We start from the raw sequence: 43,524 nt of genomic DNA on the forward strand, positions 1-43,524 counted from the left end.
CCCGGCCGACCCGACGCCGCCGCCCCGGCTCAACGTCCTGCGCCTCGGCACCCCCGAGCACGCCGCCGACACCCTCACCGGCATCTTCCGCAGGATCCACGCCTCCTCCTGGGGGCCGCGCACCGAGGACATCCTCAGGGCCACCTCCCTGACCCTCGCCCGGGCCCAGGACCCCGGCCTGACCATCGGGCACATCCCGCGCCTCCTGGCCGACGACGCCTTCCGGGCGGGAGTCCTCACCGGACAGCGCCCCGATACCGCGCTCGACGACTTCTGGCACTGGTACACGCTCCAGTCGCCGCAGATGCGCGCCGCCGCCACCGACCCGCTCCTGAACAAGCTCCGCGCGATCCTGCTCCGCCCCTGGGCCGCGTCCGTCCTGGCCTCCGGGGCCTCCACCGTCGACCTGCCCCACCTGCTCGACCACGGCGGCCTGATCCTCATGCGCCTGCCCAAGGGCCGCCTGGGCGAGGACACCGCGTCGCTCGTCGGCACCCTGGTCCTGGCCGCCGCCTGGAACGCCGTCACCGCCCGCGCCACCACGCCCGAGCACCGGCGCCCGGACACCTGCCTCTACCTGGACGAGGCCGCGAACTTCCTGCGCCTGCCCGGCTCGGTCGCCGACATGCTCGCCGAGGCCCGCGGCTACCGCACCGCCATGGTCATCGCCCACCAGGAACTCGGCCAGCTCCCGCCCGCCACCCGCGCCGCCGTGGCCGCGAACTGCCGCACCAAGGTCTTCTTCACCACCTCACCGGACGACGCCGCCACGCTCGCCCAGCACACGCTCCCGCACCTGAACGCCCACGACCTCTCCCACCTGGGGCCCCACCAGGCCGCCGTGCGCACCCTGCACGGCGCCGCCGAACTGCCCGCGTCCACCATGCGCACCGAGCCCCTGCCCGAACCCGTCAACGGCCGCGCACGCCAGGTCCGCAAGGCCGCCCGCCGCTTCGCCCCGCAGCCCGAACGCACCCGACGTACCGACCCGCGCCGACAGGAGCACCACCGCTGATGGCCACCATCCGACTCACCGAGCGCGACCTGCGCATCCTGGACACCCTGCACCTCCACCGCGTCCTGACCACCCCGCAGATCGGCGAACTGTTCTTCTCCGGCACCGCCTCGCGCGCGGCCCAGCGCCGCCTGCTCGGATTCGCCGAGAACGACCTCGCCGACCGCTTCACACCCCGCCACCCCGGCTGGAACGCGCCCCACCACTGGACGCTCGGACCCGAGGGCGCCAGGGTCGTCGCCACCCGGCTCGGCCTCACCCCGAAGCAGATCGGCTACCGGCCCGACACCCACCTGCGCCTGCGCGCCTCCACCCGGCTCGGCCACGCCACCGGCCTGGCCCAGACCTACGTGCGCTTCGCCACCACCGCCCGCGCCACACCCGGAGCCACGCTCCAGCGCTGGTGGTCCGAGGCCCGCTGTAGCACCGCCTGGGGGCACCGCGTCTGCCCCGACGGCTACCTGCGCTGGCGCCAGGACGGAACCACCCTGGACGCCTTCGTCGAGTACGACACCGGCACCGAGCCGCTGGTCCGCCTCACCGAGAAGATCAGCCGCTACCGCGACCTCGCCGTGGAGACACGGCTGGCCACCCCGGTCCTGTTCGTCGTCCCCGGCCCCAGGCGCCTGACCAGCCTGTGCCGCGTCCTGGACGGCGGCCCCCGGGTACCGGTCCACGTGACCACGCACGCCCGGCTCGCCTACCCCGGCCCCACCCGCCCCGTCTGGCGCAGGGCGGGCGACCCCGACTGCGGTGTCCGCCCGCTCGTCGACCTCGCCTGACCGGTGCTCAAACCGGTCGTCGGGACCACCGCCCTCGTCATGGTGCTGGTCGCGGTGCTCGGCGCGGTCGGGACGGGGAGCGGCGAGCGCGAACGCGTCGAGGACGCGCGGGCGCAGGCGGGGGAGGTGCCCGGAATACCCGCGGTCCTCCTCGACGCCTACCGGCGCGCCGCCCGCGGCCTGGAGCAGCGGCACCCGGACTGCACGGGGATGAGCTGGGCGGTCCTGGCGGGCATCGGCCGTGAGGAGTCCGACCACGCCGCCGGCCACACCATCGCGCCCGACGGGGACACCGACCCGCCCGTCGTCGGACCGAGGCTGGACGGCACCGGAGCTGGCGGCAACCGCACCGCCCACACGGACAGTGACAAGGGACGTTGGGACGGTGACACGGAGTACGACGCCGCGGTGGGGGTAACCCAGTTACTGCCGACGTGGTGGGCCGGGCACGGAGTGGACGGCGACGGGGACGGCGAGGCCGACCCGCACAACGTCTACGACGCCACCGCCTCCACCGCCGCGGAACTGTGCACCGGCCACCCCCTGGCGACGGTGGACTTCACCCACGAGGAACAGCTCGCCGACGCGCTCTCGCGCTACAACCCCTGGGACACCTACGTTGAGAACGTCCTGGCCAACATCGCCGAGTACGAGGAGTTCGACACCGCAGCGGACGGAGGGCACGCCGTGAGCGGATCCGGCGGCGAGAAGGGCCGGACCGCCGCCGAATGGGCCCTCGAACAGGTCGGCAAGCCCTACGTGTGGGGCGGGACGGGCCCCGAGGGGTTCGACTGCTCGGGCCTGGTCATGAAGGCCTGGCAAGCCGCGGGGGTGCGGATCCCGCGCGTGACCACCGACCAGGTCGATGCCGGGGAGACGGTCGCCCTCGACTCCCTCGTCCCCGGCGACCTGCTCTTCTACGACACCGGCAGCGGCCCCGCCCCCTCCCACGTGACCATCTACGCCGGCGACGGCAAGATGGTCAACGCCGCCCGGTCGGGGACGGACATCCGCGTCGAGCCCGTCGAGGGGCCGTACTACTCCGCCCGCTTCATGTCCGCGACCCGCCCGGGGTAGGGGAGGGAGAGGGAACCGGGGAGCCGGTGACCTCTGCCGTGCCGAGGTGGTTCAGGGCGGTCGCGATCTGCGCCGATGAGTGCTCGCCCAGGTCGTAAGGTTGCGTTGGGAGACGGTCGCGGCTGTGGAGAGCCACTGGGCGACGGGTGTCCCTCACGCTGGAGCGCAGGGTGGTTTCCGTCCCGGCGAAGGTCCCTCGGTCACCGGAATGGTTGATCGGGATGGAGTCCTCCCGCTGGTCACGACGGATCACCGTCGCGGCCGTGCTGCTGCTCGCGGGCATCGCCGCAGTGGTGTCCCGCTCCCACATGTACGAACTCGCCCTGCGCCACGGCTCGGCCCGCCCCGGTGCAGGAGTTCGTGTGTCGACGTCCGGCCCGAAGGGAGCCCCTGCCCATGATGGTCCCCACCGACGCGCTGGCGGAGCTGCGGCGGATCCACGAGCACGAGCCCGCACTGCTGGACGGCCCGCTGCCCGAGTGGGGACTCACTCCGTTGTCGGGAGGCCGCAGCAACCGCGTTTACCGATGGGACAGCCCGGCCGGCCCGGTGTGCCTGAAGCTGTACCGCACCGACAAGCGCGACCGCTCCGGCAGCGAAGCCCTGGCTCTGTCCCATCTGGAACGGCACGGTGTGGACCGGGTGCCCCGGCTGTTGTGGCACGACGACCATGATGTGCTGCCTGCCGCAGCCTTGACGCTGCTGCCCGGCGCCCTGCTGGAAGCCGATGCGCACCTGGGCAGGCCCTGGCCTGCGCTGGTCGAAAAGCTGCGCGAGATGCTGAACGTGCCGGTCGGCCCGTTCGCCGAGCTGTCGCGGTCGGAGTCGGCCGACCACTACATCCACCGCATCACCCGGGTGTGGGCGCCCGCCCTGCGCGAGGCCGAACCGGGCCCGCTCACCCGCGACCTGGAGGCGATGTTGGCGGTGTGGGAGGACGCCGGTGACGCCCACACCTTGGCCGCCCCTGCGCCACGGGTGTTCTCCCATGGCGACAGCAACCTGCTCAACTGGCTGTGGAACGAGGCCACCGGAACGATCGCGGTGGTGGACTTCGAGTTCGCCGGGTACAGCGATACGGCCTACGAGGCCGCCGAACTGGTCGAGCACATCAGCATGCGCCACATCGACGACGACACCCTGCGCGCCCTGGCCGTGGACATAGGCGTCGACGGCGGTCACCGGGAGCGGTTCCTGGCCGCGCAGCGCACCTGCGCGCTGCGGTGGCTGGCGGTGCTGTGGCGGCAGCGCGGCAAGCGGGCAGAGGAGTTCGACGTCCAACGCGAGCGGGTGCGGCTCCTCCAGCAGGCGCCGTTCCTGTGAGCCGCGGGCTCGCCCCCTGAAAGGGTCGGGCCCGCGCCTGCCATCGATAGCTCCGAGCACGGCTGTGCTGGACGCCTCTTTCACGCGCTGAGTTGCCGGACCTGTGATGCCGTGTCCGCGGTGGGCAGGGCCGCCGAGGCCAGGAGGGCCAGCTTCTCCGCGTCCGAGGACCCGGCGTCCGGGTGGTACACCACGAGTTGCAGGGTCTCGGCCCCGCCGATGCTCAGCCGCTCCCTGTTGAGGTTGAGCTCCCCGACCTGCGGGTGGTCGAACCGGAGCTTCTCCCCGCGCTGTCCCCGCACCTCGTGCCGGGCCCAGAGCTGGCGGAACCGGGCGCTGGCCAGGGCCAGCTCTCCGGTGAGTTCGATGAACCGGGGGTCGTCGATCTCGTTGCCCACGGCCTGCCGCAAGTTCGCGATGTAGCATTCCGTGACGTTCTCCCACTCCGGGTGCAGAGCCTGCTCCGCCGGATCCAGGAACATGTCCCGCAGCTGGTTGCCCCCCACCACCAGGCGCGGAGAGAGCTGCCTGGCCAGGGCGTTCGAGGCCAGGATGTCGAAATACCGGTCCTCGACGAAGGCCGGTTGGGCGAGGGAGTCCAAGAGCTTGAGCGTGCCAGGAGGCACACTCTCCTTGCGCGGCCGCCGTCTGCGCCTGCGCGGTGTCTCGGCGACCAGGGTCGACAGGTGGGCGAAGTGGGCGTCGTCGAGGCGCAGCACCCGCGCGATCGACTCGAGCACCTGCGCCGAGGGGTTGCGATCGCGGCCCCGCTCCAGCCGCAGGTAGTAGTCCGCGCTGATCCCGGCGAGCATGGCGACCTCCTCGCGCCGCAGCCCGGGAACACGCCGCACGCCGAACTCGGGGATACCCGCCTGCTCGGGTGACACCAGTTCGCGTCGAGCACGCAGGAAAGCGCCCAGGGGGTTCGATGTCTCACTCATACGACCAGCCTAAGGAGTGCCGGGGCGGACAGAGGGGGCCCTGTCACACCCCAGGCTCCGGAGGGCCCTGTCGTCGACGCGCGACCGTGCATAGCGTTCCCCACGACCCGATCGCGACATCTATTTCGAGGGGACGGGCATGACCGTCACATTGATCACCGGCGCCAACAAGGGCATCGGTTTCGAGACAGCCCAACAGCTGGTGGCGTTGGGCCACACCGTCTACATCGGCGCGCGCGACGTCGGACGGGGCGAGAGGGCGGCGGCGGAGGCCGGCGCGCGCTTCGTGCAGCTCGACGTGACCGACGACGCGTCGGTGGCCGATGCGCTGGGCGCCATCGACTCGGCCGAGGGCCGGCTCGACGTCCTGGTGAACAACGCGGGAATCCAGGTGCTCGGGGCCCCCGACGGTCCCACGGCCCTGCGGGTCTTCGACACCAACGTGGTGGGCATCGTGCGCGTCACGGAAGCGGCGCTGCCCCTGCTTCGCAGATCCTCCAACCCCACGGTGGTGACCGTGTCGAGCAGTGCCGGGTCGTTCTGGGCGGTGACCAACCCCGACCGGCCGGAGTTCCACCTGCCGTCCGCTCTCGCCCTCTACTCCGCGTCCAAGACGGCGGCCACCATGCTGACGCTCCAGTACGCCAAGTCCGAGCCGGGCATCAGGTTCAACGCGCTGGAGCCCGGCACCACCGCCACGGACATGACGGCCGCCTTCGGAATCGGAAGGCCGCCCGCGGAGAGCGCGAGGGCCGTCGTGCGTCTGGCGGGTCTCGACGCCCACGGTCCGACCGGGACCTTCCAGGACGAATTCGGGGAGCTGCCCTGGTGAGCCCGTGCGGACCCCGGAGGAGAAGCAGGAGCGACCGCCGTCACGGCCGGTCCGCGGAGGGCATCGCGAGTCGTCGGGATTCCGGTGCGGTTCCCGACCGGGTCCGGAGAGGAAGACGTCATGGCCGACTTTGACATCCACGAGTTCTACCGTCGTTACGTCGGGGAGCTCAACGCCCACAAGTTCGACGGCATGGACGAGTTCATCCACGACGAAGTCGTGCTGAACGGTGTTCCGGGCACCCGGGACACCGTCATCGCGCTCCAGAAGGCGGACATCGAAGCAGTGCCGGACCTCCACTGGGAGGTCCAGGAGTTCCTCGTCGACGGCGACCGCGCGGCGGTCCGTGCGATCAACACGGGAACCCCCGTGAGGGAATGGCTCGGAGCGGCTCCCACCGGAGCCTCGTTCGAGATCGTCGAATACGCCGTCTACGAGATCCGGGACGGACGCTTCGCGCAGATGACAGCCCTGCACGACGCCTCGGATCTGGATCGGCAACTGGCCGGCTGACCACCGGGGCCGCAGCCGGCCCCTTCATCGAACCTTCCGGACGCCCGGTCCCCGCCTGCCTCCGCACGAACGCCTCCCGGGCGGCGCCGTAGCGGTTCCGGCAGGCGGGGAGCGTTCTCTCCGTGGGCTTCCGGCGCGGGGGCCTCAGGTCGCCCCGGCCGTCCTCCCGGCCTCGGAAGCCGGCCGTCCTGATCGCCGGGCCCCCGGGAGGCCGGCTCCCTCACGCCTCCCAGGCGGAGCGGCGCAGCAGGCGTGCGCCGTTGAGCGCCACCAGCACGGTGGATCCCTCGTGCCCGGCCACCGCCAGCGCCAGCGGCAGCGTGGCGACCAGGTCCCACGTGACCAGGACCGTGATCACGGTGGCGGCGACGGCGAGGTTGGCGATCACGTACCGGCGGGCCCTGCGGGACAGGCGCACCAGGTTGGCCACCGAACCGAGTTCGTCCCGCACGATGATCACGTCGGCGGTGTCCAGGGCCAGGTCCGAGCCCCGGCGGCCCATGGCCGCCCCCGTGGAGGCCGCCGCCAGGGCGGGGGCGTCGTTGACGCCGTCGCCGACCAGCAGGACCCTCTCGCCTCGGGCCTCCAGGCCGGTGACGAGGGCGACCTTGTCCTGTGGCAGCAGAGAGGCGTGTACCGTGCCGATGCCGGTGCGCTCGGCCACCGTGGCCGCGGCGGCCGGGTTGTCGCCGGTCAGCAGTACCGCGGGAGCTCCGATGAGGTCGGCTGCGGCCCGGACCGCCGCGGGGGCGTCCGGACGCAGCCGGTCCGTCAGCGTGATCGTTCCGATCAGCGACTCGTCGCGTCGCACCTGTACCAGGGTGCCGGTGGTGGAGGAGTCGGCGGCGCCCCGCTCGACGGTCACGGTGCTCCCGTCCACACGGCCGACGACCCCGAGTCCGGGCAGGGCCCGAAAGCCGGTGACCTCCTGCAGGGGCAGGCCGCGTTCGGCGGCGGCGCGCACGATCGCCCGGCCCAAGGGGTGTTCGCTGTAGTGCTCGACCGCCGCGGCCAGGGCCAGGACCGTGTCGGCGCCGTGGCCGGTCACGGGACCGATGTCCGTGACCTCGGGGGCGCCCTCGGTGAGGGTGCCGGTCTTGTCGAAGGCGATCACAGTGGTGCGGCCGATGCCCTCCATGACGGTCGCGGACTTGACCAGGACGCCGTGGCGGCCGGCGTTGGCGATGGAGGCCAGCAGCGGCGGCATGGTGGAGAGCACCACCGCGCAGGGGGAGGCGACGATCATGAACACGATCGCGCGCAGCAGCGCGTCCTCGAAGGCGTGGCCGAAGAACAGCATCGGCACGGCCAGTACCAGGAGGGTGGCGACGACCACGCCGAAGGAGTAGGTCTGTTCGACCTTCTCGATGAACAGCTGGGTCCTGGCCTTGGTCTCGGAGGCTTCCTCGACCAGGGTGACGATGCGCGCGATCACGGATGCGGAGGCGGGCCGGGTGACCTGCACGGTGAGGGTGCCGGTGCCGTTGACGGTGCCCGAGAGGACCTCGTCGCCCATCCCGCGGACCACGGGCACGGACTCGCCGGTGATGGCTTGCTGGTCGACCTCGCTGGTTCCCTCGACCACGGTCCCGTCACCGCCGATGCGTTCCCCGGGGCGGACCAGGATGCGCTCCCCGGGCTCCAGCTCGCGGCTGGCGACCGTGGTCGTGGTGCCGTCCCCGTGCAGGAGGGTGGCCTGTTCGGGGGCCAGGTTCAGCAGGGAGTCGACCGAGTCCGCGGTGCGCTGGGTGACGACGACCTCCAGTGCGCCGGAGGTCGCGAAGATGACGATGAGCAGGGCCCCGTCGAAGACCTGCCCGATCGAGGCCGCGGCGATGGCGGCGACGATCATCAGGAGGTCGACGTCCAGGGTCTTCTCGCGCAGGGCGCGCAGCCCGGCCAGGGCGGGTTCCCAGCCGCCGGTGGCGTAGCAGGCCAGGTAGAGGCTCCACCACAGCGGCGCCGGGGCGCCGCTCAGCTGGAGCCCCCAACCCAGGAGGAACAGGGCCAGCGCGGCCAGGGCCCAGCGCACCTCGGGCAGCTTCAGGCCGGTGGCGAGGACCGAAGGGGGCCGGGGCAGGACCCGGTCCTGGACGACGGCCGGAGCCCGGGGCGGTGTCATGCCTGTTCCTGGGCGGTGTCGCCGGTGTCTGCGGCGGGGCAGGGGGCGGCCGTGCCCCGGTGCGGGCGCGCATCGACTCCGGCACGGTGGTGGGCGGGGGTTTCCTCCAGGGCGTGCTCGGCCTGGAAGACCGCCTGGGCGACCAGTTCTCGGGCGTGCTCGTCCTGGAGGCGGTAGAAGACCCGGGTGCCCTCCTGGCGGGTGGCCACGATCCTGCCCCAGCGCAGTTTGGCCAGGTGCTGGGAGACGGTGGTCGGCGACTTGCCGACGGCTTCGGCGAGCTCGCCGACCGAGTGCTCGGTTTCGCGCAGGGCCAGGATGATCCTGATCCTGGTGGGGTCGGCGAGGAGTCTGAACACCTCCGCCGCGAGATCCACGTAGGGGCTGTCCGGCCCGAAGCTGCAAACCTTCTTACCTTCACTCATACGAATATAATAAGGTTCGAGTACTCCGAGGGCAAAGCGGGGGCAGTGCGGCGCCGACGCGCTCGGGCGCGGGGGCGCCTCGGCCCGCTCCCGGACGGGGTGGCCTCGAAGGCGGGGGCCGGGCCGTCCCACGGGTCGTCACCGACGCCGTGGAACGGCCCGGCCCCGGTCGACGGGGCCGCCTCTCGCGGGGATCTCCGGCCTGGACGACGTCACCGGGGTGCTTCGCAGCGATGCGGCCCGGCCTTCGCTCCGGCAGGAGACCCTGGCTCAGAACGCGTCGGGGTAGAGGCGGTGGGCGATCGTCTCCACCGCCTCGATGTTTCCGAGGGTGCCGGGGTGCAGATCGCTGGAGGGAACGGCGATGAGGAGGTCGTTCTCCACGGCGGGAAGGTCGGGGAAGGTGCTGCGAAGGTAGTCGAGCGACCGCTCCTCGTTCCCGGGCCCGCTCACTCCGAACACGATGGCGTCGGGGGCCCGGCTGATGATCTCCTCGGGGTTGATCTCGGCGGCGAAGAAGTCCGCGAACTCGGGGGAGTCGGGATCGAAGACGTTGTCCCCGCCGGCCGTGGCGATGATGTCCGCCTCGACGCCGGCGCCGATCGCCGACAGCGAGTTGCCCTCGATGAAGACCTGGGCGACGGTGGGGCGCGGCGAGCCGCTGATCGCGGATTCGACGGCGGCCAGCCGCTCCTCCGACTCCTGGGTGAGCTCCTCCGCGGCGTCGGGAACACGCAGGATCTCACCGAGGTTGGCGATGTCCGTCAACAGGTCGGTGACCTCTGCGGTGTTGCGGCGCTCCGCGCATCCCCCGGTCGCGACATAGGCCTCGGCGCCGTTCTGGTTCAGCTGGTCGATTCCGGCGAAGCCCTGTTCGGCGGTGAACTCGTACTCCGTGGGGGAGACGACGAGATCGGGTTCGACGGCGAGCAGGTCCTCACGGGCCGGCGGCGCGTCGGTGCTGATCTCAGGGACGTCGGCCGCGTGTTCGGCGATGTCGTCCGACAACGGTGAGACGGCGGTCTGGGCCTGGCCGACCAGGGAGTCCTGGACGCCGAGCCGGATGAGCAGTTCGGTCTGGGAGGGCATCATCCCGACGATGCTGGTGGGCGTGGCCCCGAAGGAGAGTTCGCGTCCGCAGTTGGTGATCACCACCGCTTCCCCCGCATCCGCGCTCTCCTCCGGGCTGACGACCCCCGTGCCGCAGGCGGTCAGCAGCAAGGGCGCCACGAGAGCGGTGCACGCGACCGCGAGGTCCGGGAGACGGCCGCGGAACACCGACGGGGTCTCGGCTGAGGGATGTGTCATGGGGCTTCGGTCTCTTCCTGGGTTCGGGAGAACTGGTGGGTCGTGGGGCGGCCGTTCGGACTCTTCGGACTGCGGGAGTCGAAGAGGAAATGGCGCCGTCCGGAAAGGGGGTGGGCGACCGAGGTCGAGTCCACACCGAAGACCGAGCGGATCAGGTCGGTGTGGAGGACTTCCTCCGGAGCGCCGAGAGAGAGCAGGCGTCCCTGGTGGAGAACGCCGACGGTGTCGCATGAGCGCGCCGCGAGGTTCAGGTCGTGCAGAGCGACCAGGACGGTGCGGTCGGTGGACCTGATCAGATCGAGGAGTTCGATCTGGTGGGCGATGTCGAGGTGGTTCGTCGGTTCGTCGAGGACCAGGACCGGGGTGTCCTGGGCGAGCGCGCGGGCGAACAGGACCCGTTGCCGCTCACCCCCGGACAGGGCGGAGAACGAGCGGTCCTCCAGATGCGCGGCTCCCACGCGTTCCAGGGCCTGTTGCGCTGTGGCGATGTCCTGGTCGGAGTCGCGACCGTATCCGCGTCCGTGCGGGATCCGCCCGAGCAGGACCATGTCGAGCACGGGCATCTCGAACTCCTCGCTGTGCTCCTGGGCCATCACCGCCACGCGACGGGCCAGGTCCGTGCGTTTGAGGGCGGTGATGTCGGTGCCGTCCAGGCTCACACGTCCGGACGAGGGAGCGGCCAGGCCGGAGGCCACCCGGAGCAGTGTGGACTTGCCGCTCCCGTTGGGACCGAGCAGTCCCAGCACGGAGCCCGAGGGCACCTGGATGCTCACGTCGCTCACGACCGGCCGTCCACCGCGGTGGGCGGCCAGGTGCTCGATGTCCACCCTCATCGGTCCACCCCCACGCTTCCCGCGCGGTCCCGCCGCAACAGCCACAGGAAGAAGGGCGCTCCGACCAGTGCGGTGAGCACGCCCAGCGGGATCTCCGACGGGGCGGCGAGGGTACGGGCCAACAGGTCGCAGGTCGCGAGGAACGCCGCACCTCCCAGGAGAGCGACCGGGAGCATCTTCCGGTGGTCGGCGCCGACGAGGATGCGTGAGATATGGGGGATGACCAGGCCGACGAAGCCGATGCCGCCGCAGACCGCGACCACGGACCCGGTCAGCAGGGCCGCGGCGACAAGGACCCCGCTGCGCATCCGGTTGACGTTGACGCCCAGTGACGCGGCCGCGTCGTCTCCGATGAGCAGGGCGTTGAGGGCGCGCGCCCGGAACGCCGCGTAGAGTCCCACGGCGATCAGGGCCGCCACCGGCAGGGCGAGGTGTGCCATCGTGGCGGCGGAGACCGAGCCCAGCAGGAAGAACATGATGCTGAAGACGTTCTGGGCGTCGGTGGCGATGGTCAGGTAGCTGGTCACGGCGCTGAACAGGGAGCCGAGGGCGACCCCCGCGAGGATGAGGCGCTGTGGTGCGATGCGCCCGTTCTTGTGGGCGAGGAGGTAGACGGCCGCCGTGGCCATCAGGGCTCCCACGAACGCCGCGGTTCCCATCCCCAGGGAACTGACACCGACGCCCAGCACGATGAACGACACCGCGCCGACGCCCGCGCCGGCGGAGACGCCCAGGATGTAGGGCTCGGCCAGGGAGTTGTGCACCACGGCCTGCATCAGCGCACCGGCCAGGGCGAGTGCGGCCCCGGCGGTCGCGGCCAGGAGCGCGCGGGGGAGCCGGAACTGCCAGATGGCGTTGTCCTGCAATGTGCTCAGTGATCCGTCGGACATCCAGGGCATGCCGGGCACGAGGTGGCCGATGACGATACGCAGGGCGTCCGTCGGGGAGACGGGGATCGTCCCGACGGTCGTCGACAGCAGGAGGACCGCCACCAGGACGAGAACGAGGGTCGGCACGAGTAGGCGAACGGCGAGGGCGCCGCGTCGTCGGCGGCCGGCTGCTCGCGTGGTTCCGGGGGGACCCTGCGGGCCGTCGGGCGCGTCACCCTCTGGCCGCGCCCTGCGCAGCAGGAGGTGAAGGGGGGTCGGCGCGCGTCCCCCCGTGGTTGTTCTTGCCATCAGCGGTGGTTGCTCTTTCAGGTGGTCTGTGGCCAGGTCGTGCGTGACCCGGTCGGGGCGGCGAAGCTGAGGACGGTCGCCCCGGGAAGGTGGGGGCTGGCGAGGTGGTTGCTGCCGTGACCGGTGCGCGGCACGCGCCACACGGTGGCGTCGCCGCCTGCGCGCCGCACCGCTCGGACGACCGCCGCGGTGTCGGCGGTGTTCACCCGGGAATCCTCAGCGGGCACGCCGCCGAGAACGCGAGGGGGAGCGCAGGCGGGAGTGGGGGCCATGGCGCGTTCCAGGGGGAGAGCCGGCGCAGGTGCTCGATGCCCCCAGGGGTGTCCGGGCCACCGAACCCACCGAGCCGTCGTCGCCCCGGAAGGCCGGCGCGGAGCTCCTCCGACCGCGCGGAAGCAGCGTGAGAACCCCGGCGTGTCCGGCCGGGACCGCGTCGCCGAGCTCACTCGCGGCCCCGCCGCCGCCGGCGGCGTACGTGCGTACCGCACGGCAGTCGGACACAAGGAGCTTCTGGGGGTTCATGGGGCAAAGCTATTGTAAGTGAAAATCATTTTCAAGTACGGTGTGTGGCGTTCGCCCCCACGGACACGCGTCGGTACGGAGCACCAGCGCGCGATCCGGCGGTAAAAGGGGTCTCGTCGTGAACGACCGGATCGTCACCGAGATCGAGGAGTCCGCGTAGCCGGCACATCAAACGCATCGGGCCGGACGTGGTCGGTTTCCACGAGCGCTTCCCCCGGCGGGTCCACCGAGGACCTGCGGCGGTCCCACCGCGCCGCCCGGTGCCAGGGTTCGCCGCCGCACACAACCGCCGGATCGTCCACGCCCCGGCGATGCTTCCCGGCGGACACGTCCTCGACAAGGAGCCCGACGCATGATGATCGTCCCCCAGCTGTGGCGGGAGGCAGCTCGATTCCCCGCGGCTCTGGCCTGGAGCGTCGGACTGCTGGTGCTCGTCTTCCTCACCCATCTCGGCCAGGCCGGGGCGATCGCCTGGTCGATGTCGGCGGTGCTGGACGGACGCCCCCGGGACGTGCTCGTGGCGGTCGCGCTCATCGTCGGTATCGCGCTGCTGAGACTGGCGCTCTCCCTGGCACAGACCTCTGCCGCGACGCTGCTGGGAGGCCGGGTCCGACAAGCGGTGCGCGGCCGCGCCATGGCGGCGGCGCTCGTACCCCGACGCCTGCACGACACGGCCGCCCGCGACGGGTCGATGCGTTCGGGCCTCGGCGACGGCGTCGACGGCACCGACGCCTACGTCTCCACGTACATCCCCGCCGTCGTGCACATCTTCCCCACCTGCGCGATCACCGTGTCCGGGCTGTTCCTGCTCTCACCGGGAGCCGGGCTGCTGGTCGCCGCCGCCGTCGTGTTCGCGCTGCTGGGTCCCCTGGCCTGGAAGCGGATGATGGCCCGGCGCGGGCTCGACCACTGGGACAGTTACGACGCGCTCAGCGCCGACCTGCTCGAATCACTCCGCGGCATGGCCACCCTGCGCACCCTGGGCGATGTGTCGGGAACCCGGGAACGGCTGGACGGCCGTTCGGAGGCACTGCGCCGCGCCACCGAACGCGTCATGCGCGGTTCCCTGGCCGAAACGGCCGTCACCGACCTCGCCGTCCAGGCAGGGGTGGTCGCCGCCGCGATCGCCGCCACCGCGCACGCGGTCACAGGACAGGCCCCGGCCGTCGAGGTCTACCTGGTCCTCCTCCTGGCCTCGGAGGCCTTCCGGCCCATCCGCGACCTCTCACGGCACTGGCACGCCGGGTTCCTCGGACTCACCGCGGTCCCCGCCCTGGACCGCATCGGGGCGTTCACCGAACCGCGCGGCACCGCTCCGGATTCCGCGACGCCCGCTCCCGGGGGGCGGGCTCCCGCCGACCGTACGGCGGACCTGCTGAGCGTGAGGGGGTTGACCTTCCGCTACCCCGACGCCCACCGGGACGTCCTCGAGGACTTCGACCTGACCGCCCGGAGGGGGGCCCTCACCGCCGTCGTCGGAGCCTCCGGGGCGGGAAAGTCCACCTTCTTCGACCTCCTCCTCGGCTTCCTCGTCCCACGTGCGGGGCACGTCGAACTCGACGGGCGGCCTCTGCGCACCTCCGATATCGCCGTGGTCTCCCAACGGCCCGTGCTCTTCGCCGGGACCATCCGCGACAACCTCGCCGTCACCGGCGACCCCGAAGAGGCGGAACTGTTCGCCGCCTGCGAGGCCGCCGGGATCCTGGACGAGATCCGGGGTCTTCCACTCGGCTTCTCCACCGAGGTCGCCGAAGCCGGCACGAACCTGTCAGGCGGTCAACGCCAGAGACTCGCCCTCGCCCGTGCGCTGCTCGCGCGCCGGCCGGTCCTTCTCGTGGACGAACCCACGAGCGCGTTGGACGCCGATCGGGCCGCCGGTGTCATCGACACGCTGCACCGCGTCGCCCGCGACCGCGTCGTCGTGATGATCAGCCACCGTCCCGAATCCCTCACCGGGGTCTCTCACGTACTGCACCTCGGCCCGGTGCACCTGGACAGGAACCCGTCATGACCACCCTCTCCGCGGCCGACACCTTCCGCGGGCTGCTTCCCGTCCTGCGACCGGAATGGCGCGGAATGCTGTGGAGCTATGCCGTCGGTACCGCGAGCGCGCTGACCCTGGCCGGCGCCACGATCCTCACCGCCTGGGTCGTCGGCCACGCCGTCGTGGAGCGAACAGCGCCAGAACCCGCGTGGTGGGCCGTGATCATCGGGCTCGTGCTGCTGCGCGTCGTCCTGACATGGCGGGAAATGGACGTCTCGCATGCTCTGGCCTACCGTGTTCTGGCCCGGCTGCGCATGGCGCTGTTCGACGCGTACGCGCGCAGCGTCCCCGGCCGGCGCCGCGAGCACTCGGGCCGCGCCGCCACCGTGGCGATGGACGACATCGAGAAGCTCGAGTTCTTCTACGCCCACACGATCGCCCAGCTCGGTGCCTCCCTCACGCTGTTCACCGCTTCCCTGACCACCGCTTCGATCCTGTTGCCGGAGGCCGGGCTCGTCGTCTTCACGGGCAGCCTCGTCCTGGCGAGCAGCGCGCTGTACTGGGCGCGAACGGCCAGACTCCTGGGGGAACAGGAGCAGCGGGAACGATCCGACCTGTCCACACGGATCGTCGACGCCCTGGGCGCACTGCGCGAGGTGCTCGCCTACGGCCTGTCCCCGCAGGTCGTCGCCGAGACGAGCGCGGCCACCGCGCGCGCCACCGCCATCGCGCGCCGCCGCGAACTGCTCGAGCAACTGGTCACCTCGCTGCGCGAGTCCATCACCACCGCAGTGGTCATCGGCGTCATCGTCGTGGGAAGCGCCGCCGCCGGCGTGCTCTCGGACACCGCACAGGCACGACTCTCCCCGGCCGAGCTGCCCGCCCTGATCGCCCTGGCCCTGGTCGGCGTCGCGGCGGTCACGGACGCCACAGCCACCTTCACACGGCTGCACCCCCTCGTCGCCGGCGCCGAGCGCGTGACATCCGGGATCAACCGGCCCCCGGTCGTCGCGGTGTCCGACAACCCGCGGCAACTGCCGCCCGGACCGCTCGGTCTGCGCTTTCGCGACGTGTGCTTCGCCTACGAGGACCGGCCGCCCGTTCTCACCTCCTGGTCCCTGGAAGTGGCCCCCGGGGCACACGTGGGGCTGAAGGGGCCCTCCGGCTCGGGCAAGAGCACCGTGATCGCTCTCGCGGCCCGTCTCTGGGATCCTTCGTCCGGCATCGTGGAACTCGTCACGACCCAAGGCGCGGGAGTGTCCGTCGCCGACGTCGACGACCGCGCTCTACGCGAGTCGGTCGCCCTGGTCGACCAGGATTCCGTGCTCTTCCACGGCACCGTCCGGGACAACCTGCTGCGCGGCGGCGCCCCGCGGCCGGACAGTGAGTTGAACACGATGATGGAACGCGTCGGCGCGGCCGACTGGATCGGTCTCGACGACGATCTCGGCGAAGCCGGCGTACGCCTCTCGGGGGGCCAGCGAGCACGCCTGTGCCTCGCCCGTGCACTCGTACGGCGGCCGCGGGTCCTCCTCGTCGACGAGGTGACGGCCAGCCTCGACCCCGCCACCGAGCGAGTGATCTCGGACATCATCGCCGACTTCCCCGGTACGGTCCTCGTCGCTTCCCACCGTGCCGAGACCCTCGCGCGTCTCGAACACGTCGTGGAAGTCGCCGGGGCCGCTCCGGCCCGGCCGGGCAGCGCACCCTCCCGCGGACCGGACCCCGATTGCACGTGAGCGGGGGGACCGGCATCCACCGTTCGGTGGATGCCGGGGGTCGGCCGGATGCGCGGGGGATCGGGGCCGGACGGGCGATCCGCTGCGGGCCCCGGGCGGACAGGCTTGTGGGCATGGCGATCGTCGAGGTCACAGAGCTCAGCAAGAGGTACGGCAAGCAGGTGGTCCTGGACCGGGTCTCCTTCTCCGTGGAGGAGGGGGAGGTCTTCGGGATCCTCGGGCCCAACGGGGCGGGCAAGACCACCGCCGTCGAGTGCGTGGAGGGCCTGCGGCGCCCCGACTCCGGGACCGTGCGGGTGCTCGGGCTCGACCCCGTGGGGCAGGGGGCGGAGCTCCGGGAGCACATCGGCGTCCAACTCCAGCACACGCAGCTGCCCGAGAACATCAAGGTGTGGGAGGCGCTGGACCTGTACGCCTCGTTCTACGACAGGCCCCGGGACTGGCGGGAGCTGCTGGAGCGGTGGGGGCTCGCGGACAAGCGCGACGCCCGGTTCGCGAAGCTGTCCGGCGGGCAGAAGCAGCGCCTGTTCATCGCCCTGGCCCTGGTCGGGGATCCCAGGGTCGCGTTCCTGGACGAGCTCACCACGGGGCTCGACCCCCAGGCGAGGAGGGCCACCTGGGAGCTGGTCAAGCGGGTGCGCGCCGAGGGCGTGACCGTGGTCCTGGTCAGCCACTTCATGGACGAGGTCGAGGAGCTGTGCGACAGGGTCGCGGTCTTCGACCGGGGCGGGGTCGTGGCCCTCGACAGCCCCGGGGGACTGATCGACGGCGTCGACGCCGAGTACCGGATGAGCTTCCGGTTCATGGACGGGGAGGCCCCCGAGCCCGGCGGCCTGCTGGGGAACCTCCCCGGGGTGGCCTCGGTGTCCCGCACCGGCGACCTGGTCGTCGTGGCCGGGCGGGGGGACTTCGCGACCGAGGTCACCGCGTCCCTGGCCCGGGAACACGTGCTCGTCCGCGACCTGCGCATCGACAAGCGCACCCTGGACGACGCCTTCATCGCCCTGACCGGCCGCTCCCTCCAGGCCTAGCCCCCACCTCCGGGCACAGCCTTCCCCTCCGGGCCCGAGCGGCCCGGTCCCCGAGAACGGAAGAACCGTCGTGAAGACGCTTGCCAAGCTCACCGCCGTCGAGACCAAGCTGCTCGTCCGCGAACCCGGAGCGGTGTTCGCCCTGGCCATCCCCCTCTTCATCCTCGTGGCCTTCGGCAGCGGGATCACGGAGGGCGACACCGTCCTGCTGCCGATGGCGGTGACGCTGGCGATCGGCATGGTCGGCCTCTACCTGCTCCCCACGACCCTGGCCTCCTACCGGGAGAGGGGCATCCTGCGCAGGCTCTCGGTGACCCCGGTCCGCCCCGGCAACCTGCTGGCCGTCCAGCTCCTGCTCCAGCTGGCCCTCACCGTGTTCGCGGTCTCCCTGCTGCTCGTCGCGGGCATCGGCTTCCTCGGGGCCCACGCGCCCGGGTCCGCGGGGTTCCTGGCGGCCTTCCTGGCCGGAACGGCCGCGATGTTCTCCGTCGGGCTGCTCATCGCCGCGCTCGCCCCCAACGGGCGGTCCGCCAACGGCTTCGGCGTGCTGCTGTTCTTCCCTCTGGCCTACCTGGGCGGACTCATGCAGCCCGTCGAGTACATGCCCGATATCCTGGCGCTCGCCGGGGGATACACCCCGATGGGCGCCCTGCGGCAGAGCCTCGACGACGCCTGGAGCGGTGGCGTCCCCGCGCCGCTGCCCCTGGTCACCATGGCCGCGTACGCCGTGGTCCTCGGCCTCGCCGCGGCCAGGTCCTTCCGCTGGGAGTGAGTATGGAGACGGTGTCCGAGCGCGACCTGGGCCTGCGGGAGGAGCGGCTGCGCAGCCTCCTGGCCTCCGTGCCCTACGCCCTCCTGGCGGCCTCCACCCTCCTGACCCTGGTCACCCACGACCTCTCCCGGACGCGGCTCCTGGAGACGCTCGGCCTCGCGGCCCTCACGGCGGTCCTCCTGTGGGCGATGACCGCGCTGAACCCCGACCCGGCCTCCCGCCCGGGGATGACGGCCGCCTCCGTCACCGTGCTGGTCGTCATGATCGCCGTGCTCAGCACCCGCAGTGTCTGGTTCGCGGGCTTCTTCGGTTTCACCGGCTACGTGTACTCCTGGCAGTTCCTGCGGGGCCGGTGGAGGTTCGCGGGGGTGACGGCCACCGCCGCCGTGACGGTCGCCGCCTACATGGGCGGACTGCCCGATCCCACGCCCTCGTCGGTCCTCCTGTACCTGTTCTTCATCGCCGCCATGGTGGTCCTCGTCGCGGCGTTCAGCCTGCTCGGCGAGGTCACCACGGAGCACAGCGACGAGCGCGGGCGCATGGTGGAGCGGCTGCGGGAGACCATCCGGGAGAACGAGGGCCTCCACGTCCAGCTGCTGGTGCAGGCACGCGAGGCCGGGGCGCACGACGAGCGCGAGCGCATGGCCAGGGAGATCCACGACACCCTGGCCCAGGGGTTCGTCGGCATCATCGCGCAGCTCCAGGCGGCCGAGCGGGCCGAGGCCGGGGGAGGGGGCGGGAGCACGCCGGAGGGCGGCGGGACCGCAGGGAGCTCCGCCGGCGGGGCGGAGGGGGACCGTGCCGAGTGGCGGCTCCGGGTCGCCGACGCGATCCGCCTGGCCCGCGAGAACCTGGCGGAGGCGCGCAGGTCCGTGCACGCCCTGGGACCGGCGCCCCTGGAGGACACCCCGTTGCCCGAGGCCCTGGCCGGCCTCACGGCCGAGTGGTCCCGGCTGAACGGTGTGCGCGCCGACTTCACCGCGACCGGACCGGTCCGCCCCCTGCACGGGGAGGTCGAGGCCGTCCTGCTCCGCACCTTCCAGGAGTCGCTGGCCAACGTGGCCAGGCACGCCCGGGCCGCCCGGGTCGGCGTGACCCTGTCGTACATGGAGGACCTGGTCGTCCTGGACGTGCGCGACGACGGTGCGGGCTTCGAGCCGCCCCCGGTCCCGGGGACCGACGGCCGGGGCCCGGACGGCGGGTTCGGCCTGACGTCGATGCGGCAGCGGGTGGGCCGCCTGGCGGGGACACTGGAGATCGAGTCCGAGCCCGGTTCCGGGACGGCGGTCTCCGCCTCCGTCCCGGCCGTTCCCAGGGAGGACCCCGGTGCATGAGGCCCCCGTCCGCGTCCTGATCGCCGACGACCACCCCGTCGTCCGGGACGGCATCCGCGGCATGTTCGCCCGCGACCCGGGGTTCGAGGTCGTGGGGGAGGCCGCCGACGGCGCCCGTGCCGTCGAGCTCGCGCGGTCCCTGGAGCCCGACGTGGTCCTCATGGACCTGCGCATGCCGGGGACGGGCGGTGTGCATGCCATCCGCGAGCTGGCCCGGCTGGGACTCCCGGCCCGGGTCCTGGTCCTGACCACCTACGCGACCGACAGCGACGTCGGTCCCGCCATCGAGGCCGGGGCCACCGGATACCTCCTCAAGGACGCCCTGCCCGAGGAGCTGATGCGCGCCGTCCGCCTGGCCGCGCGCGGCGAGACCGTGCTCTCCCCGCTGGTGGCGACCCGGCTGGTCGGCCGCGTCCGCGAGCCCGCCGCGGCACTGAGCGACCGGGAACTGGAGATCCTGCGGCTCATCGCCGACGGCTCCACCAACAGGGAGGCGGCGGCCCGTCTGTTCATCAGCGAGGCCACGGTCAAGACCCACGTCCTGCACATCTACGGCAAGCTCGGCGTCAACGACCGGGCCGCCGCCGTCGCGGCGGGTTTCCGGCGCGGCCTGCTGGACCTGGGCGAGGGGTAGACCCCGGTTTCCCGGCGGCCCCTGTGCGGTCCGGGCCGTGGGCCCGGGCGAGCAGTCGGCAGTGCCCCGGCCCGTCGGCATACTCGGACCGGGCCCTCCGCCGGGCGTGCGGGGCTGTCGGTCGGCGAACCCTCGGGGGGCGCGGGAGGGCGGGCCGTGTCCGTTCGGTGAACAGATGTGCGCGCGCCTGTGCGGCGGCGTGATCCGCGCTGATTCGGACGGGTGGCCGGGTCCGTAAGCGTTCGTCCTCAATGCACTTCCATCCCGGGTCGCAGATGCCTGCAAAAGCACCCATCTCCGCTGTGCACAAGGCGTAAAGCTCCGTTTTCTGTTTGCCATCGGGGCGTCTCCGGCAATGATCAGGGCGCACGCGGACATCACCGGCGACGCCGTGTCCTCCCCGTCCCCGAAAGCCCCGCAGTATTCGAGAGGCCGCACATGCTCCCTGCCATGCCCCGAGCCGAACGCGAGGAGTTCCTCGCCGGAGTCCACGTGGGCGTCCTCGGCGTCGACGACCCCCGCGCGGGCGGCGCCCCGCTGGTCGTGCCGGTCTGGTACTCCTACGCCCCCGGCGGCGACGTGGTCGTGCAGACCGGCCGCGACTCCCTCAAGGCGCGCCTCATCGGCGCCGCGGGCAGGTTCAGCCTGTGCGCGCAACAGGAGGAGGCCCCCTACCGCTACGTCAGCGTGGAGGGGCCGGTCGTGGACGTGGCCGACCCCGCCGACCCGGACGAGCGCCGCGCCATCGCGGTCCGCTACCTGGGCGCGCGGGAGGCCGGGGACTACCTGGCCGCGACCTCCGGCCAACTCGACGACGACGTCACCTTCCGCATGCGCCCCGAGCGCTGGCGGACGGCGGACTTCTCCTCTTTCGCCGCGTCGGTGTTCACCTGACGCCGGCACGACCTCGACTCGACGAGAGGAACCCCTCGTGACGAAGAGTCCGGCAACGCACGCCCCCACCGAGGCGGACCTACGCGGTCCGGTCACCGACCACCTCCGCGACGCGCTCCTGCACGACATCTTCGCCACCTGGGCCGCCAGACAGCCGGGGGCCCCCGCCGTCCGCCACAGGGGGCGCGCACTCACCTACGGGGAGCTGGCCCGGCGCTCCCGGGACGTGGCCGCGAGCCTGCTGGCCGCCGGGGCGCGTCCCGGCGACGCGGTCGGCGTCTGCGGGCGCCGGTCCCCCGAGGCGCTCGTCGCCTTCCTGGGGGTCCTGCGCGCGGGCTGCGCCTACGTGCCGCTGGACCAGGACCACCCGCCCGCCCGCGTCAACGCGATGGCGGAGGACGCGGGCGTGCGCGTCGCGGTGGTCCTTCCGGGGGCGGTGTGCCGGGTGCGGCGCCTCGCCGCGCGGGTCGGGATCGAGGCCGACGCCGGGCCCGCGGCGGCCGGGCCGCTCCCTCCGACGGGCGCCGCGGCCGGCGACTGCGCCTACGTCATGTTCACCTCGGGCTCCACCGGCCGGCCCAAGCCGGTCGCGGTGCCGCACCGGGGGGTCGTCCGCCTGGCGGTGTCCGACCCCCGCCTGCCCCGGCCCGGTCCGGGGGACCGGGTCCTGCACGGCTACGGCCTGTCCTCGGACGCCTCGACCATCGAGATCTGGTCGGCGCTGACGGGCGGCGCCTGCCTGGTCATCGCCGACCGGGAGGAACTGGTCTCCCCCGAGGCACTGCACCGGCGGCTGCGCGAGGACGCCGTCGACATCGCCTACCTCACCACGAGCGTCTTCCACCACGTCGCCCGGACGGACCCCGGGGCGTTCCGCGGCCTCGACTTCGTGTCGGCCGGGGGCGAGGCCATGGACCCGGACCTGGCCCGGGCCGTGCTGCGCGCCTGCCCGGACACCGAGGTCGTCAACTTCTACGGCCCCACCGAGAACACGGTGGTGTCCACGTTCCACAAGGTCCGCGGACTCGCGGACGGGGCGCGCTCGGTGCCCATCGGCCGCCCGATCGCCAACTCCACCTGCCGCGTCGTGCGCGCCGACGGGACCACCGCCCCGGTCGGGGAGGAGGGCGAGCTGCTCGTCGGCGGCGCCGGCCTCGCGCTGGGCTACCTGGGCGACGCCGACCTGACCGCCGAGCGCTTCGTGGCGGCGCCCGACGGGAGCGGGGAGCGCCTCTACCGGACCGGCGACCGTGTGCTCCTGGGCGCGGACGGCGCCCTGGAGTACCGGGGCCGGATCGACCGCCAGCTGAAGATCCGGGGGCAGAGGATCGAACCCGACGAGGTCGAGGCGCGCCTGCGCGAACACCCCGACGTCGCCGAGGCCGTCGTGGAGGCCGGCGCCGCGCGCCTGACCGCCCACGTCACCCCGGCCGATCCCGGGCGCGGCGTCGACGTCGACGACCTGCGGGGCTTCTGCGCGGCCTGGCTGCCCCCGGCGGCCGTCCCCCGTGTGTTCCACCGGTGGGCGTCCTTCCCCGTCTCCTCGGCGGGCAAGGTCGACCGGGCCCGGCTCGCCGAGCGGTCCGCCCTCGCGGAGCGGTCCGCGGCCCCCGAACCGTGCGAGCCCGCGCCCCCCGGGCGGGAGGGCGGCGACCGGTCGCCGCGGGACGGCGTCGCCGCTGCCTGGCGGGAGACGCTGGGGGTGACGCCCCGTCCGGGGGACGACTTCTTCCGCATCGGCGGGGACTCGCTGCTGGCGGCGGAGGCGGTCAACCGCACCCGCGCCCTGCTCGGCATCGGCGCGGAGCACGGCAGCACCCTCGTCCGCTCCCTGATCGAGGGGCCGACGGTGGAGGAGTTCACCGCGGCCGTCCGGCGCGCCCGCGCCGGCGCACCTGCCGCACGTGAGCCCGGGGAGGCCACGGACTTCGGGGCCGAGGGGCGCCTCGGTTTCGCGCTGCCCGCACGGCGCGGCCCGGCCCCCGACCCGCGCGACCCCGCGGACGTGCTGGTCACCGGGGCCACCGGCTTCGTCGGCGCCTACCTGGTCGACCGGTTCCTCTTGCGCACCGGCGCACGGGTGCACTGCCCCGTCCGCGCCCGCGACCCCCGGCACGCCCGCCGCAGGGTGCTCGCCAACCTCGCCCGCTACGGGCTGCCGGCACGCGACCACGAGGAACGCCTCGTCTGCTTCCCCGCCGAACTGGAGGCCGACCGGCTCGGACTGGCCGCCGGCCACGCGGCGGACCTGGCCGACCGGCTCGACCTGATCGTGCACTCCGGCGCCCAGGTCAACTTCATCTACCCCTACTCGGCCCTGAGGTCGGCCAACGTCGAGGGCACCCGCCGGATCGTGCGGCTGGCCGCGCCGCGCCGCGTACCCGTCCACTTCCTGTCCACGATCGCCGTCCTGGCCGGGTTCGGCAGCGCGGGTGTGGGCCTGGTGGGCGAGGAGACGCCCCTGGCCCACGCCGAACGCCTCACCCTGGGCTACGCCGAGAGCAAGTGGGTGGCCGAGCAGGTGCTGCGCGACGCCGCCGGGGCGGGGCTGCCGGTGACCGTCTACCGCCCCTACGAGATCACCGGGGACCGGCGCGGCGGGATCTGCAACACCGAGACCGCGATCTGCTCGATGTTCAAGATGATCGCCGAGACCGGCACGGCGCCCGACATCGACCTGCCGATGGACTTCGTGCCGGTGGACCACCTGGCCGACACCATCGCGCACGTGGCCACGGGCCCCTCCCCGGCGCGCGGGACCTACCACCTCACCAACCCGGCACCGGGCCGCCTGGCCGACGTCGTGCGGCGCATGCGCGCCGCCGGGTGCGAGATCACGACCCTGTCCTACGCGGAGTGGGTCGCCGAACTGGTGCGCCACGTCGCCGAGGACCCCACCAGCCCCACCGCGCCCTTCGTGTCGCTGTGCGTGGACCGGGGCCGGGGCACCGACCTGTCGGTCAAGGAGCTGTACCTGGAGGGGGTCTTCCCGCGCCTGGACCGGACCAACGCCGAGGCGGCCACGGCCGAGGCGGGACTGGCCTGCCCGCCGGTCGACGACGCCCTCATCGACCACTACCTGGACCACCTCTTCGGCTGCGGGTTCATACGAAGGCCCAGGCCCACCGCCGCGGCCGGGGCCGACCGCCGGCTCGCGGAAGGAGGGAGGGCGTGATGGACGACGCCGCTGGCCTGCGGGCGGTCCTGCCACCGGTCCCCGAGGCGGAGACCGGCTCCCCGGGGTCCCCCTGCGCCTACGCCGCCCTGCGCGCCGACGGCCCGGTGACCCGCGCGCGGCTCCCCGAGGGCGATCCGGTCTGGCTGGTCAGCCGGCACGACGACGTGCGCCGGGCGCTCGCCGACCCCCGGCTGGTGCGCCCCGTCATCGCGACGTGGCCGCCGAGGGAGGGGGAGCAGTGGCCCCGCCGGGTCCTGACCCTGCTGGAGCTGAACGGCGCCGACCACGCCCGGGTGCGCGGCGCGGTCGCGCCCGCCTTCACACCCCGCCGCCTCCAGGACCTCGAACCCCGTGTCCGGGCCCTGGCCGAGGACCTGACCGCCGACCTGGTACGGCAGGGGCCGCCGGGCGACCTGGTGGCGGGCTTCACCGAACCCTTCCCGCTGCGCGTGCTGTGCGCGTTCCTGGGCATCGACCACACGGGGTTCGCCGCCGTCGCCGAGCACATCGAGACCGTCCTGCAGGCCACCCGGGTCCCGCTCGGCAAGACCCTGGCCGCCCTGGACGCGCTGCGCGACCACGCCGCCGCGCTGGTCGACGCCTGTGCGCGCGGGGGCGGCGACGGCCTGCTCGCCAGGCTGGCCGCCACCCCCGCCCACGAGGGCGGCCTCGGGCACGAGGACCTGGTCAGCGTGACCATCAGCATGCTCATGGCGGGCTACAGGACCAACGTCCAGCACTTCGGGGCCGCGCTGGTGACGCTCCTGGAGCGCCCCGGACTGGTCCGGCGCCTGCGGGAGCGGCCCGGGGAGATCCCCGGGGCGGTGGAGGAGCTGCTGCGCCACGTGCCGCTCATGAACGCCATCGTCGTCCTGGTCGCCACCGAGGACCTGGACATCGGTGGGCGGCGCATCCGCGAGGGGGAGGCGGTCATGCCGGTCATCGCCTCCGCCAACCGGGACGGCGACGCCTTCGAGCGCGCCGACGAGTTCGACCCCGGGCGGGACCCCAACCGCCACCTGGTCTTCGGCCGGGGACCGCACTACTGCCCGGGCGGCCACCTGACACGCATGGAGCTGCGCATCGGACTGGAGACCCTGCTCGCCCGCCTGCCGGACCTGCGTCCGGCCGAGCCGACGGAGCGGCTCGCCTGGAACGAGGACTCGCCGCTGCGCGCACCGCTGCGGCTGCCCGTCCTCTGGTGAGGCCCGCACCCGATCCGACCGCCCACCGGAGGGAGACCACCGCCGTGACCACCACCGACCAGGCGCTGCCGCGCTATCCGTTCAGCACCCGGGGAGACCGTCTGGCCGACGAGCTCCGAGGCACCTGCCCCGTCACGCGCGTGACCACCAACGCCGGGTACGAGGCGTGGCTCGTCACCGGCTATCCCGAGGCGCGCCGGGTGCTGCGCGAGGAGCGGTTCCGCCGCTCCCGGGTGGCCGACGAGGGCAGCCCCGTCCAGGACGTCCCGGTCTTCGCCCCCGAACTGCTCGACGCCATGGCCTACCTGGGCAGGGCCGGCCTGCTGGAGGAGGCACGGCGCCTGCTGAGCGACCTGCCGGACCTGCCGGAGGAGGAGCTCCGCGCCGAGGCGCGACGGGGGCTGGAGGAGATGGTGGCGCAAGGGGCGCCGGGCGACCTCCAGCACCACTTCGCGGAGCGGGTGGCCGGGCCGGCGATGTGCCGCGTGATGGGGCTGCCCGCCGGCGACCTGCCCCGCCTCAGGCACTGGGCCGACACCGACCTCACCATGCTCCTGCCGACCGAGGAGGTCCACCGCAACTGGGAGCAGCTGCGCGACCACCTGCTCGAACGGGCACAGCGATGTGACCCCGGCGCCCCGGGCCTCGTCCCCCGGCTCGCGGCGATGAACACCGGGAGCGACGCGCTCACACCGCACCAGCTCGCCAACGTGCTCGGCGTCGTCTTCGTCGCCGGCTACGAGGACCTCGCCAGCTTCCTGGGCGGCGCCGCCTTCCACCTCGCCCGGATGCCCGGCGCCCTCGCCCAGATCCGCACCGACCCCGGAGCCGTCGAGGGGCACGTCGAGGAGCTGTTGCGCTACAGCGTCCTCATGGGCAACGCCCTGGCCCGGATCTGTACCGATGGCACGGAGCTGGGCGGACGGCGGCTGCGCACGGGGGACCTCGTGCTGGTCTCCACCGACGCCGCCAACTACGATCCCGCCACCTTCCCCGCCCCCGACGCCTACGACCCGTCCCGCCGCCCCAACCCGCACATGCGCTTCGGCCACGGTCCGCACTACTGCCCCGGGGCCAGGCTGACACGCCGGGTCGGGGCACTCGCCCTGACCGAGCTGGCCCGCCTGGAGGGGCTGAGGCTCGCCGTTCCCCCGCAGGACGTCGAGTGGCACCCCGACCGGATGGCGATCATGCCCGCCGCCGTACCCGTCCTCTGGTGAGACCGGCCCCCACCCCGTGGACCGGCCGCCGACGAGCACCGGAACCGTCCCCGGACCCCGAGGAGTGTCCGCCCGTGCAACGACCCCCGCCCGTACCGAGCAACGGCGGACCGGCCCCCGGCCCGGTCCGGCGCCCTCCGTCGACCGGGACACCCGGCCGCGCCCACCCGCAGAAGACCCCGGGGCAGGCCGAGGTCCTGTTCCCCGGCCTTCCCCGGCCCCGGACCGGGGGCGTCCCCGGTCCGCGGCCCGACACCACGACGGCGCCGGGGGTCAGCACGGACCGCCCGCGCCGGAGCCTGTGCCCGCAAGCCCACAAGTATCGGGGGATCCACTGATGGACACCACGGCCGCCACGTACGCACCGGCCCACCACGGCGTCACCGTGCGGCACAACTTCGAGACCGCGCACCGGCTGCCGCACCTGGGCGGCAAGTGCACGAACCTGCACGGCCACTCCTGGTGGGTCGAGGTGTCGGCGGTCGCCCCGGCCCTCGACTCCAGCACGGTGGTCGAGTTCGGGGCGTTCAAGGCCGAACTGCGCTCCTGGATCGACACCCACCTGGACCACGGGGCGATGCTCGGCGTCGACGACCCGCTGGCCAAGGTGCTGGCCGACCACGGCAGCAAGCTGTTCCGCTTCGGCGCCCCCCAGCCGCTCCCCGCCGAGGAGTTCGCGGCGAACCTGCCCCACCCGACGGTGGAGGCCGTGGCCGTGCTCCTGGGCCGGGTGGCGATGGACGTCCTGGTGGGGCTGGGCCACGCGCCCGGCGCCAGGATCGAGGGCGTCCGCGTGACGGAGACCCATGTGAACAGCGCCCTGTGGCGCGGCGGGAGCGCGTGAGCGGTCCGCCCCGAGCAGTCCAGAGCCCCCAGCGCGAACGAGGAGTCGGAGCCGTGACCACCAGCGCTACCGCAGCACCGTCCGACCGCCCCCTGCCCGCCTCTCCCGAACAGACAGCCGCCGAGCACGCCCGTGCCATGCTGGAGGCCCTCGGCATCCCCTGCACCGGCGAGTCCATGCACCGCACGCCCGAGCGGTACGTCCGGGCGATCGCGGAGATGACCCGCGGGCTGCGCCTGGACCCGGACCGCCACCTGGGCGTGCTGTTCCCGGCGGAGTCCACCAACCAGGGGATCATCGCGGCCGTGGACGTGCCGTTCGTGGCCCTGTGCGAGCACCACCTCCTGCCGTTCCCCGGCCGTGCCACGGTCGCCTACCTGCCGGCCCCGGGGGCGCGCATCGTCGGACTGTCCAAGCTGGCCCGTGTCCTGCAGGAGTACGCCGCCCGCCCCCAGGTGCAGGAGCGGATCGGCGAGCAGACGGTGGCCGCGCTCGACAAGAACCTGGACGTGCGGGGGGCGGCCTGCGTCATCCGGTCCCGGCACGCCTGCATGACCCTGCGCGGCGTGGAGGCGCACGGCGCCGCCATGCTCACCACGCACCTGACCGGGGAGCTGGAGACCGATCCGGCGCTGCGGGCCCAGGTGCTCTCCTACGGGCCGTCGGAGGCGGTGTAGCGACCCCCCGCTGAAGGCCCTGGTCGGAGGCGCCACTCCGACCGGGGCCTTCGGTGTGTCCGCGGTGCGCCGCGGCACGGCCGTCCCGGCGCGGGGCCGGCACGGGCGCGGTTCAGGACGGGGAACCGGTGGACGCACCGTCCTTGCGGGCGACGATCATCATGGTCTCCGGAGGGTGTCCGGGCTCCCCCCGGTCGGTGGTGGCGGAGTCGGGCCCGGGCATGTGGTGTGCCTCCACGCGCAGTCCCGCCGCGGCGAGCAGGCTCTCGACGCGCGCGGGGGAGAAGATCGTCAGGGCGTGACCGGACGTGGTGCGCCGCCACATCCCGCCTTCTTCCCGGGCGAAGTAGTCGATGCGCAGGTCGACCGCCTCCGTGCCCGACGTGGAGCGTTCCGCCCGGAAGACCGACAGGCCGCCGTCGTGCTCGAACACCCGGGGTGCGCGGACGAGGGTCTCCGCCCCGGCCAGATCCATCATGTCGAAGACGAACAGGCCGCCCGGCGCCAGTACACGTGCCGTGCTGCGGAAGGCGGCCGCCAGTTCGTCCTCGTCGGCCAGGTAGTTGAGTACCGCGCCCGTGCTCAGCACCGCGTCGAAGGGTCCCAGCGGGGGCAGGTCACGGGCGTCGCCCACGACGAACCTGACCCGCTCTGCGCCGGGCTTGGCCCTGGCCACCTCCAGCATGCGCGCGGAGGAGTCCACCCCGGTGACCTCGAACCCGTCCTCGGCGAGCGGGATCGCGCCCTTGCCGGTGCCGCACCCCAGGTCCAGGAGCCGTCGGCCGGATGTTCCATGATGCCGGAGCGCGCGCCGACAGGTGGCGAGCAGGTCCGTGAGGTTGTGGTCCCTGGCCATGCGGTCGTAGGAGTCGGCCGCGACGTCGTAGTCGTTGTAGACGATCGTGTCCATGGGGGGAGTTGTTCCCGGAAAGCGGTCGGCGGGTGCGGCCGCGGTGCGGCTCCCGCCGAGCCCGCCCGGTCTTGTCCGGACTCAGGTATTTCGTTCCGAGATCCGACGCCGGATACGGGCATCCGATTCACGGGAAAGGGGCCTCTGAAGGGCAGGGGTGGGACGGTTTGCCGGGTGCTTTTCCTTCCTCCCGGAAGCGTGTCTCTGGAAACTGGGACCACATGACGCACCCTCGTTGGAGGATGGTTGCTTTTTGCTCTTTCGGGTGTTGGTTCACGAGTTTCCCGGTGTGCCTCGGCGGGGCGGAGGGGGTCTTCCCGGAGTGGTCGGGGACTGTGAGGGCGAAGCCCCCGAAGGAGGCTCTCGCCCGGTTCCACGGGTTATGTGCGTACCCGGGAAGGAGCGTCCCGCAGAGGAAAATCCACTGGAAATACCTCCGTTGCGCGAATGCGGAGAGACGTTTCTCGGCGGGTGCGCGGCGGGTAGTAACCGATTGTCCTCCGAAACCGCAGGGAACGGCTCTTCGGTGTGGTGTTCCATCCCTCTTCATTGCGAAAGGCCGCATATGCCCTCCTCCTGTGTTCGTGTTCCCAGGGGTGGCGGCGCCCTCGCGCCGGCGGCGTCCCGCACCGCACTCGGAGAGGCTTCCCGCGCACCGGGCGGGGTACGTCGATGAGCGCCCCCGACCCGTGTCGCGGCACCGTGCTGCGCGGGGCCGCACTGGTCCTGACGATGGACCCGGACATGGGCGAGGGGCCGCTCGGCACACTGGCGCACGCCGACGTCCTCATGGAGGACGGCGTGATCACGGCGGTCGGTCCCGACGTGCGCTGCGGTCCCGGCACGGAGGCCGTCGACGCGCGGGGACGCATCGTCCTCCCCGGGTTCGTCGACGCGCACACGCACCTGTGGCAGAGCGCCATCCGCGGACGCGGCGCCGAGCTGGGGTTCTACGACTGGTACGGAACGTGCGTGGGGCCGGCCCTTCCGGCGATCGGCCCAGAGGAGATGGACCGGTTCGTGCGGCTCTCCGCGGCCGACGCCCTCCAGTCGGGTGTGACCACGGTGGTCGACTGGGTGCCCGCCGTCGACTTCGCCGTGTCCGAGGCCTACGTGCGAGCGGTGGACGAGAGCGGACTGCGCTTCGTGCACGCCCCGTACCAGGAGCTGCCCGACATCGGCCTCGTCCGCAAGGTCGTACGGGACCTGGTGGCCCCGACCGCGCGGGGCACGGCGCAGGTGGGCTCGGCCGCCTGCCCGGGGTACGCGGACACGGTGCGCGCCCACGCCGACCTGGCCCGGGAACTGGGTGTGGGCCTCAACCTCCACCTGCTCGAACACCCCGACGACCGTGCGGACGACCCCGTCGGCATGCTCGAGGTGGCCGGCGCGCTGGGACCGCGCACGCTGCTCAACCACGTCATCCACATCACCGGCGCGGAACTGGACCTGCTCGCCCGCAGCGGCGCCGCCGTCGCCCACTGCCCCCTGAGCAACATGCGCCTGGCGACGGGGGTGATGCCGCTGCCCGAGTTCCGGAGGCGGGGGATCCGGGCCGGCCTGGGTCAGGACGGGGGCACCAACGACTGCGGGGACATGTTCGCCTCGATGAAGGCGGCCGTGGGGCTGCAGAGGGCCGTCTCCCTGGACGCCGGGGTGTATCCCGGACCCCGGGAGGCGTTGGCGATGGCCACCCTGGACGGCGCCCGGGCGATCGGGGAGGCCGATCGCCTCGGATCGCTCACACCCGGCAAACGCGCGGACGTGGTCGTGCTCGAACCGCGGGCGCTGAACTTCGCCCCACGCGGTGACTGGCCGGCGCAACTGGTCCTCAACGGTCGCCCGGACAACGTCACGGACGTGTACGTGGACGGGATACCGCGCAAGAGCGGGGGGATGCTGACCGGCGTGGACGTGCCCCGCCTGGTGGCGGACGCGGAGGCCGCGGCCGACCGGGTGTGGACCTGAGCAGGCGCCCCACGGCGCGGGACGCCTGCTCGGGCCGGCCCCGCACACGGAGCGGGGCGATCCGGGTCAGAGCCGTTCGGCCTCGACGAGCCACGCCGGGTCGCCCCCGGCCGAGGACGGGGCGTCGAGGACCGAGGCGCGCATGCTCCTGACCCACCACCCGGCCGCGGACAGGGACGTGCGCAGCTCGTGTTCGGAGAGGCGGCGCAGACCGGGGGCGGACTCGGGGGCGCGGTCGGAGAGGCCGAGGAGGACGAGCCGGGTTCCGGGGTGGCTCACCCCGTGCAGTGCCTCCAGGTACAGGGAGCGTTCGGAATCGTCGAGGCAGTGGAAGTGCGCGATGTCCACGACGGTGGCGAAGTCGCCGACCGACGCATCGATCCGTGTGGCGTCCTCGACGCGGAAGTCCACGGACACCCCGGCCTCTCGCGCCCGCAGGGAGGCCTCCTCCACGGCGGTGGGGGAGACGTCGACGGCGACCACCCTGTGACCGTGGCGGGCGAGGTGGATGGCGTTGTCACCCAGCCCGCACCCGATCTCCAGCACCGGTGAGCGGATCCCTCCCTCGTCCTGGATCGCTACCAGCCCCCTCTGGGGGCCGGCGATGTCCCACGGAATGTCCTGGGGGCGTGCGGAGTCGTTCAGCCTGCTCCGGTAGAACACGTCGAAGTCGTTCTGGGTCATCGTTTCTCCGGTATTCATGAGGGTATTTCCCGGTCGAGTGGGGGCGGCATTGTTGTCGTTCTGCCGGGAATATTCGTTCGCAAGGGGGAAGGGAACACCCTTTGCAGGACGGTAGCACCATGGTTGGCCGCTGTCCCCGCTTTGCGAATGCAGGGACCCCCCGGTCGGCCCGGTCCGGATCGGCGTCCCCGGGTGGGACGACGTCGCAATGCCCGCCTGATGCGCCCCCGTGGCCCGGACGCCGGGCAACGCATCGGGGCGCGGTCGGCGAAAGCCGCAAGTCCGATGATTTCCTTTTCCGGGAACTCCGAGCGGTTATCAGGTTCTTTCGGCGTCGGCCGCGAAGGCGAAACGACTTCCCCGCTCCTGAACCCGGCCCCGCGGGCGCCGCCCCGACAGCCGGTGGCCATCGCGCGACGCGGAGAAGGCCCCCGGGGGGGTGGTACCGGGAACTCCGGGAAGCGCGCCGGGCCGCTCAGGCCCCGGTGAGGCTCACCCGCTCGAGGTAGGCGTCGCGGGAGGGGATCAGGTGGGCCCGGCACGTGCTCGCCAGGAGGTCGCGGTCCCCCTCGCGCAGCGCGTCCAGCATCCGTCCGTGCTCGTGTCGGCTGAGGCGCAGCGACTCCGTCGAGGTGACGGTGACCGAGCGGATGGCGTGGGCGACCCTGGCGTACCGGTTGATCGCCTCCATCAGGGCCTCGTTGTCGGACAGCGCGAACAGCTTGCGGTGGAACTCCATGTTCGCGGTCACCACGGCGCGCGGGTCGTTGGCCTCGACCGCGGCGTCGTGGCGCCGCTGGGCCCCGGCCAGGTCCTCCAGGCGCGCGGGATCGACGGGGAACTCGATGAGCTCGGCGGCCCGCACCTCCAGCAGGTCGCGCAGGACGTAGAGGTCCCTGACCTCCTTCGCCGTGAACGACCGGACGAAGGCCCCGGCGTTGGGCCGGCGCTCGACCACGCCCCGGGACTCCAGGACCTGGAGGGCCTGGCGCACGGCGTGCCTCTTGGCGTCGAAGCGCGCCATCAGCTCGTCCTCGACGAGGCGCTCGCGGGGGAAGCGGACCCCGATGACGATCTCCTCCTCGAGGAGGTCCGCCAGCCTCGCACCGGTCATCCGGGCGGCGGTGGTGGCCTCGGCCGTCTCGGGCATCTGCGTGCTCCCTTCCCGGCCCCGTAGGCCTTCGCGCTGGTCCGCGTTCAACGGTACTTGCGCCGGGCACGCCTCCTGTGGTTCGCTCTGCGGTGTTCATCACACATATTATCGATAATGAGGGCAATAATGCAGGACGGACCTCCCGGGCTCCGGGGCAACCTCACCAACTACGGGGACAGCGGGTTCGCGCTCTTCCTCCGGAAGGCGTTCATCAAGGGCAGCGGGTACACCGACGACGCCCTGGACCGCACCGTCGTGGGCATCGTGGACACGGGCAGCGGCTTCAACCCCTGCCACGGCAACATGCCCCAGCTCATCGAGGCCGTGAAACGGGGCGTCATGCTCGCGGGCGGCCTGCCGGTGGAGTTCCCCACCATCTCCGTGCACGAGGCGTTCTCCCAGCCCACGAGCATGTTCCTGCGCAACCTGATGTCGATGGACACCGAGGAGATGATCCGCGCCCTCCCCGTCGACGCGGTCGTCCTCATCGGCGGCTGCGACAAGACCGTGCCCGCCCAGCTCATGGGCGCGGCCTCGGCCGGGAAACCCGCCATCCAGCTCGTCACCGGGTCGATGCTGACCGGCTCGCACCGCGGCGTCCGGGTCGGCGCGTGCACCGACTGCCGCTCCTTCTGGGGCCGCTACCGGGCCGAGGAGATCGACGACGAGGAGATCGCCGAGGTCAACGGGCGGTTGGTGGGCAGCGTGGGCACGTGCTCGGTCGCGGGCACCGCCAGCACCATGGCGTGCGTGGCCGAGGCACTGGGCGTCTCCCTCCCGGGCAGCGCGACCCCGCCCGCCGTCACCGCGGACCGCACGCGCTACGCCGAGATGACCGGCACCCGCGCGGTGGAGATGGCCCGTGAGGGCCTGACCGTCGACAGGATCCTCACGCGGGGCGCGTTCGAGAACGCCCTCCGGGTGCTCCTCGCCCTGGGCGGCTCCACCAACGGACTGGTGCACCTGGCCGCCGTGGCGGGCCGGCTCGGCTACTCGCTGGACCTGGAGCGGTTCGACGCCATGAGCAGGGAGACCCCGGTCCTGGTCGACCTCAAACCCGCCGGCGACCACTACATGGAGGACCTCCACCGCGCCGGGGGCGTCCCCAGGCTCCTGCTGGAGCTGCGCGACCTGCTCAACACCGACGAGCTCACGGTCACCGGCCGCACCCTCGGAGAGGAGCTCGACCGGGCCCCGGCGCCCTTCCCGCAGGAGGTCGTCCGCACCCGCTCCGCCCCGGTCTACCCCGCAGGGGGCATCGCGGTGCTGCGCGGCAACCTCGCCCCCAACGGCGCGATCATCAAACAGGCCGCCGCCGACCCCGTCCTCATGGAGCACCGGGGGCGCGCGGTCGTCTTCGAGGACTCCGAGGACCTCGCGCGCCGCATCGACGACGAGGACCTGGACGTGACCCCCGACGACGTGCTGGTGCTGCGCGGCATCGGCCCGATCGGCGCCCCCGGCATGCCGGAGGCCGGATACATCCCCATCCCCCGCAAACTGGCCCGCCAGGGGGTGAAGGACATGGTCCGCGTCTCCGACGGCCGCATGTCAGGGACGGCGGCGGGCACGATCGTCCTCCACGTCTCGCCGGAGGCCGCCGCCGGAGGGCCCCTCGCCCTCGTCCGCGACGGCGACACGATCCGGCTCAGCGTCGAGGAGCGCCTCATCCACCTCGACGTCCCCGACGACGAACTCGCCGCACGCGCCCAGGAGGCCCCGCGCGCCGCGGCCGCCCCCCGGCCGGGACGCGGGTACCGCAAGCTGTACGTCGACCACGTCAACCAGGCCGAGCACGGGTGCGACTTCGACTTCCTGAGATCGGAGACCGACCGGGGCGCCGTCCCCGGCGCCCCCGCGGTCCCAGGGGCCGGCGGCGGAGGAGCGCATGTCTGAGACAGCCTGGATTCTGACCGCCTCGGTCCTGGCCGTGGTGCTCCTGCTCCTGCTCATCATCAGGTTCAGGTTCCAGCCCTTCGTCGCCCTGCTGGTCGCCGCGATCACCTTCGGCCTGGCGACCGGAACGGCCCCGCTCGACCTCGCCGAGCAGATCGTCGACCGCATGGGCGGCGCCCTGGGCCAGGTGGCCCTGATCATCGGGCTCGGCGCCATCTTCGGCGAGGTGCTGCAACGGGCGGGCGCGGCCGAGCGCCTGGCCACGACCCTGGTGGAGAGGGTCCCCGACCGCTACCTCTCCTGGGCCCTGGGCCTGGCCGGCTTCCTCGTCTCGATCGCCGTCTTCATCGACGTCGCGATCGTCATCCTCGTCCCCCTGCTCTACGCGATCGCGCGGCGTACGGGCCGCTCCCTGCTCTACTACGGCATCCCCCTGTGCGCCGGGCTGAGCGTCACCCACACCTTCATCCCGCCCACGCCGGGGCCGATCGCCACGGCGGGCATCCTGGGGGCGGACCTCGGCCTCGTCATCGTCTACGGCGTGGTCTGCGGCCTGCCCGCGATGGCGGTGGCGGGCCCGCTCTTCGGCCGGTTCGTCGCGAAGCGGATCTTCGTCCCGGTCCCCGCCGAGGCCGACGCCGTGAGCGTCACCGCCGGCAACGGGGCGGAGGGGGCGCGGAGCGGTTCCGGAGAGGGCCCGTCCGCCATCGGCGGGGCCGAGGACGGCGCGGCCGACCCGCTGCCGAGCTTCGGTTCCGTCCTCGGAGCCCTCCTGCTCCCCCTGGCCCTGATCCTGGGCGGAACCACCAGCAGCCTCCTGCTGCCCGAGGGCACCCCGGCCGCCACCGTTCTCGGATTCGTCGGCCACCCGGTGATCGCGCTCCTGCTCACCTGCCTGTACACCCTCTGGTTCTTCGGGGTGCGCAAGGGGCGCTCGGGCAAGGAGCTCCAGGAGATGGCGACCAAGGCCCTGGCGCCCGCGGGCGTGATCATCCTGATCACCGGCGCCGGCGGGGTGTTCGGCGGACTGCTTGTCGACTCGGGCCTCGGCGAGGTGCTGGCTGCGGGGATGCAGCAGATCAACATGCCGATCGTGCTCTTCGGCTTCCTCGCGGCCGCGGTCATCCGCGTCTCGCAGGGATCCGGGACCGTCGCCATGATCACCGGCGCGACGCTGACGGCGCCCCTGCTGGAGACGATCGGGGCGAGCCCGTCGCTCGCGGCGCTGACCTGTGTCGCCATCGCGTGCGGCGGAACGGCGTTCTCCCACGTGAACGACTCGGGCTTCTGGATGGCCAACCGCTATCTCGGGATGTCGGTCGGGGACACGCTCAGGTCGTGGACCGTGATGAAGACCCTGGTCGGACTGACGGGCCTCACCGTGGCGCTCGTCCTCACCCTGTTCGTCACCTGAGCCGCGGCCCCGGTGGAGGAGCGCCCGGAGGGCTCCTCCACCGGGACACGGGCCGCGGGCACCGGGTCCTCCCCGCCCCCTCGTGCGTGCCGGGCAGCGGACCGCGGCCGAATGAGCGGGGGAGCGCATGCGGCGTCCCGTCCGCGCCCTCTTCCCCGCAGCCGCGGCAAGAAGGCGCGGGCCCGGGGAGTGTTTTTTGGAGGCTTTCGGGTCGGCGAGCGGCCGTCCAGGCCATCTCTCGCAAGCCGATGTGCGAAGTTCAGCCTGGTTGTGCTTCACGATCGCAGAGGCGCAGCGAGAGGCAGCCCGGTGGAAGCGAGCCCGGAAGAATCCACAAAACACGACCTAGACTGAGCGGGTGTTCGGGAGAGTCCAGGGATGGTTGCGGCGGCACGAAACGCTCGTCGACGCGCTCTGTGTGGCCCCGTTCCTGGCGTGGTGCCTGATGAGGACACTCTCCTACGCCGGCCCGGACGACCCCGGCCATCTCACCGCGGCCGTCCGGATCGCCTTCACGCTCGTGCTGCTGCTGCCCCTGGCGCTGCGGCGCAGGTATCCGGCGGGGGTATTCGCGACCGTCGCCGCGGCGACCGTTCTGCAGCTGGCGTTCGGCGTCGACCTGTTCCTGGCCGAACTCGCCGTCGTCGCCGCCATGTACACGGTGGCCGCACACCGCCGCCTCGCGCCGGCGCTGGCCGCTCTGGCCGTGGTCGAGCTCTGCCTGCTGCTGATGATCGTGGGCTCACCCTATGCGGACCAGGGCTCCTGGACCGTGTTCGTGTTCTACACGTTCTTCATCATGCTCTGCTGGGTCACCGGCCTCTACACGAACGTGCGCCGCAGCCACCTCATCGGCCTGGAGGAGCGCGCGCAGTGGCTCGAGCGCGAGCGCGACGCCCGTGCCCGGGCGGCCATCGCCGAGGAGCGCGCGCGTATCGCCCGGGAGCTGCACGACGTGGTGGCCCACAACGTGAGTGTGATGGTGGTGCAGGCCGACGGTGCCGCATACGCGATCGATGACGATCCCGCGCGGGCCAGGACCGCGATGGAGACCGTTTCCGAGGTGGGCCGGACGGCCCTGTCCGAGATGCGCGGCATCCTCGGGGTGCTCCGCGAGGGGGAACACGAGGAGGGGTTCACGCCCCGGCCCGGTGTGGAGCAGTTGGACCAGTTGTTCGCCCAGGTCCGCCGTGCCGGGCTGCAGGTGGAGTACACCGTGGACGGCCCCGTCCGGCAGCTGTCGGCAGGGGCGGGGCTCGTCGTCCACCGGGTGGTGCAGGAGGCGCTGACCAACACCCTCAAGCACGCCGGACCCGGGACGGTCCGCGCCAGGGTACGCCTGCGCTTCGGGGACGACGCCCTGGAGGTCCGGATCCTCGACGACGGGCGCGGCGCGTCCGTGCCGGCGGGGGCGGGCCCCGGGGAGGGGCGCGGTCTGACCGGCATGCGGGAGCGGGTGTCCGTGTACGGGGGCTCCCTGCGAGCCGGGCCGTGCCCGGACGGGGGATACGAGGTCGTGGCGTCGCTGCCGATGCGGGCGATCACCACATGAGGGAACCGGAAGGGAACGCACCTGTGGGCACACCGCCCCGAGACCGGCGCCCGGAGGCGATCCGCGTCGTCCTCGTGGACGACCAGGAACTGGTCAGAACGGGTTTCGGCATGGTCCTGGACGCCCAACCCGACATCCGGGTCGTCGGTGAGGCCGGCGACGGGCACACCGCGCTCGAACTCCTGCGCACCCTCACCGCCGACGTCGCACTCGTCGACGTCCGCATGCCCGGCATGGACGGCATCGAGGCCACACGCCGCATCTGCGCCGACGGCGGAGGGCCGCGGGTGCTGATCCTGACCACCTTCGACATGGACGAGTACGCCTACGCGGCCCTGAGGGCCGGGGCGAGCGGTTTCCTGCTCAAGGACGCCCGGACGCAGGACCTGCTGTCGGCGATCCGCTCCATCCACTCCGGCGACGCGGTGGTCGCCCCCAGCACGACGCGGCGCCTCCTCGACCGTTTCGCGGGCCACCTGCCCACCGGTGACGGGAGGCCGCCCGCCCCCGAGTCCCTCGGCGTGCTGACCCCGCGCGAGAGGGAGGTGCTCGCCCTGGCGGCCCGTGCGCTGTCGAACACCGAGATAGCCGACCGGCTGCACGTGTCCGAGGCCACGGTCAAGACGCACGTGGGGCGGATCCTGACCAAGCTCGACCTGCGCGACCGCGTCCAGGCGGTGGTCCTCGCCTACGAGACCGGCCTGGTCGGCGTGCCCCGGTCCTGAGACGCCCGCGCCTCCCCGGAACGGGCGGGAGCGCCACCGGCACACCGCCCGTCCCCCGGGTCGGCCCCGACCTTCGACACGGGTGCGCCTGCCACCTGGGGACCAGGGCGGCGCCCCGGTCCTCCTGGAGGATGACGGAAAAGGTCATCCTCCGGCGAGATGTCCGGAGAGCGCCCCGCGGACATGCTGGACCTGTGTCTCACATGATCACGACCCATGACCTGGGCAAGACGTACGGCGACCGAACGGTGGTCGCGAACCTGGACCTGCGCGTGCCCGAGGGGTGCGTGTACGGCTTCCTCGGCCCCAACGGGTCGGGGAAGACCACCACGATGAAGATGCTCCTGTCCCTGGTGCGCCCCACCACGGGCGAGATCCGCATCATGGGCCGCCCCATGGAGCGTTCCACCCGCCGAGAACTGCTGGGCCGCATCGGTGCGCTCATCGAGACCCCGCCCTCGTACGAGCACCTCACGGGCCGGGAGAACATGCGCCTGGTGAAGCGGCTCCTGGACCTCGACGACGGCCGGACCACCCGGGCGGTCCGGACCGTGCGCCTGCAGGACCACCTCGACAAGCCGGTCCGCGACTACTCGCTCGGCATGAGGCAGCGGCTGGGCATCGCGATGGCCTTGGCCCGCGAACCCCGGCTGCTGATCCTCGACGAACCCACCAACGGCCTCGACCCCGCCGGCATCGAGGAGATCCGCCGCCTCCTCGCACAGCTGGCCGGGGACGGGACCACCGTGATGGTCTCCAGCCACCTGCTGGGCGAGATCGACCGCACGGCCACAGTGCTCGGCATCCTCGGCGAGGGCCGCATGCTCTTCCAGGGCACGCGCGACCAGCTCCTCGCGCGGTCCACCCCCGACGTGCTGATCGACACCCCCGAACCCGAGCGGGCGACCGCGCTCGCCGCCCGGTGGAGCGCGTACCGGGACGGCCCCGCCGTGCGCCTGCCCGGACTCGACCGGACGGACACGGCCCACGTGGTGGCCCATCTCGTGCACGAGCGCGTCGACGTCCACGGAGTGCGCCGCGACGCCCAGTCCCTCGAGGACGTCTTCATGGACCTCACCGGAGGGCGGGGCCTGTGATCGGCCGTGCCGTGGCGAACGAGTTCGCCAAGATGCGCCGCCTGCGCGTCGTGCCCGTGGCGGCCGCCATGACGGTCGGTGTCGTCGCACTGTCCTGCTACGCACTCGCGGCGCCGGGTTTCCTGGAGTCGGTGGACGACCCCGCAGCGCGGCCCTGGCAGTGGCTGCTCGGAAACATGGCGATGGCGGTGCTGCTGGTCTCGCCCGTCCTGCTGGCGGTGCTGGCCAGTCGACAGGTCGACATCGAGCACCGGGGAGGCGGCTGGCTGCTCTCCCAGACCTCGGGGCTGCCCCCCGGGGCCCTGTGCCGGGCCAAGTTCGCGGCCTCCGGCGCGGTCGTGGTGGCGGCCACCCTGGCCCAGAGCGGCCTGGTGGCCGCCATCGGCGGGCTGGTGGGCATCACGGTGCCCTTTCCGGCCGGGCAGTGGCTCGGGTACACCGCCTCGGCCGTCGTCGTGAACCTGGTGCTCTTCGCACTCCACCTCTGGCTGGCGGCACGGACCGGCAACCAGCTCGTGGGACTCGGGGTCGGGGTGCTGGGCGTGTTCGTGGCCGTCTCCGGCACGGGGATGTCCGCGGGGGCCGCCCACCTCCTTCCCCCGTGGGGGTACTACGCGCTGGTCATGCCGGTCGACGTCCGCGAGGCCGGCATGGTCTCCCTGGACCCGCCGCACCTGAGCGTGGCCGCACTCGGGGTCGTCGGCGGGGCCCTGTTCCTGTTCGCCACCCGCCTGTTCGACCGTCAGGAGGTCTGAGCCATGGGTTCGGTCCGAGCCGAGTTCCTCAAGTTGAGGCGCTCCATGAGCTGGGTCGTGGTGGTGCTCCTGCCGCTGACGGCCGTCGTCGCGGGAGCGGTCAACACGGTCGTCGCCGGTGAGCCGCTCGAAGACCACTGGCACACCCTGTGGTTGCGGGTGGCGGTCTTCTACGGCTTGTTCCCCCTGGCCCTCGGCGTGGCCGTCCTGGCCTCGCTGGTCTGGCGCGTCGAGCACCGCGGCGGCAACTGGAACGCGCTGATGGGCCGCCAGGTGTCCAGCCTCCACGTGGTGGTCGGCAAGACGGCGGTGCTGGCGGCGCTCGCCGCGGCCATGCAGGCGGTGCTGGTGGCGGGCGTCGTCGTGGTCGGCAAGCTGGTGTTCGCACTCCCGGGCACCCTACCGCCCGAGTACTTCCTGGTCAGCGCCGTCGTCGTGCTGGCGTGCCTGCCGGTGGCGGCGTTCCAGTCCGGTCTGTCGATGCTCATGAGATCCTTCGCCGCTCCCATCGCCGTGGCACTCCTGGCGTCGGCCGCGGGGATGCTGCTGTGGGCGACCCGTATCGAGGCCCTGGCGCTGCTCCTGCCCCACGGCCTGGTCGGCCGGGCCACGCAGATGGGGACGGGGATGCTCGCGGACAGCGGGACCGTCACGGCCGGTGCGGTGACCTTCGTCGCCCTGGTCGCCCTCGGTCTCACCGCGGTGGTGACCCTGGGTACCGCGGCCGTTCTGGACCGGCGCGACATCCGCTGACCGGGAGGCGCCCGGCGGGGGCGATCCCGCGCCGGGCGTTCCGGGGGAGGGGACGGCACGACGACGGTTCCGCCGGTCCTGGCTCCCGTATCCGCACCCGACCTCGAACGGTCATCCCACGGACGCGTAGATCACCAACCAGTGGTCCCGCTCGGCGTCGTGCAGCATCTCGCTCTGGAAGGTCTGCCACCCCCGTGTCGGATGGAACAGGTGCTTGACGGCGGAGTGTCCCACCCCGACCTCCCCCTGGGCCCAGAGGGACCGGAAATCGGCACTGGTCTCCGAGAGTTCCGCGTGCAGGGACCTGAGGTACCCGTCGTCGGGGTAGCGGCCCATCGCCGAGCGCAGCTCCGCCGTGGCCCATCGGGCGTACCGGTGCGCCCCCTCCTCACCGAGGACATGGCGGGCGTGGGAGGTGAAGCCCTGGTGGACGATGTTGCGCCGGAAACGGCCTTCGCCGGAGAGCGGACCGAGAAGCTCGGCCGCGGCCGCGTTGCGCGCCATCACGTCCAGGCGGCCGTCGTGAACGGTGACCGGGACGGTGCCGTCGAGGCTGCGCAGCAGCTGGAGCAGGCCCGGCCGGATCTCGCTGCCCGGCGCGAGCGGTTCGGGCGGCAGCTCACCGGCGAGCCGGAACAGGTGGCCGCGCTCGCCGGCGGTGAGACCGAGGACCTGCGCCAGGGCGGTGAGCACCTCGCGGGAGGGGCGGGGCGCCCGCCCCTGTTCGAGGCGGGTGTAGTACTCGACGGAGATCCCGGCGCTCTCGGCCAGTTCCTGCCGTCTCAGCCCGGGGACCCGGCGCCGTGAGGCCGGCACGACGGCCGACGGCTCGGAGGGGACCAGCATGGCCCGCCGACCACGCAGGAACTCCCCTAAGTCTGTTCTCAGCCGGGTTGGCATGCCCACGATGATACCGGGGCGCTCCGCACGATCCCCGCCGCTCTCCCGCCCACGGCGCTTCCCTGACTGGCCCTGCCAGTACCAGGCCCGACGGAGTCTTCCCCGCCTGTCGGGGTTCCCGCACAGTGGTCCTCGAACGCCCGACACAGGTGTTCGACCACCACACCACTACCATCCGAGGACTCTTCACATGCCCACGAACCGCGTCGCTTTGATCACCGGGGCCAACCAGGGCATGGGCAGGCACGTGGCCGGGGAACTGGTCTCCGACGGGGTCGCCGTGTTCCTCGGCTCCCGCGATCTCGCCCGCGGCGAGGCGGCGGCAGCCGAGATCGGCGACGGCGCCACCGCACTCCAGCTCGACGTGACCGACGCGAGGTCCGTCACCGCGGCCGCCGAGAGGATCGAGAAGGAGGCCGGACGGCTCGACCTCCTCGTCAACAACGCCGCCATCTCCTCCACCCGTACCGGCCTCACCATGGCTCAGCTCCGGGCCACGGCCCGGCCGAGCACGGTCTCGCTCGACGAGGTGCGGGCGGTCTGGGAGGTGAACGTCTTCGGCCCGCTCGCAGTCTTCCAGGCCGTGCTGCCGCTGCTTCGCGCCTCCTCCGACGCACGCGTCGTGAACGTCACGAGCGCGATGGGCTCGCTGACCACCATGGGGGATCCGGCCTTCCCGTTCCACCGTGCCTTCGAACCGGTCTACTCCGCATCCAAGACAGCGCTCAACGCCGTGACGCTGGCCATGATGGTCGAGCTCGAAGAGACCGACGTCAAGGTCAACCTCGTCTCGCCGGGGTTCGCGAACACCGCACTGGTCGAGTTCGAGGGAACGGAGACGGTCGGAGACGCTGCCCGGGAGGTGGTGCGGGTGGCCCGCCTCGGCCCCGACGGGCCGAGCGGCACCTTCACCTCCTGGGAGGGTGCGGACATCCCCTGGTGACCACCACCGGCGGCCGCCGCTCAGCCGTGCCGGGGATCCGGACAGGCAGATCCCAGGAGGTGGGCGCGCTCGGGGGCTGCCGTGGTGTCACCGCGGCCTCCGCCGGGGTCTGCCGCCGCAACCTGTGGCGGCCCTCCTCGGCCCGGCTGCCCCGCGGATGTCCGCGGTTCCGGGGGAACCGGGCCCACGGGGTCGGGCTACGACCCTGAGGACGGCGGTTCCTCCCGTGCCCCGGTGGTGCGGGCCGGACGGGCCGCCCCGCGGTAGGTCAGTGTGCGCAGCAGGACCTCGGCGGGTCCGCGCCGGCCCGCCCGGTCGAGCAGGTACGCCGCGAGGACGGTCAGCAGCCAGGTGCCGAAGGCCACCAGGACCGCCGACCAGCTGGACAGGT

Annotated in this window: 39 protein-coding genes (1 of these 39 only partly in view); 27 read left to right on the forward strand and 12 right to left on the reverse strand. The window is 72.7% G+C overall.

Annotated elements, in window-relative coordinates; translation table 11 throughout:
• The 4 genes from ACFQBR_RS24245 to ACFQBR_RS24260 form a co-directional block, all read left to right on the forward strand.
• Nucleotides 1-1,015: the 3' end of a type IV secretory system conjugative DNA transfer family protein gene (locus ACFQBR_RS24245; protein ID WP_378554495.1), read on the forward strand. 1,271 nt of this gene lie to the left of the window's left edge; the window shows 1,015 of its 2,286 coding nt (coding positions 1,272-2,286); its start codon lies beyond the left edge, outside the window; the stop codon is at nucleotides 1,013-1,015.
• The gene (locus tag ACFQBR_RS24250; protein ID WP_344181966.1) at nucleotides 1,015-1,797 is read left to right on the forward strand and encodes a replication-relaxation family protein; all 783 of its coding nucleotides are present in this window, start codon (nucleotides 1,015-1,017) and stop codon (nucleotides 1,795-1,797) included. The genes ACFQBR_RS24245 and ACFQBR_RS24250 overlap by 1 nt, the downstream gene beginning before the upstream one ends.
• A gap of 3 nt (nucleotides 1,798-1,800) precedes the next feature.
• The gene (locus ACFQBR_RS24255) at nucleotides 1,801-2,874 is read left to right on the forward strand and encodes a C40 family peptidase (protein ID WP_344181968.1); all 1,074 of its coding nucleotides are present in this window, start codon (nucleotides 1,801-1,803) and stop codon (nucleotides 2,872-2,874) included.
• A gap of 396 nt (nucleotides 2,875-3,270) precedes the next feature.
• Nucleotides 3,271-4,197, forward strand: a complete 927-nt coding sequence (locus ACFQBR_RS24260) for an aminoglycoside phosphotransferase family protein (protein WP_344181970.1) — start codon at nucleotides 3,271-3,273, stop codon at nucleotides 4,195-4,197.
• An 80-nt stretch (nucleotides 4,198-4,277) separates the two neighbouring features.
• On the opposite strand, the gene ACFQBR_RS24265 is transcribed toward ACFQBR_RS24260, so the two are convergent.
• On the reverse strand, nucleotides 4,278-5,138 hold the full coding sequence (locus ACFQBR_RS24265; RefSeq protein ID WP_344181972.1) for a helix-turn-helix domain-containing protein: 861 nt from the start codon (nucleotides 5,136-5,138) through the stop codon (nucleotides 4,278-4,280).
• A gap of 139 nt (nucleotides 5,139-5,277) precedes the next feature.
• Here ACFQBR_RS24265 and ACFQBR_RS24270 point away from each other — a divergent pair, with 139 nt between their 5' ends.
• Both ACFQBR_RS24270 and ACFQBR_RS24275 read left to right on the forward strand, forming a co-directional pair.
• Nucleotides 5,278-5,970 (forward strand): SDR family NAD(P)-dependent oxidoreductase, encoded by a 693-nt coding sequence (locus ACFQBR_RS24270; protein ID WP_344181974.1) that lies wholly within the window; start codon nucleotides 5,278-5,280, stop codon nucleotides 5,968-5,970.
• Between the two features lie 120 nt (nucleotides 5,971-6,090).
• Entirely contained in the window at nucleotides 6,091-6,483 is a 393-nt protein-coding gene (locus tag ACFQBR_RS24275; protein ID WP_344181976.1) for an ester cyclase, read from the forward strand.
• A 220-nt stretch (nucleotides 6,484-6,703) separates the two neighbouring features.
• Here ACFQBR_RS24275 and ACFQBR_RS24280 read toward each other — a convergent pair whose 3' ends face one another.
• From ACFQBR_RS24280 to ACFQBR_RS24305, 6 genes are all read right to left on the reverse strand, one after another.
• Nucleotides 6,704-8,605, reverse strand: coding sequence for a heavy metal translocating P-type ATPase (locus ACFQBR_RS24280; RefSeq protein WP_344181978.1), 1,902 nt, complete (start codon nucleotides 8,603-8,605; stop codon nucleotides 6,704-6,706).
• Nucleotides 8,602-9,030: an ArsR/SmtB family transcription factor gene (locus tag ACFQBR_RS24285; protein ID WP_344181980.1), complete on the reverse strand. Its 429-nt coding sequence runs from the start codon at nucleotides 9,028-9,030 to the stop codon at nucleotides 8,602-8,604. The genes ACFQBR_RS24280 and ACFQBR_RS24285 overlap by 4 nt, the downstream gene beginning before the upstream one ends.
• 270 nt (nucleotides 9,031-9,300) lie before the next feature.
• The gene (locus tag ACFQBR_RS24290) at nucleotides 9,301-10,338 is read right to left on the reverse strand and encodes an ABC transporter substrate-binding protein (protein WP_344181982.1); all 1,038 of its coding nucleotides are present in this window, start codon (nucleotides 10,336-10,338) and stop codon (nucleotides 9,301-9,303) included.
• Nucleotides 10,335-11,171 carry an ABC transporter ATP-binding protein gene (locus tag ACFQBR_RS24295; RefSeq protein ID WP_344181984.1) on the reverse strand — a complete coding sequence of 279 codons (837 nt, stop codon included), beginning with the start codon at nucleotides 11,169-11,171 and terminating at the stop codon, nucleotides 10,335-10,337. Before ACFQBR_RS24295 ends, ACFQBR_RS24290 begins: the two co-directional genes overlap by 4 nt.
• The gene (locus tag ACFQBR_RS24300) at nucleotides 11,168-12,187 is read right to left on the reverse strand and encodes a FecCD family ABC transporter permease (protein WP_344181986.1); all 1,020 of its coding nucleotides are present in this window, start codon (nucleotides 12,185-12,187) and stop codon (nucleotides 11,168-11,170) included. The genes ACFQBR_RS24295 and ACFQBR_RS24300 overlap by 4 nt, the downstream gene beginning before the upstream one ends.
• 179 nt (nucleotides 12,188-12,366) lie before the next feature.
• Complete coding sequence (locus ACFQBR_RS24305) at nucleotides 12,367-12,555, reverse strand: hypothetical protein (protein ID WP_344181988.1); 189 nt, start codon at nucleotides 12,553-12,555, stop codon at nucleotides 12,367-12,369.
• A 668-nt stretch (nucleotides 12,556-13,223) separates the two neighbouring features.
• On the opposite strand from ACFQBR_RS24305, the gene ACFQBR_RS24310 reads away from it, so the two are divergent.
• From ACFQBR_RS24310 to folE, 12 genes are all read left to right on the forward strand, one after another.
• Nucleotides 13,224-14,882 carry an ATP-binding cassette domain-containing protein gene (locus tag ACFQBR_RS24310; RefSeq protein ID WP_344181990.1) on the forward strand — a complete coding sequence of 553 codons (1,659 nt, stop codon included), beginning with the start codon at nucleotides 13,224-13,226 and terminating at the stop codon, nucleotides 14,880-14,882.
• Nucleotides 14,879-16,594, forward strand: coding sequence for an ABC transporter ATP-binding protein (locus ACFQBR_RS24315; protein WP_344181992.1), 1,716 nt, complete (start codon nucleotides 14,879-14,881; stop codon nucleotides 16,592-16,594). The genes ACFQBR_RS24310 and ACFQBR_RS24315 overlap by 4 nt, the downstream gene beginning before the upstream one ends.
• Before the next feature lie 113 nt (nucleotides 16,595-16,707).
• Nucleotides 16,708-17,625, forward strand: coding sequence for an ABC transporter ATP-binding protein (locus ACFQBR_RS24320; protein ID WP_330158172.1), 918 nt, complete (start codon nucleotides 16,708-16,710; stop codon nucleotides 17,623-17,625).
• Nucleotides 17,626-17,695: 70 nt separating this feature from the next.
• Nucleotides 17,696-18,397 (forward strand): ABC transporter permease, encoded by a 702-nt coding sequence (locus ACFQBR_RS24325; RefSeq protein ID WP_344181994.1) that lies wholly within the window; start codon nucleotides 17,696-17,698, stop codon nucleotides 18,395-18,397.
• Nucleotides 18,398-18,399: 2 nt separating this feature from the next.
• On the forward strand, nucleotides 18,400-19,731 hold the full coding sequence (locus ACFQBR_RS24330; protein ID WP_344181996.1) for a sensor histidine kinase: 1,332 nt from the start codon (nucleotides 18,400-18,402) through the stop codon (nucleotides 19,729-19,731).
• The gene (locus tag ACFQBR_RS24335; RefSeq protein ID WP_344181998.1) at nucleotides 19,724-20,365 is read left to right on the forward strand and encodes a response regulator transcription factor; all 642 of its coding nucleotides are present in this window, start codon (nucleotides 19,724-19,726) and stop codon (nucleotides 20,363-20,365) included. Before ACFQBR_RS24330 ends, ACFQBR_RS24335 begins: the two co-directional genes overlap by 8 nt.
• Before the next feature lie 450 nt (nucleotides 20,366-20,815).
• On the forward strand, nucleotides 20,816-21,259 hold the full coding sequence (locus ACFQBR_RS24340) for a pyridoxamine 5'-phosphate oxidase family protein (RefSeq protein ID WP_344182000.1): 444 nt from the start codon (nucleotides 20,816-20,818) through the stop codon (nucleotides 21,257-21,259).
• A 37-nt stretch (nucleotides 21,260-21,296) separates the two neighbouring features.
• Nucleotides 21,297-24,434, forward strand: coding sequence for an amino acid adenylation domain-containing protein (locus ACFQBR_RS24345; RefSeq protein ID WP_378554505.1), 3,138 nt, complete (start codon nucleotides 21,297-21,299; stop codon nucleotides 24,432-24,434).
• The gene (locus ACFQBR_RS24350; RefSeq protein ID WP_267945177.1) at nucleotides 24,434-25,642 is read left to right on the forward strand and encodes a cytochrome P450; all 1,209 of its coding nucleotides are present in this window, start codon (nucleotides 24,434-24,436) and stop codon (nucleotides 25,640-25,642) included. The genes ACFQBR_RS24345 and ACFQBR_RS24350 overlap by 1 nt, the downstream gene beginning before the upstream one ends.
• Before the next feature lie 44 nt (nucleotides 25,643-25,686).
• Nucleotides 25,687-26,862 (forward strand): cytochrome P450, encoded by a 1,176-nt coding sequence (locus ACFQBR_RS24355; RefSeq protein ID WP_344182004.1) that lies wholly within the window; start codon nucleotides 25,687-25,689, stop codon nucleotides 26,860-26,862.
• 337 nt (nucleotides 26,863-27,199) lie between these two features.
• A complete protein-coding gene (locus tag ACFQBR_RS24360; RefSeq protein ID WP_267945175.1) occupies nucleotides 27,200-27,706 on the forward strand; it encodes a 6-pyruvoyl trahydropterin synthase family protein in 507 nt (168 codons plus the stop codon).
• Between the two features lie 53 nt (nucleotides 27,707-27,759).
• Nucleotides 27,760-28,383 carry a GTP cyclohydrolase I gene (gene folE / locus ACFQBR_RS24365; RefSeq protein WP_267945174.1) on the forward strand — a complete coding sequence of 208 codons (624 nt, stop codon included), beginning with the start codon at nucleotides 27,760-27,762 and terminating at the stop codon, nucleotides 28,381-28,383.
• Between the two features lie 112 nt (nucleotides 28,384-28,495).
• Here the strand turns inward: folE and ACFQBR_RS24370 are convergent, their stop codons facing one another.
• A complete protein-coding gene (locus ACFQBR_RS24370; protein WP_344182007.1) occupies nucleotides 28,496-29,293 on the reverse strand; it encodes a class I SAM-dependent DNA methyltransferase in 798 nt (265 codons plus the stop codon).
• 672 nt (nucleotides 29,294-29,965) lie between these two features.
• Here ACFQBR_RS24370 and ACFQBR_RS24375 point away from each other — a divergent pair.
• Nucleotides 29,966-31,261, forward strand: a complete 1,296-nt coding sequence (locus tag ACFQBR_RS24375) for an amidohydrolase family protein (RefSeq protein WP_344182009.1) — start codon at nucleotides 29,966-29,968, stop codon at nucleotides 31,259-31,261.
• A gap of 66 nt (nucleotides 31,262-31,327) precedes the next feature.
• Here the strand turns inward: ACFQBR_RS24375 and ACFQBR_RS24380 are convergent, their stop codons facing one another.
• On the reverse strand, nucleotides 31,328-31,945 hold the full coding sequence (locus ACFQBR_RS24380) for a class I SAM-dependent methyltransferase (protein WP_344182011.1): 618 nt from the start codon (nucleotides 31,943-31,945) through the stop codon (nucleotides 31,328-31,330).
• Nucleotides 31,946-32,420: 475 nt separating this feature from the next.
• On the reverse strand, nucleotides 32,421-33,095 hold the full coding sequence (locus tag ACFQBR_RS24385; RefSeq protein WP_344182012.1) for a GntR family transcriptional regulator: 675 nt from the start codon (nucleotides 33,093-33,095) through the stop codon (nucleotides 32,421-32,423).
• A gap of 129 nt (nucleotides 33,096-33,224) precedes the next feature.
• Here ACFQBR_RS24385 and ACFQBR_RS24390 point away from each other — a divergent pair, with 129 nt between their 5' ends.
• From ACFQBR_RS24390 to ACFQBR_RS24420, 7 genes are all read left to right on the forward strand, one after another.
• Nucleotides 33,225-34,994 carry an IlvD/Edd family dehydratase gene (locus ACFQBR_RS24390; RefSeq protein WP_267945169.1) on the forward strand — a complete coding sequence of 590 codons (1,770 nt, stop codon included), beginning with the start codon at nucleotides 33,225-33,227 and terminating at the stop codon, nucleotides 34,992-34,994.
• Complete coding sequence (locus ACFQBR_RS24395) at nucleotides 34,987-36,408, forward strand: GntP family permease (protein WP_344182014.1); 1,422 nt, start codon at nucleotides 34,987-34,989, stop codon at nucleotides 36,406-36,408. The genes ACFQBR_RS24390 and ACFQBR_RS24395 overlap by 8 nt, the downstream gene beginning before the upstream one ends.
• A gap of 358 nt (nucleotides 36,409-36,766) precedes the next feature.
• Nucleotides 36,767-37,960: a sensor histidine kinase gene (locus ACFQBR_RS24400; protein WP_344182016.1), complete on the forward strand. Its 1,194-nt coding sequence runs from the start codon at nucleotides 36,767-36,769 to the stop codon at nucleotides 37,958-37,960.
• Nucleotides 37,957-38,685, forward strand: a complete 729-nt coding sequence (locus ACFQBR_RS24405; protein ID WP_378554511.1) for a response regulator — start codon at nucleotides 37,957-37,959, stop codon at nucleotides 38,683-38,685. Before ACFQBR_RS24400 ends, ACFQBR_RS24405 begins: the two co-directional genes overlap by 4 nt.
• 194 nt (nucleotides 38,686-38,879) lie before the next feature.
• On the forward strand, nucleotides 38,880-39,782 hold the full coding sequence (locus ACFQBR_RS24410) for an ABC transporter ATP-binding protein (protein ID WP_344182020.1): 903 nt from the start codon (nucleotides 38,880-38,882) through the stop codon (nucleotides 39,780-39,782).
• Nucleotides 39,779-40,537 carry an ABC transporter permease gene (locus ACFQBR_RS24415; protein ID WP_344182022.1) on the forward strand — a complete coding sequence of 253 codons (759 nt, stop codon included), beginning with the start codon at nucleotides 39,779-39,781 and terminating at the stop codon, nucleotides 40,535-40,537. Before ACFQBR_RS24410 ends, ACFQBR_RS24415 begins: the two co-directional genes overlap by 4 nt.
• Nucleotides 40,538-40,540: 3 nt before the next feature.
• Entirely contained in the window at nucleotides 40,541-41,290 is a 750-nt protein-coding gene (locus ACFQBR_RS24420) for an ABC transporter permease (protein WP_344182024.1), read from the forward strand.
• A gap of 111 nt (nucleotides 41,291-41,401) precedes the next feature.
• Here the strand turns inward: ACFQBR_RS24420 and ACFQBR_RS24425 are convergent, their stop codons facing one another.
• A complete protein-coding gene (locus tag ACFQBR_RS24425) occupies nucleotides 41,402-42,190 on the reverse strand; it encodes a helix-turn-helix domain-containing protein (protein ID WP_352987017.1) in 789 nt (262 codons plus the stop codon).
• 190 nt (nucleotides 42,191-42,380) lie between these two features.
• Here ACFQBR_RS24425 and ACFQBR_RS24430 point away from each other — a divergent pair, with 190 nt between their 5' ends.
• Entirely contained in the window at nucleotides 42,381-43,133 is a 753-nt protein-coding gene (locus ACFQBR_RS24430; protein ID WP_344182028.1) for an SDR family NAD(P)-dependent oxidoreductase, read from the forward strand.
• Between the two features lie 197 nt (nucleotides 43,134-43,330).
• Here ACFQBR_RS24430 and ACFQBR_RS24435 read toward each other — a convergent pair.
• Nucleotides 43,331-43,524 (reverse strand): DUF418 domain-containing protein (locus ACFQBR_RS24435; protein ID WP_378554515.1); only part of this gene is annotated, 194 nt, incomplete at its 5' end.

The organism is Nocardiopsis tropica (assembly GCF_042660575.1).
GTDB classification, from domain to species: domain Bacteria; phylum Actinomycetota; class Actinomycetes; order Streptosporangiales; family Streptosporangiaceae; genus Nocardiopsis; species Nocardiopsis tropica.

Bases quoted from the DNA above. Each gene is read 5' to 3' on its own strand.
- ACFQBR_RS24330 (WP_344181996.1), top strand. From the start codon at position 18,400: ATGGAGACGGTGTCCGAGCGCGACCTGGGCCTGCGGGAGGAGCGGCTG.
- ACFQBR_RS24295 (WP_344181984.1), bottom strand. From the start codon at position 11,171: ATGAGGGTGGACATCGAGCACCTGGCCGCCCACCGCGGTGGACGGCCG.
- ACFQBR_RS24370 (WP_344182007.1), bottom strand. From the start codon at position 29,293: ATGGACACGATCGTCTACAACGACTACGACGTCGCGGCCGACTCCTAC.
- ACFQBR_RS24265 (WP_344181972.1), bottom strand. From the start codon at position 5,138: ATGAGTGAGACATCGAACCCCCTGGGCGCTTTCCTGCGTGCTCGACGC.
- ACFQBR_RS24340 (WP_344182000.1), top strand. From the start codon at position 20,816: ATGCCCCGAGCCGAACGCGAGGAGTTCCTCGCCGGAGTCCACGTGGGC.
- ACFQBR_RS24270 (WP_344181974.1), top strand. From the start codon at position 5,278: ATGACCGTCACATTGATCACCGGCGCCAACAAGGGCATCGGTTTCGAG.
- ACFQBR_RS24405 (WP_378554511.1), top strand. From the start codon at position 37,957: ATGAGGGAACCGGAAGGGAACGCACCTGTGGGCACACCGCCCCGAGAC.
- ACFQBR_RS24315 (WP_344181992.1), top strand. From the start codon at position 14,879: ATGACCACCCTCTCCGCGGCCGACACCTTCCGCGGGCTGCTTCCCGTC.
- ACFQBR_RS24320 (WP_330158172.1), top strand. From the start codon at position 16,708: ATGGCGATCGTCGAGGTCACAGAGCTCAGCAAGAGGTACGGCAAGCAG.
- ACFQBR_RS24350 (WP_267945177.1), top strand. From the start codon at position 24,434: ATGGACGACGCCGCTGGCCTGCGGGCGGTCCTGCCACCGGTCCCCGAG.
- ACFQBR_RS24360 (WP_267945175.1), top strand. From the start codon at position 27,200: ATGGACACCACGGCCGCCACGTACGCACCGGCCCACCACGGCGTCACC.
- ACFQBR_RS24390 (WP_267945169.1), top strand. From the start codon at position 33,225: ATGCAGGACGGACCTCCCGGGCTCCGGGGCAACCTCACCAACTACGGG.
- ACFQBR_RS24420 (WP_344182024.1), top strand. From the start codon at position 40,541: ATGGGTTCGGTCCGAGCCGAGTTCCTCAAGTTGAGGCGCTCCATGAGC.
- ACFQBR_RS24310 (WP_344181990.1), top strand. From the start codon at position 13,224: ATGATGATCGTCCCCCAGCTGTGGCGGGAGGCAGCTCGATTCCCCGCG.
- ACFQBR_RS24250 (WP_344181966.1), top strand. From the start codon at position 1,015: ATGGCCACCATCCGACTCACCGAGCGCGACCTGCGCATCCTGGACACC.
- ACFQBR_RS24280 (WP_344181978.1), bottom strand. From the start codon at position 8,605: ATGACACCGCCCCGGGCTCCGGCCGTCGTCCAGGACCGGGTCCTGCCC.
- ACFQBR_RS24425 (WP_352987017.1), bottom strand. From the start codon at position 42,190: ATGCCAACCCGGCTGAGAACAGACTTAGGGGAGTTCCTGCGTGGTCGG.
- ACFQBR_RS24285 (WP_344181980.1), bottom strand. From the start codon at position 9,030: ATGAGTGAAGGTAAGAAGGTTTGCAGCTTCGGGCCGGACAGCCCCTAC.
- ACFQBR_RS24275 (WP_344181976.1), top strand. From the start codon at position 6,091: ATGGCCGACTTTGACATCCACGAGTTCTACCGTCGTTACGTCGGGGAG.
- ACFQBR_RS24430 (WP_344182028.1), top strand. From the start codon at position 42,381: ATGCCCACGAACCGCGTCGCTTTGATCACCGGGGCCAACCAGGGCATG.
- ACFQBR_RS24385 (WP_344182012.1), bottom strand. From the start codon at position 33,095: ATGCCCGAGACGGCCGAGGCCACCACCGCCGCCCGGATGACCGGTGCG.
- ACFQBR_RS24395 (WP_344182014.1), top strand. From the start codon at position 34,987: ATGTCTGAGACAGCCTGGATTCTGACCGCCTCGGTCCTGGCCGTGGTG.
- ACFQBR_RS24260 (WP_344181970.1), top strand. From the start codon at position 3,271: ATGATGGTCCCCACCGACGCGCTGGCGGAGCTGCGGCGGATCCACGAG.
- ACFQBR_RS24380 (WP_344182011.1), bottom strand. From the start codon at position 31,945: ATGACCCAGAACGACTTCGACGTGTTCTACCGGAGCAGGCTGAACGAC.
- ACFQBR_RS24290 (WP_344181982.1), bottom strand. From the start codon at position 10,338: ATGACACATCCCTCAGCCGAGACCCCGTCGGTGTTCCGCGGCCGTCTC.
- ACFQBR_RS24375 (WP_344182009.1), top strand. From the start codon at position 29,966: ATGAGCGCCCCCGACCCGTGTCGCGGCACCGTGCTGCGCGGGGCCGCA.